Genomic DNA, 57494 nt, shown 5'->3' on the forward strand with positions numbered 1-57494 from the left:
TGGTCATCCACGGCGTGGTGTAGGTAGGCGTAGCCGGGCCTGCGATTGGCCTCGGTCCGGGTCTTGTTGCGTTTCCCGGTGGCCCGGCCGAGCATCCTATGTCCGCCTCCATCCGGGATCCGCCCGAGCTTCTTGATGTCCACGTGCACCAAATCCCCGGGGTGCTGGTGTTCGTAGCGGACAGGTTTGGGTTGGCGGACCGGCAGGCCGGTGGCCTGATCCAGATGCGAAAGTACAGGCATGCGGTACCGGCGCAGGACCTTCTCAACGGTGGACCGGGGCAGATGCAGGTGGTGGGCGATCCGGTGCGGTCCCCAGAGCTGGTTGAACCGGAGTGCGATGATCCGCCGCTCGGTGCGCACAGGCGTTTGATGCGGGCAGGACAACGGCCGCGAGGAAAGGTCGTGCATCCCCGATGGTCCCCGGGTGCGGTATCTGTCGGCCCATTTCTTCGCTGTTGCCGGTGAGCAGCTGAACCGCTCAGCAGCCCGGCGAAGCGGCCATCCTGACTCGACCACGAGTTTTGCCAGTCGCAGTCGTCCGGTTTCGGTCAGGGGTGCGTTAGCGTGGGTCACGAGGGTCTCCGTTGGCCGATACGAGTGTGGTAACCCATATCGAACCGGAGACCCTCGCCTATTTAACCCTTGCCACGCCGTTCACAACCTCCGTAAGCGCTACACCTAGACTCGCAGGACAGCGCCCCGCGCCGCGGGCACCGGGCCGAAAGGATGCGGCATGTTGGATACGGCTCCCGCCTGGTGGACCCGGGCCGTCGTCTACCAGATCTATCCGCGCAGCTTCGCGGATTCCACGGGTGACGGCGTGGGCGACATCGGCGGAATCATCTCCCGCCTGGACCACCTCGCCGACCTGGGGGTGGACGTCATCTGGCTCTCACCGATCCATGAGTCCCCGGGACACGACAACGGGTACGACATCAGCAACTACCGGCGCATCGATGCGGTCTTCGGCACGGCCGAGGAGTTCGATGAGCTGCTGCACCAGGTTCACCGGCGCGGCATGAAGCTGATCATGGACCTGGTCGTGAACCACACCTCGGACCGGCACTCCGCGTTCGTCACCTCCGCCTCCTCCCGGGACAACCCCTCCCGGGACTCCTACTACTGGCGCGATGCGCGGCCCGGCTTCGATCCGGGGGAGCCGGGGGCCGAGCCGAACAACTGGGGTTCCTTCTTCGGCGGTCCGGCCTGGAGCTACCACCGGCCCACGGGGCAGTACTACCTGCACCTGTTCACCCCGCAGCAGCCGGACCTGAACTGGGACTCCTCCCGGGTGCGGCAAAGCGTGTACGAAATGATGAACTGGTGGCTGGACCGCGGCGTCGACGGGTTCCGGATGGACGTCATCAACTTCATCTCCAAGGATCCCCGCCTCCCGGACGGGCCGGTGGAACCGGGCAGCGCGTACGGCGACGGGGGCCCCTGGTTCACCAACGGCCCGCGGATCCACGAGTTCCTGCAGGAGATGCGCCGCACCGCGTTCTCACACCGTGAAGGCGAGTTCCTGACGGTGGGCGAGACGCCGGGGGCAACCGTGGAGCAGGCCCTGCTCTACACCGATGCCGCGCGGGGCGAGCTGGACATGGTGTTCCAGTTCGAGCACGTGCAGCTGGACCACGAGCCGGGCTCGAAGTGGGAATACCGGGAACTGGACCTGCGGGACCTGAAGACGTCCTGGAACCGCTGGCAGCGGGGGCTGGCGGACAGGGGCTGGAACAGCCTGTACCTGAGCAACCACGACCAGCCCCGGCAGGTGTCCAGGGTCGGCGACGACGGCCGGTACCGCTACGAGTCGGCGACCCTGTGGGCCACGCTGCTGCACCTCCAGCGCGGCACGCCCTACATCTACCAGGGCGAGGAAATCGGCATGACCAGCGCCGGATTCACCGACATCGGCCAGTACCGTGACATCGAGTCGCTGAACTATCACCGCGACGCGCTGGCACGGGGCCTGCCGGAGGCGGACGTGCTGCGGTCCCTGCGCCGGATGAGCCGGGACAACGCCCGCACTCCGATGCAATGGGACGCCGGCCCCAATGCCGGCTTCTCGGAGGCGGAGCCCTGGATCAGCGTCAACCCGAACCATGCGGAGATCAACGTCGAAGCGGACCGCGCATCGGAGCGCTCCATCTTCCGCTGGTACCAGCGGCTGATCCGGATGCGGCACGAATCCCCGCTGATTGCCCTGGGCAGCTGCCACATGCTCCACGGCGACCATCCCCGGCTGTACGCCTTCGAGCGGCTGCTGGGGCAGGAACGGCTGCAGGTGACGGCCAACGTCTCCGCCGATGACCTGGCCCTGCCCCCGGACCTGGCGCACGGCAGGACAGTGATGGACAACTACGACGACGGCGCGGACCCGCTTCTCCTGCGCCCGTGGCAGGTGCGCGTCAGCGCCTCCTGAGGCTAGTCCTCGGCGGTCACCGAGGACCGGTAGAGCTCGAGCAGGGCGGCCGTGCCGCCGTCGGCCATGGCGCGCCGCTGGCGTTCGGAGCCGGTGCCCTGGCTGCGCAGCTGGCGGAGCCCGGCCCGCACCCACTCGGTGTCGCCCTCGGCCTCCAGCGCCGGGCCGATGTACTCCAGCAGGGCCTCGACCCGGTCCCAGGCCGGCACCAGCCGCGCGGTGACCGGATCCACCAGGTTCGAGGTGAGCCCTTCACGGGCGGCCTGCCACATCGCGGCGTCGAGCAGCTCCTCGTCCGGCACGGCGTAGCCGGCCCCGCGCCGGGCCTGCTCGACGGCGGTGCTGACCAGCCCGCGGATCAGGCCGCCCAGCAGCACCGAATCCCGGGCCTGCAGCTGCCCGTCGCCGGCCCGCACCTCGATGGTCGGGTAGGCGTCGGAGAGGCGGACCATCCAGGTCAGCACGCCGCGGTCGATGATGGCGGCCGTGTCCACCAGGCGCTGGATGCGCCGCTCATAGTCGGCGGCGTCGCGGAACACCGGCGGGCAGCCCTGCACCGGCCAGCGCCGGTAGTGGACCACACGCCAGCTGCCGAAGCCGCTGTCGCGGCCGAGCCAGAACGGGGAGTTGCAGCTGAGCGCCACCACCAGGGGCAGCCACTCCCGGATCCGGTTCAGGGCCTGGACGCCGGTTTCCTTGTCCGGGATGGAGACGTGCACGTGCAGTCCGTTGACGAACTGGTCACCGACAATGCCCGGCGCGCTCTGCTGCAGCTCGCGGTAGCGCTCCTTGTCGGTCAGTTCGGGGTAGTGTTCCTCGACCCGGGGAGCGGTGGCCGTCCCCGCCGCCACGACGCCGGCCTTTTCTGCAGCGGCTGCCAGCTGCGTCCGGAAGTTGAGCAGGTACTCTTCGGCTTCGGTCAGGGTGGAGCAGACCGGGGTCGCGGTCTCGATCTGGCAGCTGAGCAGCTCACGCTGCACTTCGTTGTCCGTCACCCGGGGTGAGTCGTGGAGATAGCCGGCCACCTCATCGGCCTTGTGGGAGGGCAGCCCGGTCCGCGGATCGAGCAGCAGGTATTCCTCTTCGATACCCAGCGTGGCCATGGAGCTCCTTAGGACAGCCAGGCGTGCCCGGCGGCTGATCGTTATCTCTACGAGACTAGACACGTCCCCGGCCCGCGCGCCAAACGGTGCCCGCGTGCGGACGCCGCGAACGCCGGTGCGATGTTCCGCTCAGCGTGCCGTGAGGGCGGCGGCAAACAGGCCGGCGACGCCGCGGGCTCCGCCGTTAGCCGCGGCTCGGCGCTGGCGGCGGGCGCCCGGCCCGTGGGTGAGCAGCCTGGCCAGGCCGTCCCGCACGTAGGGCAGGTCGCCGCTGGCCTCCAGCGCCGGGGAGACAAATCTCATCAGCTCCTGCAGCTGATCCTGTGCGCTGCGCAGGCCCGCGGGCGGCGTCCCGTGGCCCAGCAGGTTCCCGTCGAGCCCGTATCGTGCGGCCTGCCACAGCCCGACGTCGAGCAGTTCCGGATCCGCCGGGTCAGCATCGGCAGGCTGACCGGCCAGGGTGGACACGAGCGCGCGGATGAGGGCGGCCAGCAGCACCGAGTCCGCGGCCTCGAGCTGGGCGTCCGCCACCCGCACCTCCACCGTGGGCAGGTGCCCGGACAGCCGTGCCGCCCAGCCGACGTGGCCGGCGTCGAGGACGACGTCGGTGGCCAGCAGGGCGGCCAGGCGGCGCGAGTAATCGGCGGCGTCGGCGAACAGCGGCGGGCAGCCCTGCACGGACCAGCGCCGGTAGTGGACCAGCCGCCAGCTCGAGAAGCGGCTGTCCCGGCCGCGCCAGAACGGCGAGTTGGCCGCAAGTGCGGCGAGGGTGCCCAGCCAGGGCCGAAGCCCGTTCAGCACCCGCACGCCCTCCTCGGGGTCCGCGACGGCGACGTGCACATGGGTGCCGTTCACGTACTGCTCCATGCCCACGCCGCCGGTCATCTCGCCCATCAGCCGGTAGCGGGGCACATCCGTCACATCGGCGGGGGAGCCGGAGATACGGGGCGCGGCGCCGGTAACCGCAACGGCCTGGCCGGCCGCGGCCGCTGCGGCCGCGATCCGGACGCGGAACTCCAGCAGATCGGCGGCCGCCTCCTCCACCGTGGTGCAGATTCCGGTGGCGTGCTCCACCTGGCAGGTCAGCAGTTCCGGCTGGCCGGATGCGCCCGGCGCCGCGCGGGCAATCACCTCTCCGGCCTTCCTGCCGGGCAGCCCGGTGGCGGGGTCAATGAGGAGGAACTCCTCTTCTATGCCGAAAGTACGCACGGGTCCCTCCGGGGAAGGCATCAGCGGTCGGACCAGTCTAGGGGCGCCGGTCGTGCGGCGGGAGGCCGGGCGGCTGTTACCGGGCCGCGGACAACCAGTCGCCCGCCAGCCATCCGCCGGCACAGGCCCCCGCGCCGAGCACCACGTTCAGGACCAGGTTCAGCACCGCCGCCAGGTGCCTGTCCCCGTTCCAGAGCAGCACCGACGCGACGGCCCACGAGCTGAAAGTCGTCAGGCCGCCGGCCAGGCCCGCAGCGACGGCGGCGAACGCCGGGGCGCTCAGTCCGCCGTCCTGCAGCAGGGCGTAGGCGGCGCCGATGAGTGCGCTGCCGGCCACGTTCACGAGCAGCGTGCCCACGGGCAGTGCTGCCCACGGACGGGTTCCGGCGCGGCGGAGCACGAGCGTGTCGAGCCCGAAGCGGACCAGTGCGCCGAGCATGCCGCCCGCCGCCACCGCCAGGGCCGCGAGGACGTTCATGTCCCGGCCCTGCGGTTCCGGCCCTGCCGCAGGCCCAGGAACAGGCCCGCGGCGGCGGCCCCGAGGCCCAGCAGCAGGGAAGCGGCCAGGTAGCCGGCGGCTTCAGCTGCGCTGCCGGCGGCCGTCAGACGTTCAAGGCTCAGGGCCAAAGTGGAGAAGGTGCTGAACCCGCCCAGCAGGCCGGGGCCCAGCCCCGCCCGCACCCATTCCGGTGCCGGCCGGGCGCTCCAGCGGCCGGTGAGCCAGCCCAGGGCCAGGGAGGCGGCGGCGTTTGCCCAGAGGACCACCAGGTCGAAACCGGCGGTGGGCTGCGGAAAGGCCAGGCCGAGCAGGTAGCGGGCTTCGGCGCCCACCGCCCCGCCGATGGCGACGGCGGCCCAGACCCGGCGCGCCGGGAGCGCCGCCCGCTCCGGTCCGGCTGTCACTGAACGGGCCCGGACTGCCGGCGTGCCCGCCAGGACAGGGTGAGGTAGGGCAGCTCCAGCATGGTGTCGGGCTGGTGGCCCAGATGCTCGTACAGATACCAGTCCAGGTTGGCGTGCATCCGCCGGCGGCCGGCCTCACCGGCCGTGCGGTACCAGGAACGGGACTGCGCGAGAGCCGGCAGCTCGTCGGCCCGCAGCGGCTGCGACCAGGACACCGAGGACTGCGCCTGCAGGACGAACTCGGGGCCGACCTGCGGCCGGAAACCGGGACGCAGCACATCACCGGCGTGGCTGATGCGGGCAAACCGGTGCACCCATGGCACCGAGACGTCCAGCTGGTTCCAGACCAGGCCGAGGATTCCGTCCGGGCGCAGGATCCGGGCGAACTCGGTGCTGGCGGCCAGCGGGTCGCACCAGTGCCAGGCCTGCGCCACGGTGACCGCGTCGAGGCTGCCGGCGGGAAGGCCGGTGTGTTCCGCGGTGCCCTGGTGGACGGGAACCTGCGGAAGCGCGTGCCGCAGCTGTTCCAGCATGTCGGCGCTGGGGTCAACCGCCGCGACGCGGAAGCCGGCCTCGGCGAGCACCCGGGTGTACTTGCCCGTCCCCGCCCCGACGTCGGCCACCGTCCGCACCGCGGACCCGTGCACCTGGCAGCCCTCGAACAGCCAGTCCACCGCTTCGGCCGGGTAGCCGGGCCGCACGCGCTCATAGTGGCTGCCGCCGGCGCCGTACCCCTCGGCCAGCTGGCGGCGGCGTTCCTCGCTGAGCCGGGGACCTGTGAGGGCCACGGTCAGAGCAGGTCCACGAGGTCCGGGTTCAGGCGGCTGAGGACCTCGCCGTGCAGGATGCCGTTGGTGGCCAGCGCATTGCCGCCGAACGGGCCGTCCTCGCCTTCCAGCGAGGAGAAGCGGCCGCCGGACTCCGTGATGATGGGGACCAGCGCCGCCATGTCGTAGAGGTTCAGCTCCGGCTCGCAGGCAATGTCCACGGAGCCTTCGGCCACCATGCAGTAGGACCAGAAGTCCCCGTAGGCCCGGGTCCGCCACACGGCTTCGGTGAGGTCCAGGAACTCCTCGAGGCTCCCCCGCTCCTTCCATCCGCCGAGGCTGGAGTAGGACAGGGACGCGTCCCCGAGGCGGTTCACGCTGGAGACCGCCAGCCGCGTGGCGGAGGCCAGCGAACGGCCCATGTAAGCGCCGGTGCCCTTCGCCGCCCACCAGCGCTTGCCCAGGGCGGGGGCGCTGACGACGCCGACCACCGGTTCGCCGTCGTCGACCAGCGCGATCAGGGTGGCCCAGACCGGCACGCCGCGGACAAAGTTCTTGGTGCCGTCGATCGGATCGATGATCCAGCGGCGCGGCCCGCCGCCGATGGAACCGAACTCCTCGCCGAGCACGGCATCGCGCGGCCGGGCCCGGGAAAGCTGGCCCCGGATCGCCTCCTCGGCCGCCTTGTCGGCGTCGGTGACGGGCGTCAGGTCCGGCTTCGTCTCCACACGCAGGTCCAGCGCCCGGAAGCGGGACATGGTCTGGTCATCGACCGAATCCGCCATCACGTGGGCCAGGCGCAGGTCGTCGGTGTAGTTCTTTGCTGCAGGCATACTCCCCAACCTATCCTGTGGGCCCGTTCAAGCCGACGTTTGACGTGCGGGTACGCGGCTAGGTGGTGCCCAGTTCCTTGGCGGACGCCCGCCCCTCGGTCCGGTCGCTGGTGCCCATCAGCCGGCGCAGCGAGGCGAGCCGGGCGGGGCCGGCCTCGCCTGCGGCCCCCGAGGCCACCCAGGCGTCGAGGCCGCAGCCCGGCGCCCCGTCGTCGTGCCGGCAGCCGCGCTCGCAGTCCGCGGTGCCCGGTTCCAGATCCGGGAAGGCCCGCAGGATCCGGTCCGGGTCGATGTGGGCCAGCCCGAAGGAGCGGATGCCCGGGGTGTCGATGATCCAGCTTCCGGGCGGGGCGTCGCGCAGCTTCAGGGCCAGCGCGGAGGACGAGGTGTGCCGGCCGCGGCCCGTGACGGCGTTGACGCCGCCGGTGGCCCGGTTGGCCCCGGTGAGGGCGTTGACCAGGGTGGACTTGCCGACGCCGGAGGGGCCGAGCAGCACGCTCACCTTTCCGGCCAGGTGGCCGCGCAGCTGCTCCACCGCGCTGCCGCGCAGGCGCGCGGAAAGGCCCTCGGCGGACTCGGCGTCGACGCCGTCCTCGGCCGTGCCGCTGACCAGCACGGTGAGGTCGAGGTGGGCGTAGTTGGCGAGCAGGTCGGCGGGATCCTGCAGGTCGGCCTTGGTCACGCACAGCAGCGGCTCTATGCCGGCGTCGTAGGCAGCCACCAGCGCCCGGTCGATGAAGCCGGTGCGGGGCTCGGGATTGGCGGCGGCCACCACGATCACCAGCTGGTCCGCATTGGCGACGACCACGCGCTCGACCGGATCGGTGTCATCGGCGCTGCGGCGGAGCACGGTGGCCCGCTCCTCGACGCGCACCAGCCGGGCCAGGCTGTCCGGCGCCCCGGATACGTCCCCGACCAGGCCCACCATGTCGCCGGCGACGACGGGGGTGCGGCGCAGCTCGCGGGCCCGGGCGGCAACGACGATGCGCTCTTCGGGGGTATCTTCGGCGACGACGGCGGTGTAGCGCCCGCGGTCTACGGTCACCACGCGGCCCAGGACGGCGTCTTCGTGGGCGGGACGTTCCTTGGTGCGTGGCCTGGAGCCCTTCTTGTTCGGCCGGATCCGCACATCGGATTCGTCCCAGCCGCTGGTTCCGCGTCCCATCAGCGCACCTGCCCGCCGTCGGCATCCCCACCGGCCGTCCGGGCGGAGACCAGGGACTCCCAGAGCGAAGGGAACTCGGGCAGGGTCTTGGCAGTGGCCGCGATGTCCTCCACCTGCACGCCGGGAACGGCGAGGCCGAGGATCGCGCCCGCGGTGGCCATCCGGTGGTCCGCGTAGGTATGGAACATGCCGCCGTGCAGCGGGGCGGGACGGATCAGCAGCCCGTCGGCGGTTTCCTCCACGTCACCGCCGAGGCCGTTGATCTCCGCGGTGAGGGCGGCGAGGCGGTCCGTCTCGTGGCCGCGTAGGTGCGCGATGCCGGTCAGCCGCGACGGCGAATCGGCCAGCGCGCACAGCGCGGCGACGGTGGGGGCCAGTTCGCCGGTGTCGGCCAGGTCCACCCCGTGGAGTTCCCCGGTGCCGGATACCGTGAGGGCTCCGTCAGCCCAGGACGCCTCGGCGCCGAACAGCGGCAGGATCTGCCGCCAGCGGTCACCGATCTGGGTGGAGGCCTGCGGCCATCCCGTGATCGTGACGGTCCCGCCGGTGACCACCGCGGCGGCAAGGAACGGGCCGGCGTTGGACAGATCCGGCTCCACGAGGACGTCGAAGGCCCGCACCGGCCCGGGGGAGACCCGCCATTCGTTCGGCACCGAGTCATCCACCTGCACGCCCACCGAGCGCAGCACCTCGACCGTCATGCCGATGTGCTCCATGCTGGGCACCCCGGAGCCGCGGTGCACCAGGTGCAGTCCGCTGCGGAAACGGGGGGCGGCCAGCAGCAGGGCGGAGACGAACTGGGAGGAGGCGCCGGCGTCGATCTCCAGCCGCCCGCCTTCGACGGCGCCGGTGCCGTGCACCGTGAACGGCAGGGCCGCGCGGCCCTCGTCGTCGACCCGGACGCCGAGGCCGCGCAGGGCCTGCACCGTGGTGCCCATCGGGCGGATGCGGGCGTGCGGGTCGCCGTCGAACCTGGTGTGCCCGGCGCGCAGGGCCGCCAGTACGGGCACGAACCGCATCACCGTCCCGGCCAGGCCGCAGTCCACTGCGGCGGGGACGCCGCTTCCGGAACCGGCCGGGGCGGCCGTGACGAGCAGGTCCGGACCGTACGCTCCTGATCCTGCCGTTTCCCGGACATCGGCGCCCAGGGCACGCAGCGCCTGGACCATCAGCGCCGAATCGCGTGAATGCAGCGGCGCCCGCAGCCGGCAGGGACCGTCTGCGAGTGCGGCCAGCACCAGGTAGCGGTTGGTCAGGGACTTCGACCCGGGAACGCTGAGCGTACCGGTGACGGGGGAGCCTGCGGTGAAGGGGGCGGGCCAGGCGGCCGGGGCGGTGGAACGGACCATGTCAGGCAGCGAGCCCGCTCACGGTGGAACGGATGGCCTTGTCCGCGGCCTTGACCCGGCGGCGGGCCGTCCGGTTGACGCGGCGGGCCGTCCGGCCGGTGCTGTGGGTGGCGGAGGACAGGCTGCGGCGGGTGTCGTCGGCGAGCTTCCCGGTCCGCCAGGCCAGGCCGGGCCGGCCGGAGGTGTCGACGGCGGCAAGGAGCACTGCACCCAGCATCGACAGGTTGCGCAGCAGGGCGGAGCGGCGCGAGGCCTTCTCCTCATCGGTCCCGGCCGGGGCGGCGCGGTGGTCCAGCCAGGTGTCGAGGGCCCAGGTGGAGGCCAGCACCGTGGCGGCGAGGCGCGGCAGGCGGCCGGCGCCGAGCAGGATTCCGGCCCCGATCTGGGCTCCGGCGGCGGTACGGGCGACGGCACGGCTGCGGCCGGCGAGGGCCTCGTCCGTTTCGTTGGCGCCCTGGGCGGCGGCCAGCAGGGGCTGCAGCTGCTCGGCGGTGGCGTCGACGCTGCGCAGGCGTCGGGCGCCGTCGGCGACGAACCCTGCGGCAAGCAGCGGGCGGGCGGCGAAACGGACTATCGACATGATGCCTCCTTCTGACGGCAGCCTTGAGGCCGCCGGGCCGGTCCGCCGTAGCGGAGTGTTCCTCCTAGTCTGGCATTTACTGTCGGCGGAGGCACTTCACCGGCCCGCGTCGGTGCGTTCGGACACGGGGGCGTGGAATACCCGGAGGCCCCGACGTGTTGTGCACAGATGTCCGGGGCCCGCAACGGCCCGCCGGTACGAGATGGAGGAAGATGACCCCGCCTGCCGCCACCGCTTTGACCGCCGACCCGGCGGCCGACGCCGCCGTCCGCCTGAACCTGCCCGGCCGCCGCTCTCCCGGGAACCGCCGGTCCGGACCCGTAGACTGGAACGTGATGAAGACTCACGTGCCGGAAGGCAGCCAGGAAGTGGACAAAAGCCAGGTGGAGGCGCCCTTGGATGTCGCGGAGGAGTCCGAGGCGGAACGGAAGCTGCGCTTCGAGCGGGACGCCATGCAGTATGTCGACCAGCTGTACTCGGCCGCCATGCGCATGGCACGCAACCCCTCCGACGCAGAGGACCTGGTGCAGGAGGCCTACACCAAGGCCTTCTCGGCCTTCCACCAGTACAAGCCGGGAACGAACCTGAAGGCCTGGCTCTACCGGATCCTCACCAACACCTACATCAACCTGTACCGGAAACGGCAGCGGGAGCCGCAGCAGGCCCACTCGGACGGAGTCGAGGACTGGCAGCTGGCCCGCGCGGCGGAGCACACTCCCGCCGGCCTGCGCTCGGCTGAGGCGGTGGCCCTCGACCATCTGCCGGACTCCGACGTCAAGAACGCCCTGCAGTCCATTCCGGAGGACTTCCGCCTGGCGGTGTATTTCTCCGATGTGGAGGGCTTCGCGTACAAGGAGATCTCCGAAATCATGAACACGCCCATCGGGACGGTCATGTCCCGGCTCCACCGCGGCCGGCGGATGCTGCGTGAGCTGCTGGCGGAGTACGCGCAGGAGCGCGGCATCCGCGGCAAGGCTGACAGCCCGCAGGGCGGGAAAACCCAGACAACGAAACAGGGGAAGACGCTATGAGCGATTGCCAGAGACTGGGCGATTGCGACGACGCCCGCATTGAGCGGCTGTACGAATACCTCGACGGGGCGCTGTCCCATGAGGACCTGGTCGAGATCAAGGAGCACCTCGAAGGCTGCACCGAGTGCGCCCGGGAGCACGACCTGGAGTGCGTCATCCGTTCGGTGGTGAAGCGTTCCTGCACCGAGGCCGCTCCCCAGACCCTGAAGGCCGGCATCCTGGCCCGGATCAACCAGATCCAGGCGGCCGCCGACCACTGAGCCGCGGCTCAGACAGCAAAAGGCCCCCGCACCGAAGTGCGGGGGCCTTTTTCGCGTCTCAGGTGTTGGGACGCTTGCCGTGGTTTGCGCCGCCGCGCTTACGGTCACGACGCTTGCGTGCACGCTTGCTCATGGCTGCCTCCTTCGCTCTTGATCACACTCTGCCCTCCAGTCTCCCACAGGGAGTCCGCCGCCGCCTAACGCAGGCGCGTCCGACGTCGCGGGCCGGTCAGGAACCCGCCGAGAGCAGGGCCAGGCGCTGCTCCCGCCGGTAGGCCTGTTCCTGCGGATCGGGCACGGGCGCGGCTGCCAGCAGGCGCCGGGTGTACGGGTCCTGCGGGTACTTCAGGACCTGCTCGGTGGAACCCTGCTCCACCATCCTTCCCTTCTTGAGCACCGCGATGTGGCTGGCCAGGATCTCCACGACCGCCAGGTCGTGGCTGACGAACAGGCACGCGAACCCGTACTGCTGCTGCAGGTCCTGCAGCAGCTGCAGCACCCGGGCCTGCACCGACACGTCGAGGGCCGAGGTCGGCTCATCCGCCACCAGCAGCGAGGGCCGCAGCGACAGCGCCCGGGCAATGCCGACGCGCTGGCGCTGGCCGCCGGAGAGCTCGTGCGGATACCGGTTGCGGAAGCTGACCGGCAGGTGCACGTCCTCCAGCAGCTGGGCGACCTTGGCGTCCAGATCCCGCCGGGAAGGCTTTTCATGCAGGTACAGCGGCTCGCCGATGCTCTCGCCGATGGACAGGCGCGGATTGAGGGAGGCCGCGGGGTCCTGGAAGACGATGGCGAAGCTGCGCCGCAGCGGCTTCAGCTCCTTCGCCTTCAAACCGGTGATTTCGGTGCCGTTGATGCGGATGCTGCCTGCGGAGGTCTTCAGCAGGCCGGTCACCGCCCGGGCGATGGTGGACTTGCCCGAACCCGACTCGCCGACCAGGCCCATGACCTCGCCGGGATTGATGGTGAAGGTGATGTCCTGGGCGGCCTTGAACGCCGGCTGGCGGAAGCGGCCGGGATACTCGATGTCCACCCCCTCCAGGGCCAGGGCCGGCACCACGTCCGACGCCGGCTCGCTGATCCGCTCGGACTCGGCCAGCAGCTCCCGGGGAGCCTCGGCCACCTGCAGCGACCCGTCGTCCTCGACCTCGACGGAGGCGAGGACGCCGCCGACCTTCGAGCCGAGGTGGGGAACCGCGGCCAGCAGCTGGCGCGTGTAGGGCTCGCGCGGGTTGGCGAACAGCTCCGTGGTGGGAGCCGTCTCGACGATGCGCCCCTTTTCCATCACGACCACGTGGTCGGCCAGGTCCGCGACCACGCCCATGTCGTGGGTGATCAGGAGGATGGCGCTGTTCAGCCGTTTGTTGAGCCTGCGCAGCAGCTCCAGCACCTCGGCCTGCACGGTGACGTCCAGGGCCGTGGTCGGCTCATCGGCAATCAGCAGGATCGGATCGTTGGCAATCGCGATGGCGATCATCGCGCGCTGGCGCTGGCCGCCGGAGAACTGATGCGGATAGTGGTCGAACTTCTCCTCCGGGTCAGGCATCTCCACCATGCGGAGCAGCTCGATCGCGCGTTCCTTCGCCTGGGCCGGCGTCGCGTTGGTGTGCTGCTCGATGATCTCGGATATCTGGTCACCGACCGTCAGCACCGGGTTCAACGCCGTCATGGGCTCCTGGAAGATCATGGCGATGTCGTTGCCGCGGATCCGGCGCAGCGTGGACTGGGGCACGCCGATGAGCTCCCGGCCCTGCAGCTTCGCGCTGCCGGTGGACCGCCCGTTGCGGGGGAGCAGGCCCAGCAGCGCCATGGAGGACATGCTCTTGCCCGAACCGGACTCGCCCACGATGGCCAGGACCTCGCCGGGGTGGACGGCGTAGGTGACGTCCTCGGCGGCCATGACCCATTCGTTCTCGACGTTGAACTCCACGCCGAGGCCGTTCACGGAGAGGATGGGCGCGCCGTCGGCCGCGGGGGCGCCGGCGTCGGAGTAGACGGGGGAGGCGCTCATTGCTTGATCCTTGTCTGTCGGGGGTCGAACGCGTCGCGCAGGCCGTCGCCGATGAAGTTCACGGCCAGGGCGATGGTCACGATGAACAGGCCAGGCCAGAGGAACAGCCACGGACGGGTGGTCATCGCGGAGCGGTTCTCGTTGATCAGCCGGCCCAGCGAGGTGTCCGGCGGCTGCACGCCCAGGCCGAGGAAGCTCAGGGAGGTTTCGAGCAGGATGGCGCTGGAGATGGCGAGGGTGGCAAAGACGATGATCACGCCGATGGTGTTCGGCAGGATGTGCTTGAAGATGATCCGTGCGGACCCGGCGCCCACCGACTTGGCGGCCTCCACGAACTCCTTTTCCCGCAGGGACAGGAACTCGCCGCGGACCAGCCGGGCCAGCGAGGTCCAGCTGATCAGGCCGAGGAAGATCGCGAAGACGACGATGCCGTACCGGGAGACCATCGCGGCCAGCACGGCCGCCACGACCAGCAGCGGAATGGTGATGACGACGTCGGTGAGGCGCATCAGCACCGCTTCGGTGAAGCCGCGGAAGTAGCCGGCGACGGCTCCGATGATGGTGCCCACGATCGTGGAGACGATCCCGACCATGAAGGCGATGATCAGCGAGATCTGCGTTCCGCGCATGGTCATGGCGAAGTAGTCGCGGCCCAGGGTGTCCTGGCCGAACGGGTGGTCGCCCAGGCCGGTCCAGGAAAGGGTGGGCCCGCCTTCGGCGATCGGCATCACTTCCGAGAAGTTGTATTTCCACCAGCCCGGGATCGGGCCGATGCCGATGGAGGTGAAGGAAAGCAGCATGACGAACAGGAGCATCGCCATGCCGACGAGGGCGCCCTTGTGGCGTAGGAACCGCTCGAGGACCAGGCGCCCCTGGCTCTTGGCCGCGGTGGGTGCGGGGCCTCCGGCGGGGGCGACGGCGTCGGGCCGGGTGCCGGCCTGGCCGGCCTCCGGACCGCTGTTCTGCAGGACCATGGCTGCGGCCTCGGGATTACCTCCGACGCTGCCCGGCTGTGCCCGTGACGGGCTGGTGTTTTCAGTCATTTCTTCCGCCTGCTAGTTCAGGGTGATGCGCGGATCGAGGAAGGCGTAGGCGATGTCGGCGAGCATGTTGAACAGCACCGCCGCCGCGCCCGTCACCAGGAAGAACGCCATGATCACGTTCGGGTCGACATTGTTCAGGCCGTTGACGAACAGGCTGCCCATGCCGTTCCAGCCGAACACGTTTTCGGTGACGACGGCACCGCCGAGGACGGCGGCGAAGTCCACCGCAACCAGGGTGGTGATGGGAATCAGGGCGTTCCGGAAGGCGTGCTTGACCACCACCGTCCGCTCACTGAGGCCCTTGGCCCGCGCGGTGCGGATGTAGTCCTGGTTCATGACGTCCAGCTGGCTGGCCCGGGTGTAGCGGGTGTACAGGGCGAACGAGATCAGGGTCAGGGCCACGGTCGGCAGCGCCAGGTAGAGCACGTAGTCCAGGTTGATCTCCCAGAAGGTGCCCTTCAGGTTCGGCGTCTCGGAACCGGTGGTCGGAATGGGCCGGCCGCCGTTCTTGCGGGACAGCGAGCTGTAGGCCGACAGCAGATGGTCCAGGAAAATGAAGAACCCGGTTCCCAGGCCGGCGACGATGCTTACCCGCCGCGCGAGCCGGGCGTAGGGCCCGCCCAGCAGGTGTCCGATCAGCATCGACACGCCGATCGTGAGGGCTGCGAGGGCGGCGATAATCAGCCAGTTCGGGTCCTCGAGCAGGCCCATGGTCAGGAAGTAGGCGGCGAAGCCCACCCCCACGGTCACCAGCGCGGATCGAAGCACCTCGCGCCGGCGCAGGCCGGAGAACAGGCTGACCGCGGCGAGGGCGAGTCCCAGGGAGCTGAGGAGCACGCCGACCGGTCCCAGCCCCGGGTCCCGGAACCAGTTGGTGGTCAGCAGGATCAGCAGGATGGCGGCCGTGGCCACCGTCGCGACGCCGAACACCATGAGGCGGCGGCGGCGGTCGCCGCCGACGATCACCGTCCAGATAACGCCCGCGACCACGCCGACCAAAAGTATCTGCAGATAGGACATCTGCGGATTCCCGAGCCAGGTGTTCAGGTCGATGGCGAGGTACTGCTTGAGGAGGGTGGAGAGCCAGAAGACCGGCATCGAGAAGAGCAGGAAGGCCAGGAAGGTCACCGAGTAGTCGAAGGTGCTGTACTGGCGGAGGGCGGTGACCATGCCGGTGATGACGCCGAGCAGGATCGCGATGATCGTGGCCACGACCACGAGGCGGAAGGTCGCGCCCATGGCGTTGACCAGCTGCGGCAGGACCGGATTGCTGGAGCGGTCCAGGCCGAGCGTGCACTGCGCTCCGCCGGGCACGACGCACCGCCCGATCTCCTGCAGCCAGAGCAGGTAGCGGATGTGGACGGGCTCGTCGAGGTTCATGGCGGCCGTACGGGCCGCGATGCGCGACTCACGGTCGCTGCTTTGCAGTTCAATGAGGTCGTGCAGGGGGTCGCCGGAGTTGACGGCGAGGACGAACATGAGGGCCGTTGCGGCCAGCAGGATGAAGAACGAGGTCACCGTTCTTCTGAGGATGAAGAAGAACACCGGAAGGCTCCTAGGGAATGGTGCAGATCCGCGCCGGGGGTGTGCGCGGGAAACGGGAATGGGCAGACCCGAATGGCCTGCCCATCCCCGCTTTGCTGGATCAGCTGCCCGGAAAGGCTAGCCGTTGCTCTTGGTCCACTCGTAGGCATTCCAGGTGATGCCGGTCTGGGTGGGGTTGTACTCCACGCCCTCCATGTTGGAGTTGTAGGCCACCAGGCCCGGGTTGGCGTACAGGACGACGTTGTACATGTCGGCCCAGAGGGCTTCCTCCATGCCCTTCTTCAGCTCAACGGCCTCGGAGGCGTCCGTCAGGGTCACGACCTCGCCCCAGAGCCGGTCAACTTCCTCGTTGCTGAAATCGCCGTAGTTCTGGACACCTTCGGAGATGTAGATGGACTCGCCGCTCGCGACCAGGCCGGAGCCGGCCCAGGCGAACAGTGCCGCGTCCCAGGCGCCCGGCTCATCGAGCTTGGACGTCCACTCGGCGTCCGGCTGCGCGATGATGTTGAACCCGGCCTGGTCGCAGGAGTTCTTGATCAGCGCGGTGATGTCGGCGCGGACCTGGCTGGAGGCGGAGAACATCAGGCGCACGTCCACCGGCGCGGTCTTGCCGGCCTCTTCGAGCAGGGCCTTGGCGCCCTCGACATCGACGTCCTTGTACTCGGCGGCCGTCGGCACGGCTGCCAGGACCTCGTCGTACTCGGGGCTGGACGGCTGGAACTCGCGCAGGTCCATCACGACGCCCTCGGGGTCGACGGGCTTGAGGAACTTGTCGACGATCTCCTGGCGCGGGGTGCACTTGGCGAAGGCCTGGCGAACGGCCAGGTCCTCAAACACGGCGCCCGGGCGCTGGTCGAAGTCGATGTGGCTGAAGGTCATCTGGCTGCCGACCTCAAGTTCGACGCCGTCAATGGCCTCGAGCTGGGTCTTGGTGTCGACGGTCGGCCCGGAGGGCTCGATGACGTCGACGTCGCCGTTCTGCAGCGCCTGGACGGCCTCGGTGTCTTCGATGGCCTTGAACACGATGGTGTCGGTCTTGCCGGCACGCTCGCCCCAGTACTGGTCGTTCTTGACCAGCGTCAGGGTGCCGTTGCTGCCCGTTTCCATCTTGTAGGGGCCGGAGGCCGGGAGGAGGGCGGTGTCGGGGATGCTGGAGAGCTCGGCATCGGCGAAGTTCCAGCCGCTGTTCCAGAACTCGGCGACCGGGGTCAGGGCCGCGATGTCGTCGTTCTGGATGGCCTCGACAAGGGCCTCCCCGTTGTTCTCGACGCTCAGGCCGGCCTGCTCGGCGGCGATGTGGGCCGGCATGACCGGTTCGGTGAGCAGTGCTTCCCAGTCCACGTAGGGCTCGGTGAACACGAAGGTGAATTCCTTGTCGCCGGCGCTGCCTTCGGGCTTCTCAATCTGCGAGTAGCCGTTGTTGGAGGCGGGCTGGAAAATGTCTTCCTCGCCGTTGAGGAACTTGCCGGAGCGGGAGGCCCAGTCGAGCAGGTAGTCATCGAAGTCGATGGGCGTGCCGTCGGACCAGACCGCGTCCTCGTGGATCGTGTACTTGATCGTGAGCGGATCTTCGCTGACCTTTTCGTACGAGCCCATGTCGGGATTCGGGGTCAGTTCGCCATCGCTGTTCATGGCGGCGAAGTTGCTCATCGTCAGGTTGGTGACGTACGAGTTGTAGACGCTGTTGGCGTTGGAGGTATTGCCGTTGTAGGCATCGGGTGCCTGGCTGACGGCGATGTTGATCGTCGAGGCGATGTTCTCGTTGCCGCCTTCGGTTTCGGCGGCGTCGTTGTTTCCGCCGGCCGATCCGCAGGCGCCCAGGAACAGCGCGCCAACGGAGAGGGCGGCAACGGCCGCCGTGCGCTTTGTACGCATTCGTAGTCCTAACTGATGGTGAGCGTCAGGAACCCCCTGTGGCGGTCCCCCCATGAAGGCGCCCGTGATAGGCGCCACATGGGAAGAAGCGTAGCCAGTAAATGTTTCCGCCGAGAAAACTGTTAGCCGTTGTTAACCGATCGTTATGTCCACGCGCAGCGCCGCGGGGACGGCGGGAACGTGAAGGGGCCCCCGGACACGGTCCGGGGGCCCCTTCACAGGCAGGATCAGTTCATGTCGGGCAGGTCGAGCCACCGGTACCAGCCGCGGTGCAGCACCAGCCACGCCATCAGGCCGTAGCCGGCCTGGCCGGGGGTGCCGCCGTTCGCCGCCAGGTCGCTGCGCCACTGTTCGTGGTTGATCAGCGGGGTCAGGGTGTCGACATAGACGTGCTTGCGCCGGGTGGTGACGTCCCCGAAGGCGGCGGAGAGGTCCGCGAGCCTGCGGTTGCGCTCGGGGTCCAGTCCCGGCGGAGGGCCGACGACGAAGACCTTGATGCTCATCTGCGCGGCGCCGTCGAGGATGTTGGCCAGGTTCAGGCGGCTGCGCGCAGTGGTCAGGTCCAGGTCGAGATCCCGGCCGGAAAGGCCGATGACCAGCCGGTTCTCACAGCCGTCGTCGAAACGGCGGCCGGCCTCCTGGAGCCACCGGTTCGCCAGCGCTTCGGTGCCCTCCGAGGGCGCTGCAAGCGTATAGGCCTGCAGGGAGGCATTCTCCGGCGTCGTGCGCGCCAGCACACGACCGATCCAGCCCAGTGCACGGGGGTCTCCGTGGCCGGCGAGCAGTTCGTCTCCGACTGCTGCGAGCCTGATTCTGCGTTGTTCCACTAGCTCCCTTTTCCGCTCCAAGGCTTCCTGCGCCGCGGGCGGGGTGCCGGTGGCACCCCGCCCGCGGATCAGCCGGCTACTGGCGTTCGAATGCCTTCCGAACCAGGATGTCCTGCTCCACGGCGTGCCGCTTGGCGGACCCGGTGGACGTGGCCGCCGAAGCCGGGCGGGACACCAGGCGCAGGCGCCGGTCCAGCTCGGGCGCCAGGTTGAGGCCGATGAACGGCCACGGACCCTGGTTGGCGGGCTCGTCCTGCGCCCAGACCAGCTCGGCGTTGGGGTACTTCTCCACGGCTGCACGGATCTCCGCCAGGGGCAGCGGGTACAGCTGCTCCACGCGCACGATGGCCGTCTTGTCGTCGCCGGCCTTCTGGCGCTGGGCCAGAAGGTCGTAGTACAGGCGGCCGGAGACCAGCAGCACCCGGTCGACGGCGTTCGCGTCGAGCTCGGCGTGCTCCGGAATCACCGGCTGGAAGTCGCCCTGGGTAAAGTCCTCCACCGCCGTGGCGGCGGCCTTCAGGCGCAGCAGCTGCTTGGGTGTGAACACGATCAGCGGCTTCCGCGGACGGCTGTAGGCCTGGCGGCGCAGCAGGTGGAAGTGCGAGGCGCCGTTGGAGGGGTTGGCCACGATCATGTTGTCCTCGGCGCACAGCTGCAGGAAGCGCTCGATGCGTCCGGAGGAGTGGTCCGGGCCCTGGCCTTCATAGCCGTGCGGCAGCAGCATGACCAGCGAGGACCGCTGGCCCCACTTCTGCTCCGCGGAGGAGATGAACTCGTCGATCACCGTCTGCGCGCCGTTGACGAAGTCGCCGAACTGGGCTTCCCAGAGCACCAGGGCATCCGGGCGCTCCACCGAGTAGCCGTACTCGAAGCCGAGGGCGGCGTATTCGGACAGCAGGGAATCGTAGATCCACAGCTTGGCCTGGTTCGGATCGAGTTCGGCCAGCGGAGTCCACTCGGCGCCGGTCACCCGGTCGTGGAAGACCGCGTGGCGCTGGGTGAAGGTGCCGCGGCGCGAGTCCTGGCCGGCGAGCCGGACAGGCACGCCCTCCATCAGCAGCGAACCGAACGCTGCGACCTCGGCGAAGCCCCAGTCGATGCCGCCGTTGCGGGACATCTGCTCGCGCTTTTCGAGCAGGGCCTTGAGCTTCGGGTGCACGGTGAAGCCCTCCGGCACGGCAAGGTGGGCCTTGCCGATGTGCGCCAGGGTCTCGGGGGCGATCGCCGTGGTCGCCGGGGAGACGATGCTGTTGCCTTCCTGCTGCGCCGCGGGGCGCTCCAGGTCGGAAACGGCCTCGGTGTCCTTGGTGATCACCGGGATGGGCGAGGTCTGGGCCGCGTGGGTCTCCGCGAAGACCCGCTCCAGTCGGCCCTGGTAGTCGCGCAGCGCCTGCTCCGCCTCTTCCTGGCTGATGTCGCCGCGGCCGATCAGGGACTCGGTGTAGAGCTTGCGGACCGAACGCTTGGCCTCGATCAGGCTGTACATCATCGGCTGGGTCATCGAGGGGTCGTCGCCCTCGTTGTGCCCGCGCCGGCGGTAGCAGACCATGTCGATGACGACGTCCTTGTTGAACCGCTGGCGGTATTCGAACGCCAGCTGGGCAACCCGGACCACGGCTTCGGGATCGTCGCCGTTGACGTGGAAGATCGGCGCCTGGACCATCTTGGCCACGTCGGTGGCGTACACGGAGGAACGCGACGAGGTGGGGGCGGTGGTGAAGCCGACCTGGTTGTTGACCACCACGTGGACCGTGCCGCCGGTCCGGTAGCCGCGCAGCTGCGACAGGTTGAGGGTCTCGGCGACCACCCCCTGCCCGGCGAACGCGGCGTCACCGTGGATCAGGATCGGCAGGACGGGGAACTCGTCGCCCTGGTCCAGCCGGTCCTGCTTGGCGCGGATGATGCCTTCGAGCACCGGGTCCACCGCTTCAAGGTGCGAGGGATTCGCCGCCAGGTAGACCTTGGTGGTCTTGCCCGAGTCGGAGGTGAAGGTGCCCTCGGTGCCCAGATGGTACTTCACGTCGCCGGAGCCCTGGACGCTGCGCGGATCCTGGATGCCCTCGAACTCACGGAAGACCTGGGCGTAGGTCTTGCCGGCGATGTTGGTCAGCACGTTGAGGCGGCCGCGGTGGGCCATGCCGATGCCGACTTCCTCCATGCCGGCCTCGGCGGCGTCGGAGAGGACGGAGTCCAGCAGCGGAATCAGGGATTCGCCGCCCTCCAGGGAGAAGCGCTTCTGGCCCACGAACTTGGTCTGCAGGAAGGTCTCGAACGCCTCGGCCGCATTGAGCTTGCTCAGGATACGCAGCTGCTCATCCCGGGTCGGCTTGCTGTAGGGCGCCTCGAGCCGGTCCTGGAACCATTCGCGTTCCTCGGGGTTCTGCAGGTGCATGTACTCCACGCCCATGGTGCGGCAGTACGCGTCGCGCAGCACACCCAGGATGTCCCGGAGCTTGAGCATCGGCTTGCCGCCGAACCCGCCGGTCGGCCACTCGCGGTCCAGGTCCCAGAGGGTCAGGCCGTGGTTCAGGATGTCCAGGTCCGCGTGGCGGCGCTGCACGTACTCCAGCGGGTTGGTGTCGGCCATCAGGTGGCCGCGGACCCGGTAGGCGTGGATCAGCTGCTGGATCCGGGCGACCTTGTTGATCTGCTCTTCGGGGTTGACCTGGATGTCCGGGCTCCAGCGTACGGGCTCGTAGGGGATCCGCAGCGACTCGAAGATCTCGTCGTAGAAGCCCTGCTCGCCCAGCAGCAGCTGGTGGATGATCTTCAGGAATTCGCCGCTGCCGGCGCCCTGGATCACCCGGTGGTCATAGGTGGAGGTCAGGGTGATGATCTTGCTGACGGCGTTGCGGGCCAGGACCTTTTCGTTGGAGCCCTGGAACTCGGCCGGGTACTCGAGGGCGCCGGCGCCGATGATGGCGGCCTGGCCCTTCGAGAGGCGGGGCACCGAGTGCACGGTGCCGATGCCGCCGGGGTTGGTCAGCGAGATCGTGGTGCCCTTGTAATCGTCGGCGGTCAGCTTGCCGGCGCGGGCGCGCTTGACGATGTCCTCGTAGGCCTGCCAGAACTCGGAGAAGTTCAGCGTTTCGGCCTTCTTGATGTTGGGCACCACCAGCAGGCGGGTTCCATCGGGCTTGGGCATGTCGATGGCCAGGCCGAAGTTGATGTGGGCGGGCTGCACCGCCGTGGGCTTGCCGTCGATCTCGTCGTAGTAAACGTTCATGGACGGGAACTGCGCGGCGGCACGGATGATCGCGTAGCCCAGCAGATGGGTGAACGAGACCTTGCCGCCGCGGGCACGGGCCAGGTGGCTGTTGATGACGATCCGGTTGTCGATCAGCAGCTTTGCGGGGACGGCGCGCACGGTGGTGGCCGTCGGGACGCTGAGGCTCAGGTCCATGTTCGTCGCGATGGCCTTGGCCGGGCCGCGCAGGACGGTGATCTTGTCCTCTTCGGTCTGGCTGTTCGGCGCGGACTTGGGCAGCTGGGCCGGAATCGGCGCGCTCTTGGTCTCGGGCTTCGAGGCGGCGGCGGCCTCGGCGGCGGACGGGCGGCCCTTGGCCGCCGGTGCGGCGTCGGCCGCCGGCTCCTTGGCCACCGGGGGGCGGCCGGACTGCTGGGCCGCTGCGGGGGACTCGCCGGAGGCCTTGGGCGCGGCCTGCTCGCTCTTCACCACCGGCAGCTGGCGGGTGGGCGGATTCGAATCCTGCTTCGAGGGGGCGGCCGCTCCGTTCCCGCCGGCGGAGGAGGAGCCGCCGTCGGCCTGCCCGTCCTCCTCCTTAAAGGAGTCGAAGATGCTCCACCACTTCTTGTCAACTGAGTTCCGGTCCTTCAGAAACTGCTCGTACAGCTCGTCGACCAGCCACTCGTTGCCCCCGAATTCCTCCGGTAGACGGTGGCTAAATTGGTTTGGCACTGGTTATACGCCTCTTCCATGAGTTGCCTTTTGCCCTTGCGGCAGCCTGTTCCGAGGACGTGCGCCTCAAGACTTGCCGGTATGCGCCCGGTGCGCAGTGACCGAGACCTCCTGACAGTCTAGTGACAGTTGACAAGAACTGGCTAATCCCCCACAGAGGCGTGGCGGGCCCGCGTCCGGATCCCAAAGCGCGGACGGCGCCGCCGTTTTCGGGGCTGCCGGCGGGCGCCTGCGGCCGGAGCCGGTACTCGGAAGCACCTGTCGCGGCAAAGAGCCGACACTGTAGAGTTGGGCGTCTATGGACAGTTATTCCAGACGCCGGCCCGCGTCCCGTTCAGCCGACACCGGCACCGGGACGCCCAGCGCCGGCAGCACCCCCGACCCCGGCGGAAGCGGCTTTGCCCGCGCCGCCCGCGACACCTCCCGCGCACCATCGGAGCCTTCCAGTCCGGCGTCCTTCCGACCCCGCGCTGATTCCGCACTGACCGTCCCGCCCGCGGCGGTGGCCTGATGGAGTGGCTTTATCTGGGCTTCGGCCTGATCCTGATCCTTGGCACCGGCTTCTTCGTGGCCGTCGAGTTCGCGCTGGTTGCCCTTGACCAGCCCACCGTGCGCCGCGCGGTGGAGAACGGCGACAAGGCCGCCGAACCCCTGCTGCGCTGCCTGACCTCGCTGTCCACGCAGCTCTCCAGCTGCCAGCTGGGCATCACCCTCACCACGCTGCTGACCGGGTTCGTCATGGAGCCGTCGGTGGGCCGGCTGCTGCAGTCCCCGCTCGCCGCCCTTGGCCTGCCGCCCGTGGCGGTGCAGTCGACGTCCGTGGTGGTGGCCATGATCCTGGCGACGCTGCTGTCCATGCTGCTGGGCGAGCTGATCCCCAAGAACCTCTCCATCGCCGAGCCGATGGCCGTGGGCAAGGCGCTGGCGCGTCCGCAGCTGGCCTTCACCTTCGTGTTCCGTCCCGCCATCGTGCTGCTGAACGGCTTCGCGAACCGGATCCTGCACCTGTTTGGCCTCGAGGCCAAGGAAGAGGTCAGCGGGGCGCGCACCCCTGCCGAGCTGTCCTCCATGGTGCGCCGCTCCGCCGAGCTTGGCACCCTGGATGCCGGCACGGCCAACTTCCTCTCCCGGACCTTTTCCTTCTCTGAACGGACTGCGGCCGACGTGATGACACCGCGGATCCGCCTGGAGACCATCGACGCCGACCAGCCGGTGCAGGACATCATCGATGCCGCCCGGCGCACCGGCTACTCCCGCTTTCCCGTCCTCGGCGATTCGCCGGACGACGTGCGCGGCGTCGTGCACGTGAAGAAGGCGGTCGCGGTGCCGCGGGACCGGCGCGCGGAGCTGCCGGCCGCGGCGATCATGTCCGAGGTGCTCCGGGTGCCTGAGACGGTCCACCTGGATTCGCTGCTCAACGAGCTGCGCAGCGCGAACCTGCAGGTCGCCGTGGTGCTCGACGAGTACGGCGGCACCGCCGGCGTCGCCACCCTGGAGGACCTGGTCGAGGAGATCGTGGGCGAGGTGTCCGACGAGCATGACCGCCTGAAGCCTGGCGTGCTCCAGAGCGCGGCGGGCAACTGGTACTTCCCGGGCATCATGCGCCCCGACGAGGTCTCGGCCCTGGTGCCGGGGCTGCAGGTTCCCGATGAGGCCGGCTACGAGACGGTCGGCGGGTTCATCATGGCCGAACTGGGCCGGATCGCCGAAGTCGGCGACCGGGTCGAGGTGCCGGGCGGGATCCTGGAGGTGGAGCGGATGGAGGAGCGCCGCGTGGACCGGGTCAGCTTTGTCCCGTCCGCGTCGGAGGTTTCCGCCGGCTCCGACGGCGCCTCCGCGGGAGGTGCGCGATGAGCGACGTCGCGGGCATCTTCTGGCTGGTGGTCCTGCTGCTGGGCAACGCGTTCTTCGTCGGTGCCGAGTTTGCGGTGATGTCCGCCCGCCGTTCCCAGATCGAGCCGCTGGCCGAAACCGGATCGAAGCGGGCGAAGACCACGATCTGGGCCATGGAAAACGTTTCGCTGATGCTGGCCTGCGCCCAGCTGGGCATCACCGTGTGTTCCCTGCTGATCCTCACCGTGGCCGAGCCGGCCATCCACCACCTGCTGGCGGCGCCGTTGGAGGCGGTCGGGCTGCCGGTGGAGGCGGCCGACGGCGTGGGCTTCCTGGCCGCGCTGCTGATCGTGACCTTCCTGCACGTGACCATCGGTGAGATGGTGCCGAAGAACATCTCGGTCTCCGTGGCCGACCGCGCCGCGCTGGTGCTCGCACCGCCGCTGGTGATGGTCTCGCGCATCGTGCGGCCGGTCATCTGGACCCTGAACTGGCTGGCCAACCACGCCCTGCGCCTGCTGGGCATCACGCCCAAGGACGAAGTGACCTCCAGCTTCACGCTGGAGGAGGTGCAGTCCATCGTGCAGGAGTCCACCCGCCACGGGCTCGTGGCCGACGACTCCGGCGTGATCTCCGGTGCCCTGGAGTTCTCCACGCAGACGGCCGGTGACGTCATGGTGCCGCTGGCGGACCTGGTCACGCTGCGGACCGACTCCACGCCGGCCGAGTTCGAGAAGGCCGTGGCCCGCACCGGGTTCTCGCGGTTCGTGCTGGTGGATCCGGCGGGCAACCTGACCGGCTACATGCACCTGAAGGACGTCATGGCCGTGCCGGCGGAGGCCTACGGGCAGCCGATCACCGAGAACCGGGTGCGGACCCTGGCGAACCTGCAGGTCGGGGACGGCGTCGAGGACGCCCTGGCCGTCATGCAGCGGACCGGCTCGCATCTGGCCCGCGTGCTGGGGCCCGACGGCGGAACCCGGGGCGTGCTGTTCCTGGAGGACGTCATCGAGGAGCTGGTGGGGGAGATCCGTGACGTGACGCAGGCCCAGGGCGTGCGCCGCTCAGGCGAGGGGCTGCGCGGGTAGGGGAGCAGCCCGCTCCCCACCCCGCCGTCTTGATGCGAACCGTTCGCGATTAGGCTACGATGGGCAGGTTCCCGCACCACGGGAGGCCGTCCCCAGCCAGCAAGGAAACCACCACCATGAGCCGCTTGACCGCCACCATCGCGGCGGCGCTGACCGCTGCCGCCCTCACCCTTTCAGCCTGCTCCGGCGGGGAGGGCGGCGAGGCCGACACCGCCGCCGACGGCGCCCTGCCGGTAGTGGCCTCCACCGACGTCTACGGCAGCATCCTCGAGAGCGTCGGGGGAGAGCACGTCAGCGTCCGGTCGATCATCGACCGCCCCACGCAGGATCCGCATTCCTACGAGGCCACGGCCCGGGACCGCCTCGCGGTGTCCGACGCGCAGCTGGTGGTGCTCAACGGCGGCGGCTACGACAGCTTCATGGAGACCCTCGTCGCCGAGGAACAGGTGCCGGAGGAAGATGTGCTGAACGCTGTCGACATCTCCGGGCTCGACACCGGAACCGAAGAGCACACTGATGAGCACGCCGAAGATGCCGGGGAAGAGTCCGGAGACCATGCGGGCCACTCGCACGGCGCCTTCAACGAACACGTCTGGTACAGCCCGCAGGCCATGGGACTGCTCGCCGAGGCCGCCGCTGAGCGCCTGGCCGTCCTGGATCCGGAGAATGCGGAGGCATTCCGGACCAACGCGGCGGACTTCAACGACGGCATCGACTCGCTGCTGGAGCGACTGTCGGCCCTGCGCCCGGACGCCGAAGGCCGCGACGTCGCCGTCACCGAACCGGTCCCGAACTACCTGCTGGAGGACGCCGGCCTGCACAACGTCACCCCCGACGACTTCACGGAGGCGGTGGAGGAAGGCTCCGACGTCCCGGTGGCCGTGCTGAACGACATGGAACAGCTGGTGCGCTCCGGCGACCTCGCCTTCCTCGCCTACAACAGCCAGACGGCTTCGCCGCAGACCGAAACCGTCCGCCGGGCGGCCGAGGACGCCGGCGTGCCGGTCCTGGACTTCTCCGAGACGCTGCCCGAGAACGAGGACTACCTGCAGTGGATGGGTGCCAACGTGGAGAGCATCGAGGGCGTGCTCCGGTGAGCGCTCCCGCCGTCCGCCTGCGCGGGGCAGCCATGTCCTTCGGCGACCGGGCGCTGTGGCAGGGACTGGACCTGGACATCGCCCGCGGCGAGTTCCTGGCCGTCCTGGGGCCCAACGGCTCCGGCAAGACCACGTTCCTGAAGGTCCTGCTCGGCCTGCAGCCGCTGAGCACCGGCACCGTGACCGTCAACGGCCGGCCCGTGTCCCGGGGCAACGCCGACATCGGCTACATCCCGCAGCAGAAGACCTTCGCACCGTCGACGCCGCTGCGCGGCAGGGACCTGGTCGGCATGGGCATCGACGGAAACCGGTGGGGCATCCGGATGCGCCGTGCCCCCGTCCGGCGCCGGGTGGATGAGCTGCTGGGCCAGGTCGGCGCCGCCGCGTACGCCGACCACCCCGTCGGGCAGCTCTCCGGCGGTGAGCTGCAGCGGCTGCGCGCCGCCCAGGCTTTGGCCACCGACCCCGACGTGCTGCTGTGCGACGAGCCCCTGCTCTCGCTCGACCTGCATCACCAGCAGGCCATCAGCGCGCTGATCGACCGGCGCTGCCGTCAGGAGGACACCGCGGTGGTGTTCGTGACGCATGAAATCAATCCGATCATCGACTACGTGGACCGGGTGCTCTATCTCGCCGGCGGACAGTTCCGCACCGGCACGCCGGCCGAGGTGCTGCGCAGCGACGTCCTCTCCGACATGTACGGCAGCCGGGTCGAGGTGATCCGCAGCCACGGCCGGATCGTCGTCCTCGGCATCCCGGACGCCACCACCCACCACCATTTGGAGAACGAGGACGACCTTGGACCTGCGTGACTTCCTCTCCGAGGTCTTCAACTTCAGCGACTACGGGCAGCTGCTGCCCCTGGTGCAGAACTCCCTCTGGGCCGCGGCGATCCTGGGCCTGGTCGGCGGGCTGATCGGCGTCTTCGTGATGATGCGGGACCTGGCCTTCGCCGTGCACGGCATCGCCGAACTCTCCTTCGCCGGAGCCGCCTTTGCCCTGCTGGTCGGCGCCAACGTCATTGCCGGCTCACTGGTCGGCTCGGTGGCCGCAGCCGTCCTGCTCGCCGTGCTCGGGCTGCGCGCCCGCGACCGGAACTCCATCACCGGCGTCATCATGCCCTTCGGGCTCGGCCTGGGCATCCTGTTCCTCGGCCTCTACGAGGGACGGTCGGCGAACAAGTTCGGGCTCCTGACCGGCCAGATCGTGGCGGTGGACACGGTGCAGCTGAACCTGCTTGCCGTGTGCGCCGCCGTCGTCGTCGCCGGCCTGGCCGTGCTCTGGCGCCCGCTCACCTTTGCCAGCGCCGATCCGGAACTGGCCGAGGCCCGCGGCGTGCCGGTGCGGGGACTCTCGATTGCGTTCATGTTCCTGCTGGGCCTGTCCGTGGCCCTGTCGATCCAGGTCGTGGGTGCGCTGCTGGTGCTCTCGCTGCTGATCACTCCGGCGGCGGCGGCGCTGCTGGTGACCTCCTCGCCCCGCCTGGTGGTCGCGCTCAGCGTGGCGTTCGCGGTGGTCTCCGCCGTGGGCGGGATCCTGCTGGCGCTGGGCGGGAGGATCTCGATCAGCCCCTACATCACCACGATCTCGTTCCTGATCTACCTGGTGTGCCGCCTCATCCGGCGGATGCGTGGCCGGCGGGTGCCGGTCCGCGGCGGCGCGGCCGCCGCCTAGTTCTCCGCCGCCGCCCGTCGGGCGGCCGTGCAGGCGGGGCAGAGCCCGAAGACCTCAACGGTGTGCGCCACCTCGGTGAAGCCGTGGTCGGCGCCCAGCCGGGCGGCCCAGGACTCCACGGCGGGCGCCTCGACCTCGACGGTCCGTCCGCAGGACCGGCAGACCAGGTGATGGTGGTGGTGCCCGGCCTCGCAGCGGCGGTAGAGCGCCTCGCCCTCACCGGTGCGCAGCACGTCGACCAGGTTGTCCTCGGCCATGGACTGCAGGATGCGGTAGGCGGTCGCCAGGGACACTTTTTCGCCGCGTTCCTGGAGCAGCCGGTGCAGTTCCTGGGTGCTGACGAAATCGTCGAGTTCGTCCAGGGTGCGTCCGACGGCGAGCCGCTGGCGGGTGACCCGCTGCTCCGGGCTCCGCCTGGCGGGGCGCGGCGGTTGGCCGGTCATGGCATCCTCCTGCACTGGCACGATTGTCCCGTCCAGCGTACCAGCCGGGCCGCTGCAGGGACCGGGACGGTTCGGGTGCGCAGCAGGCCCGCGGCACCCGCCCGGCGGGTACTGTGGGCGCATGAAGATGACCAAGTTCTCACACTCCTGCGTGCGCTGTGAAAAGGACGGCCGGGTGCTGGTGCTGGACCCCGGCAGCTTCTCCGAGACGGATCGGGCGCTTGCCGGCGCCGACGCCGTGCTGGTCACCCATGAGCATCCGGACCACCTGGACCGCGGCCCGGTCCTGGCGGCGATGGCGGCCTCCCCGGACCTGGTGCTGCACGCTCCGGCCTCGCTCGCCGGGGCCCTGCGGAACGAGGCGCCGGAGCTGGCGGAGCGGATCGTCGACGTCGTCCCCGACGCCGAGTTCGAGCTGGCCGGATTCACCGTCCGCTCCTTCGGCGGCCAGCATGCCCTGATCCACCCCCTCGTGCCCCTGGTCGCCAACCTCGGCTACCTCATCGAGGGCAGCGTCTACCATCCGGGCGACTCCTTCATCGTTCCCTACGGCCTGAGGGCCCGCATCCTGCTGCTGCCCATCCACGCCCCGTGGTCCAAGGTCCAGGAGGTCCTGGACTTCCTCATCGCCTGCGGCGCGGACACCGCCTATCCCATCCATGACGCCCTCCTTAACGGCAACGGCCGCGCCGTCGTCGAAAAGCACCTGGAACGGATCGGCGCGATGTACGGCACCGAATACGTGGCGCTGCAGCCCGGTGATGAGGTCCAGGTATGACGCCGGTCCTCATCGACGCCCCGGCCCTGATGGAGAAGCGCGGCCGGGGCGCGCCCCTGCGGCTGCTGGACGTGCGCTGGGAGCTCGGCCGCACCGACGGGCACGCGCAGTACCTGGCCGGGCACATTCCCGGTGCGGTGTATGTGGACCTGGACAGCGAGCTGTCGGCTCCGCCGGGGCCGGGAGGCCGGCACCCGCTGCCTGCGGCCGGGGATTTCGCCGCCGCGGTGCGCCGCTGGGGCGTCAGTGACGGCGACCTCGTGGTGGCCTATGATGCGTCCGGCGGCAGCGCCGCCGCGCGCGCCTGGTGGCTGCTGCGGCACGCGGGCTTCGATAATGTCCGCCTGCTCGACGGCGGCCTGCGCGCCTGGGTGGACGCGGGCGGCCGGCTGGCCGGGGGAGACGAACAGCCGGAACCGGGATCCGCCATCCTCTCCTGGGGGCATATGCCCGTCGCGGACCTGGCCCGGGCCGGGCAGCTGGGGCAGGAGGGGGTGCTCCTGGACGCCCGGGCGCCCGAGCGCTACCGCGGTGAGACCGAACCGGTGGACCCGCAGGCCGGGCACATCCCCGGCGCGGTCAACGTGCCCGCTGCGGGCAACCTGGACGAGCGAGGCCGATACCTGAGCCCGCCGCAGCTGCGGGCCCGGTTCGAGGCGGCCGGGGTGGACGGCGTCCGGCCTACGGCGGCGTACTGCGGCTCCGGCGTCTTCGCGGCCGGTGAAGTTGCAGCCCTGGCGCTGGCAGGATTCGAGGCGGCGCTGTATCCCGGGTCCTGGTCCGAGTGGTCGGCCACCGCCGGGCAGCCGGTGGCGACAGGCGACGGGGAGCGGTAGCGTCGAAACCATGTTTACCGGCCGTCCCGTTCCGCCGCCCCTGCGCAAACCCCTGCGGCCGGGCGGCTCCCATCCCCAGCAAGGAGAGTCCATGCCGACCCTGTTCACCCGCATCATCGAGGGCGAGATTCCCGGCCGCTTCGTCTGGAAGGACGACGACGTCGTCGCGTTCCTGAGCATCGGTCCCCTCGCCGACGGACACACCCTGGTGGTACCCCGCCGGGAGGTGGACAAGTGGACCGACGCCCCGGCGGACCTGATGCAGAAGCTGACCGCTGTCGCCCAGGTGATCGGCGCCGCGCAGGTCGCCGCCTTCGGCTCGGAACGGGCGGGCCTGACCATCGCCGGATTCGAGGTCGACCACCTGCACCTGCACGTCTGGCCGGCCAACTCCCTGGCCGACTTCGACTTCAGCCGCGCCGAACGGGACCCCGATCCGGAGCGGATGGAGGCCAACGCCCGGAAGCTGCGGCAGGCGCTGCGCGACGCCGGGCACGAAAGGTACGTGCCTGAGCACTAGCTGGCCGGCAGCCAGGGCCCCCTCGACCCGCCGGCTCAGGCCGGGGCGAGGGCCTTGTTCAGAGCGGTCCGGATCCGTTTCTCCGAAACGGACCGGGCCGTTCCCAGTTCCTGGGCAAAGAAGCTGATGCGCAGTTCCTCCAGCATCCAGCGGACCTCCCGCAGCGCCGGGGGCACCGCGGCGCCCGGCGGCAGGGCAGCCACCGCGTCGTCGTAGTCGTCCTCAAGGGCCTGCACCACGGCCATCTGCGCGGCGTCGCGGGCCACGTTGGTCGGGAGCTTGTCCAGCCGGCGCTCGATGCCGGCCAGATAGCGGGGCAGGTGGGCCAGCTGCGCGTAACCGGTGCGGGCCACGAACCCGGGGTAGACCAGCGAATCCAGCTGGGCGCGGATGTCCTGCAGCGCACCGATCAGGGCCGGGGAGCCGGTGGCCTTGACCTGGACGGTGATCCTGCGGGCGGCCGACAGCACCTTCTCCACGATCGCGGTCACCGTGAACACCGTGTCGATCAGATCCGCCCGGACCCGCTCATACAGCGCATCGAAGTCCTGCCGGTTCCACGGCAGCGCCTCGGGCACCAGCTTGTCGATCGCCGCCAGCGAGCAGTCCTCCATCAGGGCCGCCGCCGAACCGTGCGGATTCTGGCTGAACGACAGCTTCTCCCGGTTGTTCAGGTGCTCCAGTACGTACCGCGACGGGTCGGGCACGCGAAGGGCCAGCAGCCGGATGACACCGGAGCGCATGGCCGCCGCCTGCTCCGCCGGGTCCGAGAACACGCGCAGCCCGGCGGTGGTGCCTTCGTCGATCAATGCCGGATAGCCGGTGACCGTGTGGCCGGCGACCATCCGCCGGACCTGCCTTTCGACCGTTCCGATGCTCCACTCGGTCAGACCGGAACGCTCCTGCACCGATCCGGTGTCGGTGCCCCCGCGGCTGCCGGGACCGGTACCGCCGGCCGGCTGGGGACGTCCGTTCCCGCGGCCGTTACCGGCGGCCGCGGTGCCCCGGCCTCCGCGGCCCGGCGTGCCCGCGCGGGCCGGGGCCACGCTTGCCGGAGTGGCGCCGAGGGATTCGGCAATGGCGCGGCGGGTGGCCGGGGCCAGTTTCTCCTGCAGGGCCGCCAGGTCCCGGCCTTCACCGAGGAGCCGCCCGGCGGCGTCGACCACCGTGAAGTTCATCCGCAGATGTTCCGGCACGGCGTCCCAGTTCCAGGAGCCGGGCGGGATGATCGAGCCCTTGAGCCGGCGCAGCACCAGTTCCAGCGAGGGTTCCAGCTCGTCCCGGGCCGGGTCGAAGTCCTCGGCGAGGGCCGCCGCGGCGGCGCGGGCGACGTCGGGGGCCGGAATGAAGTTCTTGCGCACCGCTTTGGGCAGCGACTTGATCAGGGCGGTGATCAGTTCGGCGCGCATGCCGGGGATCAGCCAGCGGAACGGCTCGGGTGCCAGCTGGTTCAGGAACAGGACGGGCACCTCGGCGGTGACGCCGTCGGCCGAGGCGTCGCCCGGGGTGAACTCGTACTGCAGCGGCAGCTCGAAGCTGCCGTAGCGGAAGGTCTTCGGGTAGGCGGACTCGTCCAGGTCGGCGGCCTGCTCGGTGAGCAGGGCGTCGGGATCGAAGTCCAGGAGCCGGGGGTCCTCATGCCGCGCGTGCTTCCACCACTTGTCGAAGTGCCGCTCGGAAACGACCTCCCGTCCCACCCGTGCATCGTAGAACTCGAAGAGGGTTTCGTCGTCCACCCGCAGGCCCCTCCGGCGGGTGCGGTTCTCCAGCTCCTCGACCTCCTCCAGCAGGGCGCGGTTGCGGGCGAAGAACTTGTGGTGGGTGCGCCAGTCGCCTTCCACCAGGGCATGGCGGATGAACATCTCCCGGGCCAGTTCCGGATCGATCCGGCCGTAGTTGATGCTGCGCTGGGCGATGACGGGCACGCCGTAGAGGGTGACCTTTTCGTAGGCCATGACCGATCCGTTGCGCTTGGACCAGTGCGGCTCGCTGTAGGTGCGCTTGACCAGGTGCGGGGCGACCTCCTCGACCCACAGCGGGTCGAACTTCGCCGCCGTCCGGGCCCACAGCCGGGAGGTCTCCACCAGCTCGGCGGCCATGACCCAGTCCGGAGACTTCTTGAACAGGGCCGAGCCGGGGAACACGGCGAAACGGGTGCCGCGGGCCCCCGCGTATTCGCGTTTGCGCTGGTCGTACAGGCCGATGTGGCTGAGCAGCCCCGAGAGCAGGCTGATGTGCACGTCCTTGTCCCGGCCCACCGGATCCACCGGCCCGGGGGACAGGGTAATGCCCAGCGGCTTGGCCAGCTGGCGCAGCTGCGCGAACAGGTCCTGCCATTCGCGGATGCGCAGGAAGTTCAGGAATTCGTTCCTGCACAGGCGGCGGAACGCGGAGGAGGAGAGTTCCTTCTGCTTTTCCTGCACGTACCGCCACAGGTTCAGGTAGCCGGTGAAATCGGAGTTCTCGTCGACGAACCGCTTGTGCATTTCCGCGGCCTTCTGGGCCCGGGCGGGATCGTCCTTGGACGGGCGTTCACGCGGATCCTGGATGGTCAGCGCCGCGGTCAGCACCATGACCTCCTTGGCGGCACCGCGGGCGCCGGCCTCGACGATCATGCGGCCCAGCCGGGGGTCCACCGGAAGCTGCGCGAGCTTGCGCCCGACGCCGGTCAGCCCGCCTTGGGGGTGCAGCGCGCCCAGCTCCTTGAGCAGCGCTGCGCCGTCGTTGACGGCCTTGGCATCGGGCGCCTGGACGAAGGGAAAGTCGACGACGTCCTTCGGGGCGCGGGCCACGCCCATGGCGGCCATCTGGAGGATGACGGCGGCCAGGTTGGTGCGCAGGATCTCCGGGTCGGTGAACTCCGGCCGGGCCTCGAAGTCCTCCTCGGAGTACAGCCGGATGGCGATGCCGTCGGAGACGCGTCCGCAGCGGCCCGAACGCTGGTTGGCCGAGGCCTGGGAGATCCGCTCGATCGGCAGCCGCTGGACCTTGGTGCGGTGGGAATAGCGCGAGATGCGCGCGGTGCCGGTGTCGATGACGAACTTGATGCCGGGCACGGTCAGCGAGGTCTCGGCCACGTTGGTGGCGAGCACTATGCGACGGTTCCGGCCGGGCCTGAAGACCTGGTGCTGTTCAGCCATGGACAGCCGCGCGTAAAGGGGCAGGATCTCGGTGCCGGCCAGCCGGGGCACCCGCTGCACCGTTCCGCGCAGGGCCTCGGCGGCGTCGCGGATCTCGCGCTCCCCGGGGAAGAACACCAGGATGTCGCCCGGCGCCTCACGGGAGAGTTCCTCCACGGCGTCGCACACGGCGTCGACCGGGTCGCGGTCCTCCTCGAGCTCGTCGTCCGCGCCGTCTTCGTCGCGGCCGTCGGCGGGCTGGTTCAGCGGCCGGTAACGGATTTCCACCGGATAGGTGCGCCCGGAGACCTCGATGATCGGCGCCGGCGTGCCGTCCGGAGCGGCAAAATGTTCGGCGAACCGCTCAGGGTCGATCGTGGCGGAGGTGATGATGACCTTCAGGTCCGGCCGTTCGGGCAGCAGCCGCTTGAGGTAACCGAGGATGAAGTCGATGTTCAGGCTGCGCTCGTGCGCCTCATCGATGATGATTGTGCTGTACTTCTTCAGCTTCCGGTCATGCTGGATCTCCGCCAGCAGGATGCCGTCGGTCATCAGCTTGACCTGCGTGTCCCGGCTGACCTCCCCGGTGAAACGTACCTGGTAGCCGACCTCGGCGCCGATCTCGACGCCGAGCTCCTCCGCGACGCGCTCGGCCACGGTCCGGGCGGCCAGCCGCCTCGGCTGGGTGTGACCGATCAGGCCCTTCTCCGCCAGGCCGAGTTCCAAGCACATCTTGGGAATCTGGGTGGTCTTCCCGGAGCCGGTTTCGCCGGCGACGATGGTGACCTGGTTCGCCGCAATGGCGGCCATGATGTCTCCGCGGCGCTCGGAGACGGGCAGCTGGGGAGGATAGGAAAGAGTCAGTGCCATGATTGGCACCAGTCTAGCCGTCCCGGTTCCCAGCCCCCGGAGGCATCGGCCTGTCTTTCGCCGCCGGCGGAGCGCCCGTTCCGTCCGGCGACGCCGCGGCCGCCCGCAGCAGCAGGGCCGCGGCGTCGCGGGCGCGGTTGCGCAGCTGGACCGGCTCCAGCACCTCGAACTCGACGCCCAGGGTAGCCAGCTGGATCAGCGGCAGGTCCAGGGAATCCCAACCCCCGCGCAGGACGGTGTGCCCGGGGCCATCCGGTTCCAGCACCGCGGTGTCGGAGGGAAACCGGTCCGCGAGGACCGCGGGCGGTGCGGCCAGCCGCACCACGACGTCGTACCGGTAGGGGAAGCGGGTGATGGACTCCCGCACGTAGTCCACCAGGTCCGGTGACGGGAGGGGGCGTGGAGCGAACCGCGCGCGGGGGGAGGGAACGCTCTGGAACCGGTCCACCCGGAAGGTCCGCCAGTCCGCCCGCTCCAGGCAGAAGGCCACCAGGTACCAGCGGCGGCCGGTGCTGACCAGCTTGTACGGTTCGGCCGTACGCCTGGCGGAGGCGCCCTCGGCGCCCGTGTAGCGGAAGACGACCGTGCGGCGCTCGGAGATCGCCGACGACAGCGTGGTGAGCATTTCCGGATTCACGGTGGCCGCGGGGCCGGCCAGCACGCTCACCGCGTTCCGCAGGGCGGAGAACTTGGGCCGCAGCCGGGCCGGCAGCACCTGTTCCAGTTTCGCCAGCGCCCGCACGCTGGCCTCTCCGGTGCCGGAGACCGGGCCGGTGGCGACGGCGGTCAGGCCCAGGGCGACGGCGAGGGCCTCCTCATCGTCCAGCAGCAGGGGCGGCAGCTGGGCCCCGGCGCCCAGCTGGTAGCCGCCGGCTATTCCGGGGGAGGCGGAGATCGGATACCCCAGCGTGCGGAGTTTTCCGATGTCGCGCCGCACCGTGCGTTCGGTGACCGCCATGCGCTCGGCCAGCGCGGCGCCGGTCCATTCCCTGCGCATCTGCAGCAGCGAGAGCAGGTGCAGCAGCCGGGCTGAGGTTTCGAGCATGTGAGCAGGCTACGTCTGAACGCGGACAATAGCTGTCCGCGTCGCAAAAACCTCTGCGCTGCCGATGTTGTCCCGGTTCGTGCGGCTTCGGGGGACGGGGCCGCCGGCCGCCCGCCGGCCCTATAATCCGAAGATGCCACTGACACGACTCGACCGAGACGCCCATGCCCAGCCCACCGCCCCCGCCCGGAACGGAGCCGGTCTGTGAGCGGCGGGCTGGTCGCCCTGCTGGACGACGTTGCGGCCCTGGCACGCATCGCGGCCGCCTCGGTCGACGACATCGCTGCCGGAGCCGCCAAAGCGGGAGCCAAGGCTGCCGGCGTCGTCATTGATGACGCCGCCGTCACTCCGCAGTACGTATCCGGGGCGGACCCCTCCCGCGAGCTGCCGATGATCAAGCGCATCTTCTGGGGCTCGCTGCGCAACAAGCTGCTGATCATCCTGCCGGCGCTGCTGCTGATCAGCGCCTTCATCCCGTGGATCATTCCGTTCATCCTGATGCTCGGCGGCACCTACCTCTGCTACGAGGGCGCCGAGAAGGTCTGGCACAAGATCCGCGGGCACCGTGAGTCCCAGGAAGCGCCGGCGGTCAACCGGGGACCGGACGCCGAGGCCAAGGTGGTCAAGGGAGCCATCACCACCGACTTCATCCTGTCCTGCGAAATCATGGTCATCTCCATGAACGAGGTGGCCGACCAGTCCCTGTGGATCCGGGCGGTCATCCTGGTCGTGGTGGCGCTGGCCATCACCGTCCTCGTCTACGGCGCCGTCGGACTCATCGTCAAGATGGATGACATCGGCCTCCACCTGGCCGCCCGGGACTCCGCGGGATCGAAGCGCATCGGCGCGCTGCTGGTTCGGGGAATGCCCACCGTGCTGGCCGCCATCACCCTGGTGGGCACGATCGCCATGCTCTGGGTGGGCGGGCACATCATGCTGCAGGGCGTGTACGACCTCGGCTGGCACCTGCCCTACGATGTGGTCCATGTCCTCGAGGAGCCCGTGGCCGGCGTGCCGGTGGCAGGCGGCTTCCTGGCCTGGCTGGTGAACACCCTGTGCTCGGCCGTCCTGGGCCTGATCTGGGGCCTGGCCGTCATGGCCGTCCTGCACCCGCTGCTGAAGGTGCTGCCGTTCGGCCGGAACCGGAAGGACGGGCACAGCGGTGGTGACCTTCGGGCGGCAGCCGCCGGGTTCCGGCCGAAGAAGGACGGCACCGACTCCGCGCACTGACACACGGGCGGGTGCGGCGGCGGCCCTCAGCCGCCGACGCACCCGCGGGCCCGGCTACTCGGGGATCGCCCCGGCCGGCATCGCCGGGACCTGCCCGGTGTGCTCGGTGACCTCGTCACCGGAGACGACATACGGCGTCCCCACGTAGGACTGCACCCCGCCTTCGACCTTGGTGATCATCGCCCCGGTGTACCCCCGGTGGCTCTCCCCGCTGAAGCCCAGGGGAACCAGCCCGTTGCCGGTCACGTCGCCGGACTCCAGTGCGTCAAGCAGCGCCTCCCGGGTGGGGTTGTCCCCGGCCTGCTTCAGCGCCTCCGCGAACAGGTAGCCCATGGACATCCCGAAGATGGTGTTGCCGTCGAACGGGGCGCCGCCGTTGTACTCCTCGTTGATCTGCTTGAACTGCGCCGTCCATTCGTTCTGCTCATCGGAATAGATGGGCAGGTAGTTGGCGGACAGGAAACCCTCCAGCAGCGGTGCGGCGTTCTCCCCGAGATAGGTGGCCAGCGTCGAGTAGTCGCCTCCGGCGGAGGAGGCGAGCCACTGCGGCGAGTACCCCAGCTTCGCCGCAGTGCCCACCGCCTGGGCGCTGAAGCCGTTGATGGTGGCCATGAAGACGACGTCGCAGCCGGTCTCCTTCAGGGAGCTGATCTGCGCGGCGATGTCGGTGTTCGCGGTGGAGTAGGACTGCACGTCGGCGAGGCCGTCGTTGCCGAGCACGGCTTCGAGCCCGGCCTGGAACTCCTCGCCGAAGTCGTCGTCCTGGCCGAAGAAGCAGTACGTGCCGTCAGGGAACTGTTCCTGGGCGTAGGTGGCCAGGACACGGGATTCAGTGGGGTAGTCCACCATGAAGCCGTAGGTGTACGGGTAGTCCTCCGGCTGGTCCCAGGTGGGGCTGCCCGAGGCGACGAACAGATCCGGCACCTCGTTGTCGTTGAGGAAGTCCAGCACCGCGCTGTGCGGCGGAGTGCCCAGCCCGCCGACCATCGCGAAGACCTCCTCCTGGAGGACGAGTTCGCGGACCGCCGACTGGGTATTCGCCGGATTGTAGCCGTCGTCCTTGACCAGGTACTCGATGGTGCGGCCGTTGATGCCGCCGTTGTCGTTGACGTAGTCGAAGTACGCGCGGGTGGCCGGCGAAATGGTCGCGTATCCAGCCGCGGCGGGCCCGGTCAGCGGCTGGTGCGTGCCGACCGTGACGGTGGTGTCGGTGACGCCGGGAGCGCTTTCGGCGGCTGCGGTGTCGCCGGATGCGGAGCAGGACGTCAGTGCCAGCGCGGCTGCGGCGGCAGCGGCGCCGCACCGGACGGCGGCGGAAAGGGAGGAATACCTGGTCATGGCGTGCCTTTCGGGTGGACGGGGAGGTGCTGGGAACCGGATGGTGCAGTGGAGGCAGCGGGGAGGGCGGACGGCGGTGCGGCGGCCGGCCGTCGGCTGCGGGTGGAGCGGCGGAGCGCCGGAGTGAGGCCGGCGATGCCCCGCGGGGCCAGAATGATGACGCTGATCAGCACCACGCCGAACACCGCCACGGAAAGGTTGCCGTCCAGGCGCTGGGCCAGGTCCGGGGACAGCGACAGCGCGGAGGTGCCCGTGCTGATCAGGTGCGGCAGCGCCACCAGCACCAGGGCGCCCCAGACCGCGCCGCTGAGCGAGTTCAGCCCGCCCACGACCGCGGCCATCAGCAGGAACAGGGAGAATACCAGCGAGTACGCGCCCGGACTGGCGCTTTGGGTGATGTAGGCCAGCAGGCCGCCGCCGGTGCCCGCTGCGGCGGAGCTGACGACGAAGGCCGTGACCTTGGTGCGGGCGGGGGAGATGCCGGCCAGCGCGGCCGAGGTCTCGTTGTCTCGGACCGCGCGAAGTGAACGCCCGAACCGCCCGCCGAGCAGGTTGGCCAGCAGCACGAACACGACGGCCGCGGCCGCAATCGCCAGCCACGCCTGCCACTGTTCCGTTCCGACGGCGCCGCGCAGCGCCGTCGGGCGTTTCTCCACCGTGATCCACAGCCCCTGTTCCCCGCCGAGCACTCCGGAGAAGGTGCCTGCCGCAGCCGGCAGCGCGACCACCAGCGCCATGGTGACGCCGGCGAGGTACGGGCCGTGCAGGCGTGCCGCGGCCAGCCCGACCAGCAGCCCGAGCAGGGCGGCGCCGGTTACGGCGGCGGCCCCCGGCAGCAGCAGCAGGGCGGCGCCTTCAACGCCGGCCTCAGCCAGGGCGTTGGCGCTGAGGCCGTAGCTGTACGCCCCCGCAGCCATCATCGCCGCCTGGCCGAGCGAGAGCTGCCCGCCCGCCCCGGTGAGCAGGGTCAGCCCGGCCACGGGGCAGGCATACGCGCACACCGTTGCCAGCTGGTAGGAGGTGAAGGGCGGAAGGACGAAGGTCAGCATGATCAGCCCGGCGGCGATGCCGGCGGCGGCGAGGATCCGGGTCCGTGGTGTCATGCTGCGCGCTCCTTGGCGAGGGAAAACAGTCCGGACGGCCGCAGCAGCAGCACTGCCAGCAGCAGGACGAGGATGGCGAGGGGGGCCAGCACGGCTCCCAGGTAACCGCTGACCCAGCTGAGCAGCACGCCTACGGCGAGGCCGCCGACGACGGCCCCGCCGGGGGAATCCAGCCCGCCGACGACGGCCACCGTGAACGCATAGACGAAGACGGTGTCGGCGGCGTGCGGGTTGAGTCCGAACTCGGTGGGGATCAGCAGCAGCGCCGCGAGCGCTCCCAGCGCGGAGGACAGGGCCCAGCCCAGGGTCAGCATCCGCTGTGAGCGGACGCCGAGCAGCCGGGCCAGCTCCGGGGCGAAGGCGGCAGCCCGCAGCGCCAGCCCCAGCCGGGTGCGCGTGAACAGCAGCATCAGTGCCAGCACGACGGTGCAGATGCAGGCAAAGACGAACAGGTCATAGGAGGAGACCGCGGAGACCCCGAGGATTTCGACCGGCTCGCCGCTGAACGGCGCGCTCATGGTGCGGTAGCCGTTGCCGAAGATCATGCCCAGGACGGCCTGCAGGACCATCAGCACGCCAAGGCCGGCAATGACCGTGTTCAGCGGGGAGGAACCGGACACATGCCGCATGACGCCGCGCTCGACGGCGGCGCCGATGACGAACCCCGCGGCGAGCGCAGCGGCGAGCCCGGCCCAGTAGCTGCCCGTGGCGGCGGTGACCATGAAGGCGACATAGGTGGCCGAGACGGCCATCGCGCCCTGGGCAAAGTTGACGATGCGCGCGGCCCGCCAGATGAGCACCAGGGAGAGGGCGAACGCGGCCAGGACGGCTCCGCGGGCGAGCCCGTCGAAGGTCAGGAAGAGGAATCTGTCCATTAGAACCCCAGGTAGGTGTGGCGCAGGCCGGTGTCGGCCGCGAGGTCGGCGGCGGGCCGGGCAGCGACGACCCGGCCCAGGTTGAGGACGACTCCGTGGTCGGCGACGGCCAGCGCGCTGCGCACGTTCTGTTCCACGAGGACCACGGTGAGCCCGGTCCCGTCGCACAGGCGGCGGAGCAGGGCGAAGATCCCGGCCGTCACCTTCGGCGCGAGGCCCAGTGACGGTTCGTCGAGCAGCAGCAGCTGCGGGACCGCCATCAGGGCCCGGCCGAGCGCCAGCATCTGGCGCTCGCCGCCGGAGAGCTGGTGTCCGGCGGCCCCGCGGCGCCGGGCCAGCGGCTCGAAGTGTCCGTACACCTCATCAAGGGTCCGTGCGGCTGCGGCCCGGTCCTTCCGCCAGAGACCGCCGAGCCGCAGGTTTTCGTCCACGCTCAGGTCCGTGATGACGCTTCGGCCTTCCGGAACCAGGGCGACGCCGGTGCGCACCATGTCCTCCACGGACACCCGGCCCAGGTCGATGCCCTCGCCCATCCGGATGGACCCCGAGGTGGCCGGCAGCTGGCCCGTCACGGTGCGCAGGAGGGTCGTCTTGCCGGCGCCGTTGGCCCCGACGACGGCCGTGATGGAACCTGCGGGGACGTCCAGGTCCACGTCATGCAGCACCGGCAGCGGCCCGTATCCGGCGCATACTCCCGCCAGGACCAGCCCGGCGCTCACGCGGCACCCGCCCCGAGGTAGGCCTCGGTGACGGCCGGATCCGTGCGGACCGCAGCGGCGGTGCCCTCGGCGATGACCCGCCCGAAGTCCAGGACCGTGATCCGGTCGCACACGGCCATGACCAGGTCCACATGGTGTTCGACCAGCACTACCGAGCACCCGCGGCCGGGTATCGCGCGGATCAGGTCGGCCAGTTCGTCTATGTCGTCCCGGCCCAGCCCGCCGGCCGGCTCATCGAGGAGGAGCAGGCGGGGATCGGTGGCCAGGGCGCGGGCCAGGGCGGCTTTTTTCCGCACCCCGTAGGGGAGCGTGGCGGGCAGCGCCGAGGCGTGGGCGGCGATCCCCAGGGACTCGAGTTCCTGCATCGCCCGCTCCCGGGCGGCCTTTTCGGCCCGGCCCCCTCCGGGCAGCGCGAGCAGGTCCCGGATGAAGCCGGTTCCGGCGGGGCGCAGGGCCGCCGTGACGTTGTCCAGCACCGTGAGGCCCTCGAAGAGGCCCAATGCCTGGAGCGTGCGGCTGACCCCCAGCGGTGCCAGCCGGTGCGGCACCGGGGTGAAGGCGGCGCCGTCGAGCTCCAGCGTGCCGGAGGAGGCGCGGACCAGGCCGCAGACGGTGTTGAACAGGGTGGTCTTGCCGGCGCCGTTGGGGCCGATCACCCCTGCAGCACGGCCCGGCGCGACCTCGAGGTCGACCGAGTCCAGGGCGGTGAGGCCGCCGAAGCGGACCGAGATGTTCCGCAGCCTCAGCCGCGGTGGTGGTTCCGACCGGTCGGTATGTTGCACGTGCATGAGTACTCCATCGTCTCTGCGGGTGGTGCGCTAACGGTGGTGCCTGGTGCGGTGGTGCTGACTATCGGTGCTGCGGTGCTGCGGTGCTGCTGGCTATCGGTGATGCTGCGGGCGGACCCCGGCCCTCACTCGGGCCGGGGAGGACGGAGGCCTGCGAGGTAGAGCTCCGTCAGCTGTGCGGCGACCTCCTCCTTGCTGAGGCTGCCGTCGGGGGAGTACCAGTACGCGAGGTAGTGCGGGTCAGAGAAGAAGTTGGCCACCAGGACCGGCAGCGGCATGTCGGTACGGACGGACCCCTCGGACCGGCCCCGGCGGAGCAGGCCGGCGAAGACCTCGTTGTACTCGCGGCGGCGCTGCTTGACCTCCTCCAGCCGGTCCTCGCTGAGCATGTGCTGCGAACGGAAGAACACGGCGCCTTCCCTGATCCGTTCGATGGAGGTGATGATCAGGTCCTCGCACACCAGCCGGATCGTTTCCGGCACGGGCAGCCCGCGGGCGATGATCTCGGTCAGGTGGTCGTGCTGGACGGTCAGGATCCGGTCGTAGATATCGAAGAGCAGGTCATCCTTGGAGGCGAAATAGTGGTACAGCGCGCCCTTGGTCACGCCCGCGGCGTCGACGATCTGCTGGACGCTCGTGCGCGCATACCCCTGGGTCGCAAAGAGCTCGACCGAGGTGTGGGCGAGCTGCTCCTTGATGTTCAGTGTCTTCATTGCTGGCGGGCCGGTTCCTTCTGCGGGTAAGACGCCGGGGGAAGAACATACCCACCGGTCGGTATGCCACACCCTACCCCCGCGGCCACCCCCGCGCGCAAGGGCTTTGACGCACCGATTTGGGAAGGATTCAGGCTCCGGGATTCCGTCCGGACGCAGGAGAACCCCGCCGCCGGTTTCCCGGCGACGGGGTTCTCCTGTTCTGCATCATCCGTGCCCTCGATAGGATTCGAACCTACGGCCTGTTGCTCCGGAGGCAACCGCTCTATCCCCTGAGCTACGAGGGCGGATCGCCGTTTCCGGCGGCATCCTTGGGACTCAAGAAGCTTAGCAGGTTATCCGGGCGGGCAAAAACCTGACCCGCGTCCGCGGCGCGTCCGCCGCTCAGTATCCGGTGAAGGCGTCGGTGACGGTCCTGCCGCCGCCGGCGGCGCGCACCGCCCGGCGGGCCGCGGCCACCGCAGCCGGAGAACCGGAGGCATAGGCGGTGCGGGCGGCGACGTCGGGCACCAGGGATCGGAGGGCCGGCCCGTCCGGCAGCCGGTCGGCGACCCGCATGAAGCCCGGCACGTCCTCGCGGCAGCAGATCAGTACCTGCAGCTCTCCGTCAGCGGCGGCGGCGCGCAGCTCCCCGGCATAGGCGGACTCCTCGGCGGAGGCCACGGCGTACACCAGGACGACGTCGCGTCCGGACAGCGCACCGGAGCGCAGCCACCCGATGAACGGCGTGATCCCGATGCCCGAGGCGATCAGCAGCAGGGGTTGCCCGGACCTGGGCGGCGTGAAGTCCCCGCCCACGGCCGTGCCCGCCACCGTGGCCCCGGGTGACAGCCGCAGCAGGGCTGCCTTGAAGGTGCTGGGCGGGTCCTGGACCCGCAGCCCGAAGCCGACCCGACCGCCGGGGGCCGTGCTGATGCTGAACGTCCGGCGGCTGCCGCGGCCGTCCACCGGCGCGTGCGGAAGGCTGAGCTCCATGTACTGGCCGGGGGAGAAGCGGACAGGGCGGGCCGGTTCAAAGACCAGTTCCCTCGCGGTGGGAGTCAGGGCCCGGTTCTCCGCCAGGCGCAGTGTCACCGCGCCCCGCTGCCCGAAGCCGAAGGCGACGGCGTTGCCGATGAGCAGGGCCAGCTCCGGGGACATATGGACCGGTCCCAGCTGCAGCGGCAGGCAGAACAGGATGCCGACGAGGCCGGCCGCCAGCAGGCGCTGGAACCGCCTGGGCGGCAGGGTCAGCGGCTCCGTCAGCATGAAACCGGCGAGGAAGACGATCGGGAAGGAAGCCAGCGCGGTCCACAGTCCGGCGGCGAAGCCCGCTCCGGACAGCTGGAACTGCAGGGCGCTGCCGGTCAGCGCCGTTACGGCGAAGACCGCGCCAGCCCCCGCCAGCCGGGTCCGCCACAGCAGCAGCGCCGCGGCCGGCAGGACGACGATGAGCATCAGCGGCGCGGCGACCCACCAGGCCGGGCCGGGCAGGCCGACGAGTGCAGCCGTGAACGCCCCGACGGCGGCCGGGTTGAAGATGTGCCGGCGCCGCCAGGCCAGCAGGTATTTGGAGACGGTCGCCGCCGCGGCAGCCACCGCGGCGGCGGTGAGGTCCTGCGCCGCGGTGGAGGGCCAGAACAGGAAGAACAGGATCAGGGCGGTGATTACCGAGGATTCGGTGTGCGGGCGGGTCCGCAGCAGCAGGCCCATGACCCGGCTGGAAACGAGGGTGACCGAGACGGTCACTGCCAGCAGGGCGGCCAGGTCGGCCGGGGAGTAGTAGAGCGCCCCCGTCAGGGACAGGAGGAAGGACCATGCCGTGACGGCCAGCAGCAGCAGGACCGTCAGGCGGTACATGCTCAGCCGGCCGGCGGCGGCGCCGGGGCGGAGGAACGGCCGGGTGGGCGAAAGGCTCATGTAAACAGGACTCCAGTGAGGGCGGCGGAGAATTCGGCCCGACCGTCCGAGAAGATCCGGACGTAGTCGAAGCCAAAGACGGTCCGGAGCCGGGAGGGCTCCGTAAGGAACAGTGCGGTGGCCAGCCCGTCGGCGGTCATGGCGTCGTCGGCCAGGACCCAGGTGGCGGTCACGGTGGAGACGGGCATGCCGGTTGCGGCGTCCAGGACATGGTGCAGTCCGTCGCCCCACGCGCGCCGGTTCGAGGCGGAGGCGCACAGGGCCCGGTTCCGCAGGTCGAGCACCCCGATCGCCCGGGAGGGATCGTAGGGATGCTCCAGCGCCGTCCGTACCGGCGCCGGGCCGCGGTGCAGCATGTCGGACCCGGCGTCGACCAGATACTCATCGACGCCCGCGGCGGCCAGCTCCGCGGCCACCAGGTCCACCAGCTGGCCCTTGCCGGCGGCCCCCACGTCCAGCAGGACCGGTCCGGCCTCCTGCGCCGGGACCCGGACGGCGACTCCGTCCGGGGTGTTCCGGCGGACCAGCTGCCGCCACGGCGGCGCCGGCAGCGCCGGACCCGAGGGACGCAGGCTGAGTGCGGCGTCGTAGCCCAGCCGGGCCAGGCCGCCCCCCACCAGGGGGTTCATCCGCCCATCGGTCAGCTCCTCCAGTCGGTCGAACAGGCGAAAGAGCGCCCGGGCCTCCGGAGGCAGTTCCGTTTCGCCGTCGCGGCCGAGGCGGGCAATGAGCGAATCCGGCCGGAACCGGGAAAAGGCACGGTCATAGGCTGCCGTCAGGGCCAGCACGCGCGACTGCAGGGAGCTGCCGAGCGTGGCGGGCGTGGTGATGGTCCAGGCGGTGCCGATCGCCTCGAAGCGGAAGTCCGGCACGGGACGGTCAGCTTCGGGCTTCGGTCTTGATCCGCTCCAGTGCCTCGTTGAAGCCCTGGCTGGTCAGCGAGGAGCCCGCCACCTTGCCGACGTCGAGCTCGTCGATGTTGCGGCCGACGACCTGGTCCTGGATGTTGTCGGTGAATTCCTGCTGGTAGCGGGCCGACGTCGGGTTGGTGCCCGAGGTGGTCACCTCCAGGGCGGTGACCGTGCCGTCCTCGAGGGTGAGCTCGACATCGACCTGTTCGGCGGTGCCGGACGGCGGAATGTAGCTGCCGTCGCCGGTGTAGCCGCCGTCGGCGTAGGTGCCGGCGGGGGCGGGCGTCTTCGCGGCGGCCGACGGCCCGGCGGCGGGCGCTTCCGGCCCGGCCTCGTCCGCGGCGCAGCCGGCGGTGCCGATCAGGGACAGCCCGGCGGCGACGGCGAGCAGGTGCTTGCGGGCGGGGGGTTTCACTGCGGTTTCTCCTTCGGCAGGGGACTGCGGCGCGCCGCGGCGCCCGCCTGATGCGGCACGGTTCCGTGACGGGACGGCTGATGGGCGGGACCTCCACCACGGCGCAGTTCCATTACACCGCATGCCGGGGCACGCACGCCTGCCGCAGTCCCGGGCCGGCGCGGAACCGGCGTCCTCCGGTGTGGGCAGCCTGACGCAAAGCGGCGGCGCTTGGGGCGGGCCGCCGCGCCCCGGCTATGCTTAACCGGTGACTCCTGAAGAACTTTCCGCCGCCGTAACTGCCTGCCTCCACGACGCCATCGATGCCGGTGACTTCAGCATCGAGCTGCCCGGGGAGGTGCGCGTCGAGCGGCCGAAGAACCGGGACCACGGTGACTGGGCCACCAACATCGCCCTGCAGCTGTCGAAGCAGGCGGGGATGAACCCGCGGCAGTTCGCCGAAATCCTCAAGGGCCGGCTGGAAAAGATCGACGGCGTGGCCAAGGTGGACATCGCCGGCCCGGGCTTCCTGAACATCACCCTTGACGCCGGCGCCGCCGGTGAACTCGCCAAGGCCATCGTGGCGGCCGGGCCCGCCTACGGCACCTCCGCCGCCCTGTCCGGGACCCGGATCAACCTGGAGTTCGTCTCCGCCAACCCCACCGGCCCCATCCACCTGGGCGGCACCCGGTGGGCCGCCGTCGGCGACGCGCTGGCCCGGGTGTTCGAATCCCAGGGCGCGGACGTCACCCGCGAATATTACTTCAACGACCACGGGGCGCAGATCGACCGGTTCGCCCGGTCGCTGCTGGCCGCCGCCAAGGGCGAGCCCGCGCCCGAGGACGGCTACGCCGGCGCGTACATCGAGGACATCGCCAAGCGCGTGCTGGCCGTCGAGCCGGACATCCTCTCGCTGCCCGAGGCGGAAGCGCAGGAGCGCTTCCGTGCCATCGGCGTGGACCACATGTTCACCGACATCAAGGAGTCGCTGCACAACTTCGGCGTGGACTTCGACGTCTACTTCCACGAGGACTCCCTGCACGAAAACGGGCAGGTCGAGAAGCTGCTGGAACAGCTCAAGGGTTCGAAGAACCTGTACGAGAAGGACGGCGCCTGGTGGCTGAACTCCACCGAGTTCGGCGATGACAAGGACCGCGTGGTCATCAAGTCCGACGGCAACGCCGCGTACATCGCCGGGGACATCGCGTACATCCAGAACAAGCGCGAGCGCGGCTTCGACCTCAACATCTACATGCTGGGCGCCGACCACCACGGCTACGTGGCGCGGCTGAAGGCCGCCGCCGCGGCGCTGGGCCACGACCCGCAGTGCGTTGAGGTACTGATCGGCCAGATGGTCAACCTGGTCAAGGACGGCGTGCCCGTGCGGATGTCCAAGCGCGCCGGCACCGTGGTCACGCTCGAGGACCTGGTGGACGCCGTAGGCGTGGACGCCGCCCGCTACACGCTGGCACGGTTCTCCGCCGACTCGAACATCGACGTCGACCTGGACCTGCTGACCCGGCGCACCAACGAGAACCCGGTGTTCTACGTCCAGTACGCCCACGCCCGCACCCACGCCCTGGCGCGCAACGCCGAGGCCGCCGGCGTCGACGATTCCGCCTTCGACGCCTCGCTGCTCACCCATCCCACCGAGAGCGCGCTGCTCGCCGCGCTGGGACAGTACCCCGGCGTCGTCGCGCAGGCGGCCTCGTTCCGAGAACCGCACCGGGTGGCCCGCCACCTCGAGGTCATCGCCGGCACCTACCACCGCTGGTATGACGCCTGCCGCATCGCCCCGGCCAACGGCGAGGACGTCACCGACGTCAACCGCACCCGCCTCTGGCTGAACCTCGCCGCCCGCCAGGTCCTGGCCAACGGCCTGGGCCTGCTGGGCGTCTCCGCACCCGAACGGATGTAGCCCCATGACCGCTTCCCCCCTCGCCCCGGCCTGGCTTCGCCACCCGGAGGACATCAACGTGCTTTCCCCCGGGCTCTGGGCCTGCGACGTCGCCCGCGGCGCCGGCGGCGAGCTGGAGATCTCCGGGATCGGCGTCTCGGCGTTGGCTGAGGAGTTCGGCACCCCCGTCTTCGTGGTCTCCGAAGCCGACTTCCGTGCCCGCGCCCGCGCCTTCAAGGACGCCTTCGACGCCGCGTTTGCCGACCTCTGCGGCGGCGTGGACGTGTACTACGCCGGCAAGGCGTTCCTGTGCACCGAGGTGGCCCGCTGGGTCCGGGACGAGGGCCTGCGCCTGGACACCTGCTCCGGCGGGGAAATGGCGGTCGCCGCCCGCGCCGGGCTCGACGGAGCCCTGCTGGGCCTGCACGGCAACAACAAGTCCGACGCCGAACTGGTCCGGGCGCTTGACCTGGGCCTGGGCCGGATCGTGGTGGACTCGCTGGCCGAACTGCGCCGGCTGTCCGCGCTGGCCGCCGCCCGTGGCCAGGAGGCCAACGTGGTGCTGCGCCTGACGCCGGGCGTGCATGCCTCGACCCACGAATTCATCGCCACCGCCCACGAGGACCAGAAGTTCGGCCTGTCCATGGCCGCCGACACCGGCGGCGACGACGGCGCGGCCGCTTCCGGCACCGGGAGCTCCGCCGCCGATGCGGCCGTCGACCTGGCCCTGAAGCTGGACGGCATCCGGCTGCTGGGCGTGCACTGCCACATCGGCTCGCAGATCTTCGAACCCGAGGGCTTCGCCCTTGCCGCCCGCCGGCTGCTCGGCTTCCTCGCCGGTGTCCGCGACCGGCACGGCGTCGAGCTCACCGAACTGGACCTGGGCGGCGGATACGGCATCGCCTACACCGAGGCCGATGCGCCCCGGCCCCCGGCGGAGATCGCCGACGCCCTGGCCGCCGTCGTCCGCGAGGCCGCCGCGGAGCACGGGCTGGCCGTGCCGCGCATCTCCATTGAGCCCGGGCGCGCGATCGTCGGTCCGAGCACCTTCACCCTGTACCGCACCGGAACCGTCAAGACGGTGCGGACCGAGGCGCCGGACGGCACCGCCGCGGCGCGCCGCTATGTCTCCGTGGACGGCGGGATGAGCGACAACGCCCGCCCGGTGCTTTACGACGCCGATTACTCCGCCGTGCTGGCCTCGCGCGCCTCGGAAGATGACGCGGTTATGTCGCGGGTGGTTGGCAAACACTGCGAGAGCGGGGACATAGTGGTCCGGGACGTCTACCTGCCTGCCGACGTCGCCGACGGCGACCTGCTGGCCGTACCCGGAACGGGCGCCTACTGCTGGGCCCTGTCGAGCAACTACAACTGGATCGCCCGCCCGCCCGTGGTGGCGGTGCGCGACGGGGCGGCCCGCCTGATCGTACGCGGCGAAACCGAGGACGACCTGCTCGCGCGGGACGTCATGAGCTAAGTGTTGAGGAGCTTTACCAGCATGAAGACCCTGAAGGTGGCCCTGCTGGGCTGCGGCAACGTGGGATCCCAGGTGGCGCGGATCCTGCTGGACGACGCCGACGCGCTGGCCTCCCGGGTGGGGGCGCGGCTCGAGCTGGCCGGCATCGCCGTCCGCTCGGTGGACGCCCCGCGCGACGTCGAACTGCCGCGTGAACTGTTCACCACAGACGCGGAGCAGCTGGTCGAGGGCGCCGACATCGTCATCGAGCTGATGGGCGGCCTGGAGCCGGCCCGCTCCCTGATCCTGCACGCCATCGGTCACGGCGCCGCCGTGGTCACCGGCAACAAGGCGCTGCTCGCCGCCGACGGTCCCGCCCTGTACGGCAAGGCCGACGCCGCCGGCGTGCAGCTCTCCTACGAGGCCGCCGTCGCGGGCGCCATTCCGATCCTGCTGCCCATCCGCGACTCCCTGGCCGGAGACCGCATCACCAAGGTCATGGGCATCGTCAACGGCACCACCAACTACATCCTCGACGAGATGGACACCACCGGCGCGCAGTTTGCCGATGCCCTCGCCGACGCGCAGCGCCTGGGCTACGCGGAGGCCGACCCCACCGCCGACGTCGAAGGCCACGACGCCGCCGCCAAGGGAGCCATCCTCGCCTCGCTGGCCTTCCACACCGACTTCGACCTGAACCAGGTCTGGTGCGAGGGCATCAGCTCGGTCACCGCCGAGGACATCGCCGCCGCGCGTGAGGCCGGGTTCGTCATCAAGCTGCTCGCCATCGCCGAGAAGATCGGCGGCGAGGCCGACGGCGGCGTCAGCGTCCGCGTCCACCCCACCCTGCTGCCGCGACGGCATCCGCTGGCCGCCGTGCACGGGGCCTTCAACGCCGTCTTCGTCGAGGCCGAAAACGCCGGGGAGCTGATGTTCTACGGCCAGGGCGCCGGCGGCACCCCGACGGCCTCCGCCGTCATGGGCGACGTGGTGCGCACCGCCCGCCGGCTGGTCCTGGGCGGCCCGGCCGCTCCGGGGTCGGCCACCGGCCGGGTGCCCGGGCTGCCCATGGACAAGGTAACCACCAGCTACTACATCGGCCTGGAGGTCTCCGACCAGCCCGGCGTGCTGGCCGCCGTCGCGCGGGTCTTCGCGGACAACGGCGTCTCCATCGAAACCATGCGCCAGACCGTCCCGGCGGACGGCGGGGGAGCGGCGGCGCAGCTGCGCTTCGTCACCCACCGCGCCACCGAGGCGGCCCTGGCTGCAACCGTCGAGGCCATCCGCGGCCTGGACGTCATCACATCCGTCACATCCGTCCTGCGGGTAGAAGGGGTCTAGTTCCTTGGCTCATCAATGGCGCGGCGTCATCCGTGAATACGCCGACCGGCTGCCGGTCACGGCGGATACGAAGGTCATCTCCCTGGGCGAGGGCGGCACGCCGCTGGTGCCCGCCCCGGCACTGACCGAGTTGACCGGCTCCGAGGTCTACCTGAAGGTCGAGGGCATGAACCCCACCGGGTCCTTCAAGGACCGGGGCATGACCATGGCCATCACCGCCGCCGTCGAGGCCGGCGCCAAGGCCGTGGTCTGCGCCTCCACCGGCAACACCTCCGCCTCGGCCGCCGCCTATGCCGTGCAGGCCGGCCTGACCTGCGCGGTCCTGGTGCCGGACGGCAAGATCGCCATGGGCAAGCTCAGCCAGGCCATTGCGCACGGCGCCGAACTGCTCCAGGTGCGCGGAAACTTCGACAACTGCCTCGAGGTGGCCCGCAAGCTGGCCGAGGCGTACCCGGTATTCCTGGTCAACTCCGTGAACCCGGCGCGCATCGAAGGACAGAAGACCGCCGCCTTCGAAGTGGTCGACGCACTGGGTGACGCGCCGGACTACCATGTGCTGCCGGTCGGCAACGCGGGCAACATCACCGCGTACTGGAAGGGCTACCGCGAGTACGCGGCACCGTACACGAACGCCGCCGGGGACGAGCTGGCCCCGGTCGCCACGAAGACCCCGGTCATGTGGGGCTTCCAGGCCGAAGGCGCCTCGCCGCTGGTCAAGGGCCACCCCGTGACTGAACCCGATACGATCGCCACCGCCATCCGGATCGGCAACCCCGCCTCCTGGGATTCCGCCCTGGCCGCCCGGGACGAGTCCGGGGGGCTCATCGACGCCGTCACCGACGCCGAGATCCTGGCCGCCCACCGCTGGCTGTCCGCCCGCGAGGGCGTGTTCGTGGAGCCGGCGTCCGCCGCCGGCGTCGCCGGCCTGCTGAAGAAGCACGCGGCCGGTGAGGTCCCCGCGGGGAAGCGGATCGTCATCACCGTCACCGGACACGGCCTGAAGGACCCCCAGTGGGCGCTGCGCATGGCCGACGGCTCGGAGGTCGAGCCCACCCGGGTGGACTTCGACGTCGTCTCGGTTGCCGCGGCGCTCGGGCTCGAAGCAGCTCCCGCGCGGAGCTGATGGTGCAGCTGAACCAGACGCCGGCGCCCCGCCTTCCCGCGGGACGGACGGTGGAACCGGGCCGCGCCGCGACCGTGAGCGTCCCGGCCACCAGCGCCAACCTCGGCCCGGGCTTCGACACCCTGGGCCTGGCCCTGGCCTTCCACGACCGGGTGCGCGTCGAAGCCGTCGCCGACGGATCCGTGGAGGTTCGGATCACCGGTGTCGGCGCCGGGACGCTGCCCCTGGACGGAAGCCACCTCGTGGTGCGGACCATCCGGCGGACCCTGGCCGCCGCCGGCTACACCGACACCGGGCTCCGGCTCGAGGCGGAGAACGCCATTCCGCACGGCCGGGGCCTGGGATCATCGGCATCGGCGATCGTCTCGGGGGTGCTGGCCGGCAACGCCCTGCTGCCCGAGGCGGACCGGCTCGACGCCGACGCGGTGCTGAACCTGTGTTCTGCGATCGAGGGGCATCCGGACAATGTCGCTCCCGCACTGCGCGGCGGACTGGCCATCAGCTGGGAGCAGGATGGGGTCTTCCGCAGCGCCCACGTGCCGGTGCACCCCCAGGTGCATCCGGTCGCCGCCATCCCCGCCGTCGAACTCTCCACCGAACAGGCCCGCGGCCTGCTGCCCGGCACGGTGCCGCACGCGGACGCAGCGGCGAACTCCGGGCGGGCGGCGCTGCTGGTGCACGCCCTGGCCACGGCGCCCGGGCTGCTGTTCGAAGCCACCGAGGAATTCCTGCACCAGGGCTACCGCGCCCCGGCCATGCCGGCCAGCGCCGAGCTGATCCGCCGGCTCCGGGCGCGCGGCCTGCCGGCCGTGGTGTCCGGCGCAGGGCCCACCGTGATGGTCCTCGCCGGCAGCGCGGCGGACGCGGGCCTCGCGGAGGCACTGCTCGTGGAGGCCGCAGCCGACATCGGCGGGAATTGGGCCGTGCGTCGGCTTCCCGTGGCGGCAGATGGTGCTAAGGTGGACATGCACCAACGGTGATAACCGTCTTGTGCTTTCACCGGCCGGCCGCCTTCTTCAGGCCGCCATGGACTTTCCGCTGACCCATCCGTCCGACACGCCGCAGCGCCGATCGGATGGCCGCAGCGGAAAACCCTGCCGGTAAAGCGCATAATTCGGTGTAGCCTTCCGTGGGCAGCCGGTTTCGGCCGGCCCACGACGTGAATGCCGCACTGTCCGCCAGCACCCGATGCCGGCGCAAACTGAGTGGATTCTTCCGATCAAGGCACCCAGCACATTCGCCGTGCCGGTTTCTTCCGGTCTTCGGCGAACACCTGACTTCCGGTATCTGACCTGGGGACAGGACCAACAACCGCGGCCGGTATCCTGCCGGACCGCCCGACGAGGGGGAAGGATCCTTCGTGACAGACACCACCGACCTGACTGCAGGTGTGGACTCAAAGGCCGCAGGCACCGCTGAAGCGCCCGGCCGCAGTTCCGGACTTGCCGGCCTGAAGCTTGCCCAGCTCCAGGCCCTGGCGGGCCAGCTGGGCATCACCGGCGGTTCCCGGATGCGCAAGGGCGACCTGGTCGCAGCCATTTCCAACCACCAGCGCGGCGGTGCCGTGGCCGACCGCCCGGTCCGCAGCGCCCGCCAGGACGAGACGGTCCAGGCTCCGGCCAAGGACGCGACGGCCAAGGACGCCCCGGCCAAGGACGCGACGGCCAAGGAAGCGCCCGCCGCCAAGGAGGCCCCGGCCGCCCCGGCCCAGGATTCCGAGGCGACCGAGCGTCCCTCCCGCACCCGAAACCGGAACCGGCGGGCCGGCAGCGACGGCGTCGTGAGCGCGCCGGCCGACAACGGCGCGCAGACGGCAGGGAAGCCGGCCCGCGCCGAGGAGGCCCCCGCCGCCGACAGGACCGCCGCGGAGCAGGTTCCTGCCGCCGACAAGGCCCAGGAGGGCGAGAAGCCGGCCGCGAAGGGCGACGAGCAGGGCAGCCGCAGCCGCGAGGACGGCCAGCGCGAGCGCGGCAACCGCCGCGGCCGGGGCCGGCGCGGCGAGGCCGCCGAGGGCCAGGAAACCGCCGAGTCCGGCGACGGCGAAGCCCGCAGCCGGCAGGACGGGCAGTCCGAGGACCGCAGCCGCGGCGAAGAGAAGAACGAGGGTGCAGCCCGCGACGAGCGCCGCGAGCGGCGCGAACGCAACCGCGACAACGCCCAGAACAACGGCCAGAACAACGGCCGCGACCGCGACCGCGACAACCGTGAGCGCGATAACCGCGACGACGATGAAGGCGGACGCGGACGCAACCGCCGGGGCCGCAACCGGAGCGACCGCAACGACCGCAACGACCGTTTCCGGGACCGGAACGAGCGCCGCCGGGGCCGCAGCCAGAACCCCGACGTCGACGACGTCGAGGTGACCGAGGACGACGTGCTGCTGCCCGTCGCCGGCATCCTCGACGTGCTGGAGAACTACGCTTTCGTCCGGACCTCGGGCTACCTGCCCGGTCCGAACGACGTGTACGTCTCGCTGGCCCAGGTCAAGAAGCACAACCTGCGCAAGGGCGACGCCGTCGTCGGCGCGATCCGCGCCCCCCGCGAGGGCGAGAACCAGAGCAACACCCGGCAGAAGTTCAACGCCCTGGTGCGCCTGACCTCGGTCAACGGCAAACCGGTCGAGGAGAACAAGGACCGCGTCGAGTTCTCGAAGCTCGTTCCGCTCTACCCCTCCGAGCGCCTGCGCCTGGAGACCTCCGCCAAGGCCATCGGCCCGCGCGTCATCGACCTGGTCGCCCCGATCGGCAAGGGCCAGCGCGGCCTGATCGTCTCCCCGCCGAAGGCGGGCAAGACCCTGATCCTGCAGTCGATCGCCAACGCCATCACCATCAACAACCCCGAGGTCCACCTCATGATGGTCCTGGTCGACGAGCGCCCCGAGGAAGTCACCGACATGCAGCGCACGGTCAAGGGCGAGGTCATTGCCTCCACCTTCGACCGGCCCGCCGACGACCACACCACGGTCGCCGAGCTGGCCATCGAGCGGGCCAAGCGCCTGGTCGAAATGGGCCGCGACGTCGTCGTCCTCCTGGACTCGATGACCCGCCTGGGACGCGCGTACAACCTGGCCGCCCCGGCGTCGGGCCGCATCCTCTCCGGCGGCGTCGACTCCTCCGCGCTGTACCCGCCGAAGCGGTTCTTCGGAGCTGCCCGCAACATCGAGAACGGCGGCTCGCTGACCATCCTCGCCACCGCGCTGGTGGAGACCGGATCCAAGATGGACGAGGTCATCTTCGAGGAGTTCAAGGGCACCGGCAACATGGAGCTGCGCCTGTCCCGCAACCTGGCGGACAAGCGCATCTTCCCGGCCGTGGATGTCAACGCCTCCGGCACCCGCCGCGAGGAGAACCTGCTCTCCGCGGAGGAAGTCCAGATCATGTGGAAGCTGCGCCGGGTCCTCTCCGGCCTGGACACGCAGCAGGCGCTGGAGATCCTGACCGGCAAGATCAAGGAAACCCAGTCCAACGTCGAGTTCCTGATGCAGGTCCAGAAGACCACGCTGGGAACCAAGGACAACTAGCTGCACCACCGGACCGCTCGGCTCCGGAACCCGCGCCTGCGCGGGCTCCGGAGTTTGGGCGGTCCGGCCGGTTAACGGCACAGTTGGAGATAAGCACCGGCGGCACGGGCCGCGACGGTTCGGTGCACCGCATCGCCACGGGCGCGCCGAACCGTGGATTGACAGCCGAAAGAGGAAGCACCACACATGTTTGAGTCCATTCAGGGCCTGCTCGATGAGCACTCCGAGCTCCAGGACCGGCTTGCCGATCCCGCCGTGCACGCCGACCAGGGCCTGGCCCGCAGGCTGGGCCGCCGTTTCGCGGAGCTGAGCCGCATCGTTGACGCCTACAACACCTGGCACGGGCTTGAGGACGACCTCGCCGCCGCCGAGGAAATGGCCGCCGAGGACGCCGAGTTCGCCGCGGAGGTGCCGGTGCTCAAGGAGCAGCTGGCCGACGCCCAGGAAAAGCTGCGCCGGCTGCTGATCCCGCGCGATCCCAACGACGGCCGCGACGTCATCATCGAGGTCAAGGGCGGCGAAGGCGGCGACGAGGCGGCCCTGTTCGCCGGCGACCTGCTGCGCATGTACACCCGGTACGCCGAGTCCCGGGGCTGGCGCACCGAGATCATCTCCGCCACCGAATCGGACCTGGGCGGCTACAAGGACGTGCAGATGTCCATCAAGGGCAGCGCCACCGACCCGGCCGAGGGCGTCTACGCCCGGCTTAAGTACGAAGGCGGGGTGCACCGCGTCCAGCGGGTTCCCGTCACCGAGTCCCAGGGCCGGATCCACACCTCGGCCGCCGGCGTGCTGGTGCTGCCCGAGGTGGACGAGCCCGAAGAGGTCGAGATCAACCAGAACGACCTCAAGATCGACGTCTATCGTTCGTCGGGGCCGGGCGGGCAGTCCGTGAACACCACCGACTCCGCCGTGCGCATCACCCACCTGCCGACCGGCATCGTGGTGGCCATGCAGAACGAGAAGTCGCAGCTGCAGAACCGTGAGGCGGCCATGCGCGTGCTGCGTTCCCGCCTGCTGGCCCACCAGCAGGCCGAGATCGACGCCGCCAACTCCGATATCCGCAAGTCCCAGATCCGCACCATGGACCGCTCCGAGCGCATCCGGACCTACAACTTCCCCGAGAACCGGATCGTGGACCACCGCACCGGCTACAAGGCCTACAACCTCGACACCGTCATGAACGGCGACCTGGAGGCCGTGGTCCAGTCCTGCATCGAAATGGACGAGCAGGCCCGGCTCGAAGCCATCGGTGACGACAAGTAGTCCCGGCACGGCCGGCGACCTCGGCGCCGCCCTGGCCGCGGCGGCCACCGAGCTCGCCGCCGCCGGCGTGCCCGCTCCGCGGGTCGACGCCGAGCTGCTGGCCGCCCACCTGCTCGGCTGCAGCCGGGGGCGGGTCAGGGCCCTGGCGTTCACCGATGCCCCGGTTCCCGCCGGTTATGCGGACCTGGTCCGTGAACGTGCCCGGCGGGTTCCGCTGCAGCACCTGACCGGACGGGCCGCCTTCCGTCACCTGGAGCTGGCCGTGGGCCCGGGCGTGTTCGTGCCGCGGCCGGAAACCGAGACCGTGGCGCAGCTGGCGATCGACGCCGCCCGGGCACGGCTGGCCGCCGCCGGCGCCGTGCGCGTGGTGGATCTCGGCACCGGATCCGGCGCCATCGCCGCGGCGGTCGCCGAGGAGGTCCCCGGAGCGGAGGTCACCGCCGTCGAACTCAGCGACCTGGCCCTGGCCTGGGCGGAGCGCAACCTCCAGCCCCGCGGCGTCCGCCTGGTGCACGGGGACCTGCGCACGGCCCTGCCCGGCGAGGACAGCCGGTACGACGTCGTCGTGTCGAATCCGCCCTACATTCCGGCGGCCGCCGTACCCAATGAGCCCGAGGCGGCGGACCACGATCCGAAGATGGCGCTGTACGGGGGCGGAGAGGACGGGCTGGCCCTGCCGCACGCGGCCGCGGCCACCGCCGCCCGGCTGCTGAAGAGCGGCGGCTTCTTCGTCATGGAACACGCCGAGGTCCAGGCGCAGGCGCTGGCCCGGCA

Annotated in this window: 49 protein-coding genes and 1 tRNA gene (1 of these 50 running past the window's edge); 20 read left to right on the forward strand and 30 right to left on the reverse strand. The window is 70.3% G+C overall.

The window, feature by feature from the left end; all coding sequences use genetic code 11:
• Window positions 1-575 (reverse strand): helix-turn-helix domain-containing protein (locus AC5RUW_RS14290; protein ID WP_494161300.1); only part of this gene is annotated, 575 nt, incomplete at its 3' end.
• 160 nt (window positions 576-735) lie between these two features.
• On the opposite strand from AC5RUW_RS14290, the gene AC5RUW_RS14295 reads away from it, so the two are divergent.
• Entirely contained in the window at window positions 736-2424 is a 1689-nt protein-coding gene (locus AC5RUW_RS14295) for a glycoside hydrolase family 13 protein (protein ID WP_494161301.1), read from the forward strand.
• A 2-nt stretch (window positions 2425-2426) separates the two neighbouring features.
• Here the strand turns inward: AC5RUW_RS14295 and AC5RUW_RS14300 are convergent, their stop codons facing one another.
• The 9 genes from AC5RUW_RS14300 to AC5RUW_RS14340 all read right to left on the reverse strand — a co-directional run bounded on the left by AC5RUW_RS14300 (window position 2427) and on the right by AC5RUW_RS14340 (window position 10333).
• Window positions 2427-3527 carry a carboxylate-amine ligase gene (locus AC5RUW_RS14300; protein ID WP_494161302.1) on the reverse strand — a complete coding sequence of 367 codons (1101 nt, stop codon included), beginning with the start codon at window positions 3525-3527 and terminating at the stop codon, window positions 2427-2429.
• A 129-nt stretch (window positions 3528-3656) separates the two neighbouring features.
• Window positions 3657-4757 (reverse strand): carboxylate-amine ligase, encoded by a 1101-nt coding sequence (locus tag AC5RUW_RS14305; RefSeq protein ID WP_494161303.1) that lies wholly within the window; start codon window positions 4755-4757, stop codon window positions 3657-3659.
• Between the two features lie 55 nt (window positions 4758-4812).
• The gene (locus AC5RUW_RS14310) at window positions 4813-5214 is read right to left on the reverse strand and encodes a CrcB family protein (RefSeq protein ID WP_494161304.1); all 402 of its coding nucleotides are present in this window, start codon (window positions 5212-5214) and stop codon (window positions 4813-4815) included.
• Window positions 5211-5639 (reverse strand): FluC/FEX family fluoride channel, encoded by a 429-nt coding sequence (locus AC5RUW_RS14315; RefSeq protein WP_494161305.1) that lies wholly within the window; start codon window positions 5637-5639, stop codon window positions 5211-5213. The genes AC5RUW_RS14310 and AC5RUW_RS14315 overlap by 4 nt, the downstream gene beginning before the upstream one ends.
• Window positions 5636-6427 (reverse strand): class I SAM-dependent methyltransferase, encoded by a 792-nt coding sequence (locus tag AC5RUW_RS14320; protein ID WP_494161306.1) that lies wholly within the window; start codon window positions 6425-6427, stop codon window positions 5636-5638. Before AC5RUW_RS14320 ends, AC5RUW_RS14315 begins: the two co-directional genes overlap by 4 nt.
• Window positions 6428-6429: 2 nt before the next feature.
• Window positions 6430-7239: a histidinol-phosphatase gene (gene hisN, locus AC5RUW_RS14325; protein WP_494161307.1), complete on the reverse strand. Its 810-nt coding sequence runs from the start codon at window positions 7237-7239 to the stop codon at window positions 6430-6432.
• 58 nt (window positions 7240-7297) lie between these two features.
• On the reverse strand, window positions 7298-8404 hold the full coding sequence (gene rsgA / locus AC5RUW_RS14330; protein WP_494161308.1) for a ribosome small subunit-dependent GTPase A: 1107 nt from the start codon (window positions 8402-8404) through the stop codon (window positions 7298-7300).
• Entirely contained in the window at window positions 8404-9753 is a 1350-nt protein-coding gene (gene aroA / locus AC5RUW_RS14335; protein ID WP_494161309.1) for a 3-phosphoshikimate 1-carboxyvinyltransferase, read from the reverse strand. Before aroA ends, rsgA begins: the two co-directional genes overlap by 1 nt.
• 1 nt (window position 9754) lies before the next feature.
• Complete coding sequence (locus AC5RUW_RS14340; RefSeq protein ID WP_494161310.1) at window positions 9755-10333, reverse strand: DoxX family protein; 579 nt, start codon at window positions 10331-10333, stop codon at window positions 9755-9757.
• A 335-nt stretch (window positions 10334-10668) separates the two neighbouring features.
• Between AC5RUW_RS14340 and AC5RUW_RS14345 the strand changes: the two genes are divergently transcribed.
• Window positions 10669-11364, forward strand: coding sequence for a sigma-70 family RNA polymerase sigma factor (locus AC5RUW_RS14345; protein ID WP_494006594.1), 696 nt, complete (start codon window positions 10669-10671; stop codon window positions 11362-11364).
• Window positions 11361-11624, forward strand: a complete 264-nt coding sequence (gene rsrA / locus AC5RUW_RS14350) for a mycothiol system anti-sigma-R factor (protein WP_494005356.1) — start codon at window positions 11361-11363, stop codon at window positions 11622-11624. The genes AC5RUW_RS14345 and rsrA overlap by 4 nt, the downstream gene beginning before the upstream one ends.
• A 58-nt stretch (window positions 11625-11682) precedes the next feature.
• Here rsrA and AC5RUW_RS14355 read toward each other — a convergent pair whose 3' ends face one another.
• The 7 genes from AC5RUW_RS14355 to AC5RUW_RS14385 form a co-directional block, all read right to left on the reverse strand.
• A complete protein-coding gene (locus AC5RUW_RS14355) occupies window positions 11683-11757 on the reverse strand; it encodes a 50S ribosomal protein bL37 (RefSeq protein ID WP_369299106.1) in 75 nt (24 codons plus the stop codon).
• 96 nt (window positions 11758-11853) lie between these two features.
• Window positions 11854-13635 carry a dipeptide ABC transporter ATP-binding protein gene (locus tag AC5RUW_RS14360; protein ID WP_494161311.1) on the reverse strand — a complete coding sequence of 594 codons (1782 nt, stop codon included), beginning with the start codon at window positions 13633-13635 and terminating at the stop codon, window positions 11854-11856.
• On the reverse strand, window positions 13632-14678 hold the full coding sequence (locus AC5RUW_RS14365; RefSeq protein ID WP_494161312.1) for an ABC transporter permease: 1047 nt from the start codon (window positions 14676-14678) through the stop codon (window positions 13632-13634). Before AC5RUW_RS14365 ends, AC5RUW_RS14360 begins: the two co-directional genes overlap by 4 nt.
• Before the next feature lie 12 nt (window positions 14679-14690).
• Window positions 14691-16223, reverse strand: coding sequence for an ABC transporter permease (locus AC5RUW_RS14370; protein WP_494005353.1), 1533 nt, complete (start codon window positions 16221-16223; stop codon window positions 14691-14693).
• A 117-nt stretch (window positions 16224-16340) separates the two neighbouring features.
• Window positions 16341-18098, reverse strand: coding sequence for an ABC transporter family substrate-binding protein (locus AC5RUW_RS14375; protein ID WP_494005352.1), 1758 nt, complete (start codon window positions 18096-18098; stop codon window positions 16341-16343).
• 227 nt (window positions 18099-18325) lie between these two features.
• Window positions 18326-18925, reverse strand: a complete 600-nt coding sequence (locus AC5RUW_RS14380) for a GDSL-type esterase/lipase family protein (RefSeq protein ID WP_494005351.1) — start codon at window positions 18923-18925, stop codon at window positions 18326-18328.
• A 76-nt stretch (window positions 18926-19001) separates the two neighbouring features.
• Entirely contained in the window at window positions 19002-22844 is a 3843-nt protein-coding gene (locus AC5RUW_RS14385) for a multifunctional oxoglutarate decarboxylase/oxoglutarate dehydrogenase thiamine pyrophosphate-binding subunit/dihydrolipoyllysine-residue succinyltransferase subunit (protein ID WP_494161313.1), read from the reverse strand.
• Between the two features lie 510 nt (window positions 22845-23354).
• Here AC5RUW_RS14385 and AC5RUW_RS14390 point away from each other — a divergent pair.
• From AC5RUW_RS14390 to AC5RUW_RS14410, 5 genes are all read left to right on the forward strand, one after another.
• Window positions 23355-24698, forward strand: a complete 1344-nt coding sequence (locus tag AC5RUW_RS14390) for a hemolysin family protein (protein ID WP_494161314.1) — start codon at window positions 23355-23357, stop codon at window positions 24696-24698.
• Window positions 24695-25765, forward strand: a complete 1071-nt coding sequence (locus AC5RUW_RS14395; protein WP_494161315.1) for a hemolysin family protein — start codon at window positions 24695-24697, stop codon at window positions 25763-25765. The genes AC5RUW_RS14390 and AC5RUW_RS14395 overlap by 4 nt, the downstream gene beginning before the upstream one ends.
• Before the next feature lie 116 nt (window positions 25766-25881).
• On the forward strand, window positions 25882-26862 hold the full coding sequence (locus AC5RUW_RS14400; RefSeq protein WP_494161316.1) for a metal ABC transporter solute-binding protein, Zn/Mn family: 981 nt from the start codon (window positions 25882-25884) through the stop codon (window positions 26860-26862).
• Between the two features lie 32 nt (window positions 26863-26894).
• Window positions 26895-27674, forward strand: coding sequence for a metal ABC transporter ATP-binding protein (locus tag AC5RUW_RS14405; RefSeq protein ID WP_494161414.1), 780 nt, complete (start codon window positions 26895-26897; stop codon window positions 27672-27674).
• A complete protein-coding gene (locus AC5RUW_RS14410) occupies window positions 27661-28536 on the forward strand; it encodes a metal ABC transporter permease (protein ID WP_494161317.1) in 876 nt (291 codons plus the stop codon). The genes AC5RUW_RS14405 and AC5RUW_RS14410 overlap by 14 nt, the downstream gene beginning before the upstream one ends.
• Here AC5RUW_RS14410 and AC5RUW_RS14415 read toward each other — a convergent pair.
• On the reverse strand, window positions 28533-28979 hold the full coding sequence (locus AC5RUW_RS14415) for a Fur family transcriptional regulator (protein WP_494005345.1): 447 nt from the start codon (window positions 28977-28979) through the stop codon (window positions 28533-28535). The two genes, AC5RUW_RS14410 and AC5RUW_RS14415, sit on opposite strands and share 4 nt — an antisense overlap.
• A 121-nt stretch (window positions 28980-29100) precedes the next feature.
• Between AC5RUW_RS14415 and AC5RUW_RS14420 the strand changes: the two genes are divergently transcribed.
• The 3 genes from AC5RUW_RS14420 (at window position 29101) to AC5RUW_RS14430 (ending at window position 31113) form a co-directional block, all read left to right on the forward strand.
• A complete protein-coding gene (locus tag AC5RUW_RS14420; protein ID WP_494161318.1) occupies window positions 29101-29757 on the forward strand; it encodes an MBL fold metallo-hydrolase in 657 nt (218 codons plus the stop codon).
• The gene (locus AC5RUW_RS14425) at window positions 29754-30593 is read left to right on the forward strand and encodes a sulfurtransferase (RefSeq protein WP_494161319.1); all 840 of its coding nucleotides are present in this window, start codon (window positions 29754-29756) and stop codon (window positions 30591-30593) included. Before AC5RUW_RS14420 ends, AC5RUW_RS14425 begins: the two co-directional genes overlap by 4 nt.
• A 91-nt stretch (window positions 30594-30684) precedes the next feature.
• Window positions 30685-31113 carry an HIT family protein gene (locus AC5RUW_RS14430; RefSeq protein WP_494161320.1) on the forward strand — a complete coding sequence of 143 codons (429 nt, stop codon included), beginning with the start codon at window positions 30685-30687 and terminating at the stop codon, window positions 31111-31113.
• 35 nt (window positions 31114-31148) lie between these two features.
• Here AC5RUW_RS14430 and hrpA read toward each other — a convergent pair whose 3' ends face one another.
• Complete coding sequence (hrpA, locus tag AC5RUW_RS14435) at window positions 31149-35102, reverse strand: ATP-dependent RNA helicase HrpA (protein ID WP_494161321.1); 3954 nt, start codon at window positions 35100-35102, stop codon at window positions 31149-31151.
• Between the two features lie 13 nt (window positions 35103-35115).
• Window positions 35116-36147 (reverse strand): helix-turn-helix transcriptional regulator, encoded by a 1032-nt coding sequence (locus tag AC5RUW_RS14440; protein ID WP_494161322.1) that lies wholly within the window; start codon window positions 36145-36147, stop codon window positions 35116-35118.
• Between the two features lie 204 nt (window positions 36148-36351).
• On the opposite strand from AC5RUW_RS14440, the gene AC5RUW_RS14445 reads away from it, so the two are divergent.
• On the forward strand, window positions 36352-37377 hold the full coding sequence (locus AC5RUW_RS14445; protein WP_494161323.1) for a DUF808 domain-containing protein: 1026 nt from the start codon (window positions 36352-36354) through the stop codon (window positions 37375-37377).
• A gap of 54 nt (window positions 37378-37431) precedes the next feature.
• Here AC5RUW_RS14445 and AC5RUW_RS14450 read toward each other — a convergent pair whose 3' ends face one another.
• From AC5RUW_RS14450 to AC5RUW_RS14495, 10 genes are all read right to left on the reverse strand, one after another.
• The gene (locus AC5RUW_RS14450) at window positions 37432-38715 is read right to left on the reverse strand and encodes an ABC transporter substrate-binding protein (RefSeq protein ID WP_494161324.1); all 1284 of its coding nucleotides are present in this window, start codon (window positions 38713-38715) and stop codon (window positions 37432-37434) included.
• Complete coding sequence (locus AC5RUW_RS14455) at window positions 38712-39818, reverse strand: branched-chain amino acid ABC transporter permease (protein WP_494161325.1); 1107 nt, start codon at window positions 39816-39818, stop codon at window positions 38712-38714. Before AC5RUW_RS14455 ends, AC5RUW_RS14450 begins: the two co-directional genes overlap by 4 nt.
• On the reverse strand, window positions 39815-40693 hold the full coding sequence (locus AC5RUW_RS14460) for a branched-chain amino acid ABC transporter permease (protein ID WP_494161326.1): 879 nt from the start codon (window positions 40691-40693) through the stop codon (window positions 39815-39817). The genes AC5RUW_RS14455 and AC5RUW_RS14460 overlap by 4 nt, the downstream gene beginning before the upstream one ends.
• Window positions 40693-41412, reverse strand: coding sequence for an ABC transporter ATP-binding protein (locus AC5RUW_RS14465; RefSeq protein ID WP_494161327.1), 720 nt, complete (start codon window positions 41410-41412; stop codon window positions 40693-40695). Before AC5RUW_RS14465 ends, AC5RUW_RS14460 begins: the two co-directional genes overlap by 1 nt.
• The gene (locus tag AC5RUW_RS14470) at window positions 41409-42200 is read right to left on the reverse strand and encodes an ABC transporter ATP-binding protein (protein ID WP_494161328.1); all 792 of its coding nucleotides are present in this window, start codon (window positions 42198-42200) and stop codon (window positions 41409-41411) included. Before AC5RUW_RS14470 ends, AC5RUW_RS14465 begins: the two co-directional genes overlap by 4 nt.
• Before the next feature lie 125 nt (window positions 42201-42325).
• On the reverse strand, window positions 42326-42913 hold the full coding sequence (locus AC5RUW_RS14475) for a TetR/AcrR family transcriptional regulator (protein ID WP_494161329.1): 588 nt from the start codon (window positions 42911-42913) through the stop codon (window positions 42326-42328).
• 214 nt (window positions 42914-43127) lie between these two features.
• Window positions 43128-43200, reverse strand: a tRNA-Arg gene (locus AC5RUW_RS14480).
• Between the two features lie 97 nt (window positions 43201-43297).
• Window positions 43298-44812: an FAD-dependent oxidoreductase gene (locus tag AC5RUW_RS14485; protein WP_494161330.1), complete on the reverse strand. Its 1515-nt coding sequence runs from the start codon at window positions 44810-44812 to the stop codon at window positions 43298-43300.
• The gene (locus AC5RUW_RS14490; protein ID WP_494161331.1) at window positions 44809-45684 is read right to left on the reverse strand and encodes an FAD:protein FMN transferase; all 876 of its coding nucleotides are present in this window, start codon (window positions 45682-45684) and stop codon (window positions 44809-44811) included. Before AC5RUW_RS14490 ends, AC5RUW_RS14485 begins: the two co-directional genes overlap by 4 nt.
• Before the next feature lie 7 nt (window positions 45685-45691).
• A complete protein-coding gene (locus AC5RUW_RS14495) occupies window positions 45692-46138 on the reverse strand; it encodes an FMN-binding protein (protein ID WP_494161332.1) in 447 nt (148 codons plus the stop codon).
• 247 nt (window positions 46139-46385) lie between these two features.
• Between AC5RUW_RS14495 and argS the strand changes: the two genes are divergently transcribed.
• From argS to prmC, 8 genes are all read left to right on the forward strand, one after another.
• Complete coding sequence (argS, locus tag AC5RUW_RS14500) at window positions 46386-48035, forward strand: arginine--tRNA ligase (RefSeq protein ID WP_494161333.1); 1650 nt, start codon at window positions 46386-46388, stop codon at window positions 48033-48035.
• A 4-nt stretch (window positions 48036-48039) separates the two neighbouring features.
• The gene (gene lysA / locus AC5RUW_RS14505) at window positions 48040-49491 is read left to right on the forward strand and encodes a diaminopimelate decarboxylase (RefSeq protein WP_494161334.1); all 1452 of its coding nucleotides are present in this window, start codon (window positions 48040-48042) and stop codon (window positions 49489-49491) included.
• 21 nt (window positions 49492-49512) lie between these two features.
• A complete protein-coding gene (locus tag AC5RUW_RS14510) occupies window positions 49513-50811 on the forward strand; it encodes a homoserine dehydrogenase (RefSeq protein WP_494161335.1) in 1299 nt (432 codons plus the stop codon).
• Between the two features lie 4 nt (window positions 50812-50815).
• Entirely contained in the window at window positions 50816-51934 is a 1119-nt protein-coding gene (thrC, locus tag AC5RUW_RS14515) for a threonine synthase (RefSeq protein WP_494161336.1), read from the forward strand.
• On the forward strand, window positions 51934-52914 hold the full coding sequence (gene thrB / locus AC5RUW_RS14520) for a homoserine kinase (protein ID WP_494161337.1): 981 nt from the start codon (window positions 51934-51936) through the stop codon (window positions 52912-52914). Before thrC ends, thrB begins: the two co-directional genes overlap by 1 nt.
• A gap of 380 nt (window positions 52915-53294) precedes the next feature.
• The gene (rho, locus tag AC5RUW_RS14525) at window positions 53295-55454 is read left to right on the forward strand and encodes a transcription termination factor Rho (protein ID WP_494161338.1); all 2160 of its coding nucleotides are present in this window, start codon (window positions 53295-53297) and stop codon (window positions 55452-55454) included.
• A 186-nt stretch (window positions 55455-55640) separates the two neighbouring features.
• The gene (gene prfA / locus AC5RUW_RS14530; protein WP_494005323.1) at window positions 55641-56720 is read left to right on the forward strand and encodes a peptide chain release factor 1; all 1080 of its coding nucleotides are present in this window, start codon (window positions 55641-55643) and stop codon (window positions 56718-56720) included.
• Window positions 56707-57494, forward strand: the 5' portion of a protein-coding gene (prmC, locus tag AC5RUW_RS14535) for a peptide chain release factor N(5)-glutamine methyltransferase (protein WP_494161339.1). Its footprint extends 88 nt past the window's final position; 788 of the gene's 876 nt are visible here — the first part of the coding sequence; the start codon lies at window positions 56707-56709; its stop codon lies beyond the right edge, outside the window. Before prfA ends, prmC begins: the two co-directional genes overlap by 14 nt.

This window comes from Arthrobacter sp. Y3222053 (assembly GCF_059092805.1).

Coding starts and splice junctions, on each gene's coding strand:
- AC5RUW_RS14340 (WP_494161310.1), bottom strand. CDS start 10,333: ATGTCGATAGTCCGTTTCGCCGCCCGCCCGCTGCTTGCCGCAGGGTTC.
- rsrA (WP_494005356.1), top strand. CDS start 11,361: ATGAGCGATTGCCAGAGACTGGGCGATTGCGACGACGCCCGCATTGAG.
- AC5RUW_RS14415 (WP_494005345.1), bottom strand. CDS start 28,979: ATGACCGGCCAACCGCCGCGCCCCGCCAGGCGGAGCCCGGAGCAGCGG.
- hrpA (WP_494161321.1), bottom strand. CDS start 35,102: ATGGCACTGACTCTTTCCTATCCTCCCCAGCTGCCCGTCTCCGAGCGC.
- AC5RUW_RS14475 (WP_494161329.1), bottom strand. CDS start 42,913: ATGAAGACACTGAACATCAAGGAGCAGCTCGCCCACACCTCGGTCGAG.
- AC5RUW_RS14510 (WP_494161335.1), top strand. CDS start 49,513: ATGAAGACCCTGAAGGTGGCCCTGCTGGGCTGCGGCAACGTGGGATCC.
- rsgA (WP_494161308.1), bottom strand. CDS start 8,404: ATGGGACGCGGAACCAGCGGCTGGGACGAATCCGATGTGCGGATCCGG.
- AC5RUW_RS14425 (WP_494161319.1), top strand. CDS start 29,754: ATGACGCCGGTCCTCATCGACGCCCCGGCCCTGATGGAGAAGCGCGGC.
- prfA (WP_494005323.1), top strand. CDS start 55,641: ATGTTTGAGTCCATTCAGGGCCTGCTCGATGAGCACTCCGAGCTCCAG.
- AC5RUW_RS14400 (WP_494161316.1), top strand. CDS start 25,882: ATGAGCCGCTTGACCGCCACCATCGCGGCGGCGCTGACCGCTGCCGCC.
- AC5RUW_RS14485 (WP_494161330.1), bottom strand. CDS start 44,812: ATGAGCCTTTCGCCCACCCGGCCGTTCCTCCGCCCCGGCGCCGCCGCC.
- AC5RUW_RS14455 (WP_494161325.1), bottom strand. CDS start 39,818: ATGACACCACGGACCCGGATCCTCGCCGCCGCCGGCATCGCCGCCGGG.
- AC5RUW_RS14470 (WP_494161328.1), bottom strand. CDS start 42,200: ATGCACGTGCAACATACCGACCGGTCGGAACCACCACCGCGGCTGAGG.
- AC5RUW_RS14305 (WP_494161303.1), bottom strand. CDS start 4,757: ATGCCTTCCCCGGAGGGACCCGTGCGTACTTTCGGCATAGAAGAGGAG.
- hisN (WP_494161307.1), bottom strand. CDS start 7,239: ATGCCTGCAGCAAAGAACTACACCGACGACCTGCGCCTGGCCCACGTG.
- AC5RUW_RS14420 (WP_494161318.1), top strand. CDS start 29,101: ATGAAGATGACCAAGTTCTCACACTCCTGCGTGCGCTGTGAAAAGGAC.
- lysA (WP_494161334.1), top strand. CDS start 48,040: ATGACCGCTTCCCCCCTCGCCCCGGCCTGGCTTCGCCACCCGGAGGAC.
- AC5RUW_RS14405 (WP_494161414.1), top strand. CDS start 26,895: ATGTCCTTCGGCGACCGGGCGCTGTGGCAGGGACTGGACCTGGACATC.
- AC5RUW_RS14365 (WP_494161312.1), bottom strand. CDS start 14,678: ATGACTGAAAACACCAGCCCGTCACGGGCACAGCCGGGCAGCGTCGGA.
- AC5RUW_RS14430 (WP_494161320.1), top strand. CDS start 30,685: ATGCCGACCCTGTTCACCCGCATCATCGAGGGCGAGATTCCCGGCCGC.
- AC5RUW_RS14390 (WP_494161314.1), top strand. CDS start 23,355: ATGGAGTGGCTTTATCTGGGCTTCGGCCTGATCCTGATCCTTGGCACC.
- thrB (WP_494161337.1), top strand. CDS start 51,934: ATGGTGCAGCTGAACCAGACGCCGGCGCCCCGCCTTCCCGCGGGACGG.
- AC5RUW_RS14375 (WP_494005352.1), bottom strand. CDS start 18,098: ATGCGTACAAAGCGCACGGCGGCCGTTGCCGCCCTCTCCGTTGGCGCG.
- AC5RUW_RS14345 (WP_494006594.1), top strand. CDS start 10,669: ATGAAGACTCACGTGCCGGAAGGCAGCCAGGAAGTGGACAAAAGCCAG.
- AC5RUW_RS14395 (WP_494161315.1), top strand. CDS start 24,695: ATGAGCGACGTCGCGGGCATCTTCTGGCTGGTGGTCCTGCTGCTGGGC.
- AC5RUW_RS14440 (WP_494161322.1), bottom strand. CDS start 36,147: ATGCTCGAAACCTCAGCCCGGCTGCTGCACCTGCTCTCGCTGCTGCAG.
- AC5RUW_RS14460 (WP_494161326.1), bottom strand. CDS start 40,693: ATGGACAGATTCCTCTTCCTGACCTTCGACGGGCTCGCCCGCGGAGCC.
- aroA (WP_494161309.1), bottom strand. CDS start 9,753: ATGGTCCGTTCCACCGCCCCGGCCGCCTGGCCCGCCCCCTTCACCGCA.
- AC5RUW_RS14310 (WP_494161304.1), bottom strand. CDS start 5,214: ATGAACGTCCTCGCGGCCCTGGCGGTGGCGGCGGGCGGCATGCTCGGC.
- AC5RUW_RS14450 (WP_494161324.1), bottom strand. CDS start 38,715: ATGACCAGGTATTCCTCCCTTTCCGCCGCCGTCCGGTGCGGCGCCGCT.
- AC5RUW_RS14295 (WP_494161301.1), top strand. CDS start 736: ATGTTGGATACGGCTCCCGCCTGGTGGACCCGGGCCGTCGTCTACCAG.
- AC5RUW_RS14300 (WP_494161302.1), bottom strand. CDS start 3,527: ATGGCCACGCTGGGTATCGAAGAGGAATACCTGCTGCTCGATCCGCGG.
- AC5RUW_RS14360 (WP_494161311.1), bottom strand. CDS start 13,635: ATGAGCGCCTCCCCCGTCTACTCCGACGCCGGCGCCCCCGCGGCCGAC.